Annotated in this window: 55 protein-coding genes, 3 tRNA genes and 1 pseudogene (1 of these 59 running past the window's edge); 38 read left to right on the top strand and 21 right to left on the bottom strand. The window is 71.5% G+C overall.

The features are described 5' to 3' along the window. The 7 genes from ASC67_RS09250 to ASC67_RS09220 form a co-directional block, all read right to left on the bottom strand. On the bottom strand, positions 1-1,359 hold the 5' portion of the coding sequence (locus ASC67_RS09250; protein WP_056318461.1) for a VWA domain-containing protein. Its footprint begins 123 nt before the window's first position; only the first 1,359 of its 1,482 coding nucleotides appear in the window; its start codon is at positions 1,357-1,359; its stop codon lies beyond the left edge, outside the window. Positions 1,360-1,374: 15 nt separating this feature from the next. Next, positions 1,375-2,772: an AAA family ATPase gene (locus tag ASC67_RS09245; RefSeq protein ID WP_056318455.1), complete on the bottom strand. Its 1,398-nt coding sequence runs from the start codon at positions 2,770-2,772 to the stop codon at positions 1,375-1,377. Positions 2,773-2,794: 22 nt separating this feature from the next. Then, the gene (locus ASC67_RS09240) at positions 2,795-4,111 is read right to left on the bottom strand and encodes a hypothetical protein (protein ID WP_056318452.1); all 1,317 of its coding nucleotides are present in this window, start codon (positions 4,109-4,111) and stop codon (positions 2,795-2,797) included. Between the two features lie 128 nt (positions 4,112-4,239). Then, complete coding sequence (locus tag ASC67_RS09235) at positions 4,240-4,842, bottom strand: YceI family protein (RefSeq protein WP_056318449.1); 603 nt, start codon at positions 4,840-4,842, stop codon at positions 4,240-4,242. Positions 4,843-4,895: 53 nt separating this feature from the next. Continuing rightward, complete coding sequence (locus ASC67_RS09230; RefSeq protein ID WP_056318444.1) at positions 4,896-5,471, bottom strand: YceI family protein; 576 nt, start codon at positions 5,469-5,471, stop codon at positions 4,896-4,898. Positions 5,472-5,535: 64 nt separating this feature from the next. Further along, entirely contained in the window at positions 5,536-6,126 is a 591-nt protein-coding gene (locus ASC67_RS09225) for a YceI family protein (protein WP_056318441.1), read from the bottom strand. Positions 6,127-6,157: 31 nt separating this feature from the next. Then, positions 6,158-6,718 carry a cytochrome b gene (locus ASC67_RS09220; protein ID WP_056318438.1) on the bottom strand — a complete coding sequence of 187 codons (561 nt, stop codon included), beginning with the start codon at positions 6,716-6,718 and terminating at the stop codon, positions 6,158-6,160. A 193-nt stretch (positions 6,719-6,911) separates the two neighbouring features. Between ASC67_RS09220 and ASC67_RS09215 the strand changes: the two genes are divergently transcribed. Beyond that, on the top strand, positions 6,912-7,994 hold the full coding sequence (locus ASC67_RS09215; RefSeq protein WP_056318435.1) for a phospholipase A: 1,083 nt from the start codon (positions 6,912-6,914) through the stop codon (positions 7,992-7,994). Positions 7,995-8,090: 96 nt separating this feature from the next. On the opposite strand, the gene ASC67_RS09210 is transcribed toward ASC67_RS09215, so the two are convergent. Together ASC67_RS09210 and ASC67_RS09205 are read right to left on the bottom strand one after the other, a co-directional pair. After that, the gene (locus ASC67_RS09210) at positions 8,091-8,969 is read right to left on the bottom strand and encodes an NUDIX hydrolase family protein (RefSeq protein WP_056318432.1); all 879 of its coding nucleotides are present in this window, start codon (positions 8,967-8,969) and stop codon (positions 8,091-8,093) included. A 22-nt stretch (positions 8,970-8,991) separates the two neighbouring features. After that, the gene (locus tag ASC67_RS09205) at positions 8,992-12,552 is read right to left on the bottom strand and encodes an indolepyruvate ferredoxin oxidoreductase family protein (protein ID WP_056318429.1); all 3,561 of its coding nucleotides are present in this window, start codon (positions 12,550-12,552) and stop codon (positions 8,992-8,994) included. A gap of 204 nt (positions 12,553-12,756) precedes the next feature. Here ASC67_RS09205 and ASC67_RS09200 point away from each other — a divergent pair, with 204 nt between their 5' ends. The 5 genes from ASC67_RS09200 (at position 12,757) to ASC67_RS09180 (ending at position 15,658) form a co-directional block, all read left to right on the top strand. Continuing rightward, positions 12,757-13,350: an Lrp/AsnC family transcriptional regulator gene (locus tag ASC67_RS09200; protein ID WP_200946878.1), complete on the top strand. Its 594-nt coding sequence runs from the start codon at positions 12,757-12,759 to the stop codon at positions 13,348-13,350. Positions 13,351-13,526: 176 nt separating this feature from the next. Beyond that, positions 13,527-13,889 carry a DUF1304 domain-containing protein gene (locus ASC67_RS09195; RefSeq protein ID WP_056318427.1) on the top strand — a complete coding sequence of 121 codons (363 nt, stop codon included), beginning with the start codon at positions 13,527-13,529 and terminating at the stop codon, positions 13,887-13,889. Further along, positions 13,886-14,431, top strand: coding sequence for an MOSC domain-containing protein (locus ASC67_RS09190; protein WP_235566280.1), 546 nt, complete (start codon positions 13,886-13,888; stop codon positions 14,429-14,431). Before ASC67_RS09195 ends, ASC67_RS09190 begins: the two co-directional genes overlap by 4 nt. 58 nt (positions 14,432-14,489) lie before the next feature. Further along, on the top strand, positions 14,490-14,906 hold the full coding sequence (locus ASC67_RS20900; protein WP_056318424.1) for a hypothetical protein: 417 nt from the start codon (positions 14,490-14,492) through the stop codon (positions 14,904-14,906). A 41-nt stretch (positions 14,907-14,947) separates the two neighbouring features. Further along, positions 14,948-15,658, top strand: coding sequence for a hypothetical protein (locus ASC67_RS09180; protein ID WP_056318421.1), 711 nt, complete (start codon positions 14,948-14,950; stop codon positions 15,656-15,658). Positions 15,659-15,677: 19 nt separating this feature from the next. Here the strand turns inward: ASC67_RS09180 and ASC67_RS21195 are convergent, their stop codons facing one another. Next, complete coding sequence (locus tag ASC67_RS21195; protein WP_056318419.1) at positions 15,678-17,171, bottom strand: diguanylate cyclase domain-containing protein; 1,494 nt, start codon at positions 17,169-17,171, stop codon at positions 15,678-15,680. Positions 17,172-17,325: 154 nt separating this feature from the next. Between ASC67_RS21195 and ASC67_RS09170 the strand changes: the two genes are divergently transcribed. From ASC67_RS09170 to ASC67_RS09155, 4 genes are all read left to right on the top strand, one after another. Continuing rightward, a complete protein-coding gene (locus ASC67_RS09170; RefSeq protein WP_056318417.1) occupies positions 17,326-18,558 on the top strand; it encodes a PAS domain-containing sensor histidine kinase in 1,233 nt (410 codons plus the stop codon). After that, on the top strand, positions 18,555-19,235 hold the full coding sequence (locus ASC67_RS09165) for a response regulator transcription factor (RefSeq protein ID WP_036235314.1): 681 nt from the start codon (positions 18,555-18,557) through the stop codon (positions 19,233-19,235). Before ASC67_RS09170 ends, ASC67_RS09165 begins: the two co-directional genes overlap by 4 nt. Positions 19,236-19,372: 137 nt before the next feature. After that, positions 19,373-20,728, top strand: coding sequence for an MBL fold metallo-hydrolase RNA specificity domain-containing protein (locus ASC67_RS09160; RefSeq protein WP_056318413.1), 1,356 nt, complete (start codon positions 19,373-19,375; stop codon positions 20,726-20,728). Further along, positions 20,725-21,969 carry a DUF4010 domain-containing protein gene (locus ASC67_RS09155; RefSeq protein WP_056318410.1) on the top strand — a complete coding sequence of 415 codons (1,245 nt, stop codon included), beginning with the start codon at positions 20,725-20,727 and terminating at the stop codon, positions 21,967-21,969. Before ASC67_RS09160 ends, ASC67_RS09155 begins: the two co-directional genes overlap by 4 nt. Positions 21,970-21,984: 15 nt before the next feature. Here ASC67_RS09155 and ASC67_RS09150 read toward each other — a convergent pair whose 3' ends face one another. Together ASC67_RS09150 and ASC67_RS09145 are read right to left on the bottom strand one after the other, a co-directional pair. Next, positions 21,985-22,353, bottom strand: a complete 369-nt coding sequence (locus ASC67_RS09150) for a TraR/DksA family transcriptional regulator (RefSeq protein WP_056318406.1) — start codon at positions 22,351-22,353, stop codon at positions 21,985-21,987. A gap of 18 nt (positions 22,354-22,371) precedes the next feature. Then, positions 22,372-22,815, bottom strand: a complete 444-nt coding sequence (locus ASC67_RS09145; protein WP_056318402.1) for a universal stress protein — start codon at positions 22,813-22,815, stop codon at positions 22,372-22,374. Between the two features lie 261 nt (positions 22,816-23,076). Between ASC67_RS09145 and ASC67_RS09140 the strand changes: the two genes are divergently transcribed. The 7 genes from ASC67_RS09140 (at position 23,077) to ASC67_RS09110 (ending at position 29,344) form a co-directional block, all read left to right on the top strand. Then, positions 23,077-23,466: a TraR/DksA C4-type zinc finger protein gene (locus ASC67_RS09140; RefSeq protein ID WP_056318399.1), complete on the top strand. Its 390-nt coding sequence runs from the start codon at positions 23,077-23,079 to the stop codon at positions 23,464-23,466. Between the two features lie 97 nt (positions 23,467-23,563). Beyond that, positions 23,564-24,556, top strand: a complete 993-nt coding sequence (locus tag ASC67_RS09135; RefSeq protein WP_056318397.1) for a S1C family serine protease — start codon at positions 23,564-23,566, stop codon at positions 24,554-24,556. Between the two features lie 135 nt (positions 24,557-24,691). After that, complete coding sequence (locus ASC67_RS09130; protein WP_056318394.1) at positions 24,692-26,086, top strand: CmpA/NrtA family ABC transporter substrate-binding protein; 1,395 nt, start codon at positions 24,692-24,694, stop codon at positions 26,084-26,086. A 15-nt stretch (positions 26,087-26,101) separates the two neighbouring features. Further along, the gene (ntrB, locus tag ASC67_RS09125; protein ID WP_056318390.1) at positions 26,102-26,986 is read left to right on the top strand and encodes a nitrate ABC transporter permease; all 885 of its coding nucleotides are present in this window, start codon (positions 26,102-26,104) and stop codon (positions 26,984-26,986) included. A 426-nt stretch (positions 26,987-27,412) separates the two neighbouring features. Continuing rightward, positions 27,413-28,339, top strand: a complete 927-nt coding sequence (locus ASC67_RS09120) for an ABC transporter ATP-binding protein (protein ID WP_056318387.1) — start codon at positions 27,413-27,415, stop codon at positions 28,337-28,339. 71 nt (positions 28,340-28,410) lie between these two features. Then, positions 28,411-28,854, top strand: coding sequence for a cyanase (gene cynS / locus ASC67_RS09115; RefSeq protein WP_056318384.1), 444 nt, complete (start codon positions 28,411-28,413; stop codon positions 28,852-28,854). A 16-nt stretch (positions 28,855-28,870) separates the two neighbouring features. Further along, a complete protein-coding gene (locus ASC67_RS09110) occupies positions 28,871-29,344 on the top strand; it encodes a nuclear transport factor 2 family protein (protein ID WP_056318381.1) in 474 nt (157 codons plus the stop codon). 31 nt (positions 29,345-29,375) lie between these two features. On the opposite strand, the gene ASC67_RS09105 is transcribed toward ASC67_RS09110, so the two are convergent. From ASC67_RS09105 to ASC67_RS20560, 4 genes are all read right to left on the bottom strand, one after another. Next, on the bottom strand, positions 29,376-29,846 hold the full coding sequence (locus tag ASC67_RS09105) for a rhodanese-like domain-containing protein (protein WP_082535919.1): 471 nt from the start codon (positions 29,844-29,846) through the stop codon (positions 29,376-29,378). A 36-nt stretch (positions 29,847-29,882) separates the two neighbouring features. Next, positions 29,883-30,797 carry a YihY/virulence factor BrkB family protein gene (locus ASC67_RS09100; protein ID WP_056318377.1) on the bottom strand — a complete coding sequence of 305 codons (915 nt, stop codon included), beginning with the start codon at positions 30,795-30,797 and terminating at the stop codon, positions 29,883-29,885. Positions 30,798-30,849: 52 nt separating this feature from the next. Beyond that, positions 30,850-32,247: a PLP-dependent aminotransferase family protein gene (locus tag ASC67_RS09095; RefSeq protein WP_056318375.1), complete on the bottom strand. Its 1,398-nt coding sequence runs from the start codon at positions 32,245-32,247 to the stop codon at positions 30,850-30,852. Between the two features lie 90 nt (positions 32,248-32,337). After that, complete coding sequence (locus ASC67_RS20560) at positions 32,338-32,640, bottom strand: hypothetical protein (protein WP_235566279.1); 303 nt, start codon at positions 32,638-32,640, stop codon at positions 32,338-32,340. A 31-nt stretch (positions 32,641-32,671) separates the two neighbouring features. Here ASC67_RS20560 and ASC67_RS09090 point away from each other — a divergent pair, with 31 nt between their 5' ends. From ASC67_RS09090 to ASC67_RS09055, 8 genes are all read left to right on the top strand, one after another. Further along, positions 32,672-33,154, top strand: coding sequence for an MSMEG_0572/Sll0783 family nitrogen starvation response protein (locus ASC67_RS09090; RefSeq protein ID WP_056318373.1), 483 nt, complete (start codon positions 32,672-32,674; stop codon positions 33,152-33,154). A 141-nt stretch (positions 33,155-33,295) separates the two neighbouring features. Next, positions 33,296-34,372 carry a Nit6803 family nitrilase gene (locus tag ASC67_RS09085; protein WP_056318369.1) on the top strand — a complete coding sequence of 359 codons (1,077 nt, stop codon included), beginning with the start codon at positions 33,296-33,298 and terminating at the stop codon, positions 34,370-34,372. Then, positions 34,335-35,414, top strand: coding sequence for an MSMEG_0568 family radical SAM protein (locus tag ASC67_RS09080; protein ID WP_056318364.1), 1,080 nt, complete (start codon positions 34,335-34,337; stop codon positions 35,412-35,414). Before ASC67_RS09085 ends, ASC67_RS09080 begins: the two co-directional genes overlap by 38 nt. Before the next feature lie 127 nt (positions 35,415-35,541). Next, a complete protein-coding gene (locus ASC67_RS09075; protein ID WP_056318360.1) occupies positions 35,542-36,114 on the top strand; it encodes an MSMEG_0567/Sll0786 family nitrogen starvation N-acetyltransferase in 573 nt (190 codons plus the stop codon). A gap of 13 nt (positions 36,115-36,127) precedes the next feature. After that, positions 36,128-37,156, top strand: a complete 1,029-nt coding sequence (locus ASC67_RS09070; RefSeq protein ID WP_082535918.1) for a sll0787 family AIR synthase-like protein — start codon at positions 36,128-36,130, stop codon at positions 37,154-37,156. Beyond that, the gene (locus ASC67_RS09065) at positions 37,149-38,414 is read left to right on the top strand and encodes an MSMEG_0565 family glycosyltransferase (protein ID WP_056318356.1); all 1,266 of its coding nucleotides are present in this window, start codon (positions 37,149-37,151) and stop codon (positions 38,412-38,414) included. Before ASC67_RS09070 ends, ASC67_RS09065 begins: the two co-directional genes overlap by 8 nt. Positions 38,415-38,440: 26 nt before the next feature. Further along, positions 38,441-38,725 (top strand): MSMEG_0570 family nitrogen starvation response protein, encoded by a 285-nt coding sequence (locus ASC67_RS09060; RefSeq protein WP_056318353.1) that lies wholly within the window; start codon positions 38,441-38,443, stop codon positions 38,723-38,725. A gap of 23 nt (positions 38,726-38,748) precedes the next feature. Continuing rightward, complete coding sequence (locus tag ASC67_RS09055; protein ID WP_056318350.1) at positions 38,749-40,032, top strand: MSMEG_0569 family flavin-dependent oxidoreductase; 1,284 nt, start codon at positions 38,749-38,751, stop codon at positions 40,030-40,032. Positions 40,033-40,048: 16 nt separating this feature from the next. On the opposite strand, the gene ASC67_RS09050 is transcribed toward ASC67_RS09055, so the two are convergent. Continuing rightward, complete coding sequence (locus ASC67_RS09050; protein WP_082535917.1) at positions 40,049-41,230, bottom strand: murein transglycosylase A; 1,182 nt, start codon at positions 41,228-41,230, stop codon at positions 40,049-40,051. Between ASC67_RS09050 and ASC67_RS20895 the strand changes: the two genes are divergently transcribed. Further along, the gene (locus tag ASC67_RS20895; protein WP_200946875.1) at positions 41,229-41,396 is read left to right on the top strand and encodes a hypothetical protein; all 168 of its coding nucleotides are present in this window, start codon (positions 41,229-41,231) and stop codon (positions 41,394-41,396) included. The genes ASC67_RS09050 and ASC67_RS20895 overlap by 2 nt on opposite strands. Before the next feature lie 13 nt (positions 41,397-41,409). Here the strand turns inward: ASC67_RS20895 and ASC67_RS09045 are convergent, their stop codons facing one another. Genes ASC67_RS09045 through ASC67_RS09035 form a run of 3 tightly spaced genes read right to left on the bottom strand, consistent with a single transcriptional unit; the run spans position 41,410 to position 45,531 of the window. Next, positions 41,410-43,497, bottom strand: coding sequence for a site-specific recombinase (locus ASC67_RS09045; protein WP_235566278.1), 2,088 nt, complete (start codon positions 43,495-43,497; stop codon positions 41,410-41,412). Between the two features lie 11 nt (positions 43,498-43,508). Beyond that, entirely contained in the window at positions 43,509-43,883 is a 375-nt protein-coding gene (gene apaG, locus ASC67_RS09040; protein ID WP_056318348.1) for a Co2+/Mg2+ efflux protein ApaG, read from the bottom strand. Between the two features lie 40 nt (positions 43,884-43,923). Continuing rightward, positions 43,924-45,531 (bottom strand): tetratricopeptide repeat protein, encoded by a 1,608-nt coding sequence (locus tag ASC67_RS09035; RefSeq protein WP_056318345.1) that lies wholly within the window; start codon positions 45,529-45,531, stop codon positions 43,924-43,926. 143 nt (positions 45,532-45,674) lie between these two features. On the opposite strand from ASC67_RS09035, the gene rpe reads away from it, so the two are divergent. Continuing rightward, on the top strand, positions 45,675-46,364 hold the full coding sequence (gene rpe, locus ASC67_RS09030) for a ribulose-phosphate 3-epimerase (protein ID WP_056318341.1): 690 nt from the start codon (positions 45,675-45,677) through the stop codon (positions 46,362-46,364). 28 nt (positions 46,365-46,392) lie between these two features. Here rpe and ASC67_RS09025 read toward each other — a convergent pair whose 3' ends face one another. After that, a complete protein-coding gene (locus ASC67_RS09025) occupies positions 46,393-46,707 on the bottom strand; it encodes a hypothetical protein (protein ID WP_056318337.1) in 315 nt (104 codons plus the stop codon). Between the two features lie 289 nt (positions 46,708-46,996). Here ASC67_RS09025 and gph point away from each other — a divergent pair, with 289 nt between their 5' ends. The 11 genes and pseudogenes from gph to tuf all read left to right on the top strand — a co-directional run bounded on the left by gph (position 46,997) and on the right by tuf (position 54,484). Next, the gene (gene gph, locus ASC67_RS09020; protein ID WP_235566277.1) at positions 46,997-47,710 is read left to right on the top strand and encodes a phosphoglycolate phosphatase; all 714 of its coding nucleotides are present in this window, start codon (positions 46,997-46,999) and stop codon (positions 47,708-47,710) included. A 196-nt stretch (positions 47,711-47,906) separates the two neighbouring features. Further along, positions 47,907-49,382 carry an anthranilate synthase component I gene (gene trpE / locus ASC67_RS09015; RefSeq protein ID WP_056318331.1) on the top strand — a complete coding sequence of 492 codons (1,476 nt, stop codon included), beginning with the start codon at positions 47,907-47,909 and terminating at the stop codon, positions 49,380-49,382. Between the two features lies 1 nt (position 49,383). Beyond that, complete coding sequence (locus ASC67_RS09010; protein ID WP_056318328.1) at positions 49,384-49,953, top strand: aminodeoxychorismate/anthranilate synthase component II; 570 nt, start codon at positions 49,384-49,386, stop codon at positions 49,951-49,953. 110 nt (positions 49,954-50,063) lie between these two features. Then, positions 50,064-51,101: an anthranilate phosphoribosyltransferase gene (gene trpD, locus ASC67_RS09005; RefSeq protein WP_056318325.1), complete on the top strand. Its 1,038-nt coding sequence runs from the start codon at positions 50,064-50,066 to the stop codon at positions 51,099-51,101. Then, positions 51,098-51,901 (top strand): indole-3-glycerol phosphate synthase TrpC, encoded by an 804-nt coding sequence (trpC, locus tag ASC67_RS09000; RefSeq protein WP_056318322.1) that lies wholly within the window; start codon positions 51,098-51,100, stop codon positions 51,899-51,901. The genes trpD and trpC overlap by 4 nt, the downstream gene beginning before the upstream one ends. Before the next feature lie 8 nt (positions 51,902-51,909). Continuing rightward, on the top strand, positions 51,910-52,650 hold the full coding sequence (locus ASC67_RS08995; RefSeq protein WP_082535915.1) for a uracil-DNA glycosylase: 741 nt from the start codon (positions 51,910-51,912) through the stop codon (positions 52,648-52,650). A 59-nt stretch (positions 52,651-52,709) separates the two neighbouring features. Next, a tRNA-Tyr gene (locus ASC67_RS08990) sits at positions 52,710-52,795 on the top strand. Between the two features lie 97 nt (positions 52,796-52,892). Next, positions 52,893-52,966: transfer RNA gene (locus ASC67_RS08985), tRNA-Gly, on the top strand. Positions 52,967-53,067: 101 nt separating this feature from the next. Then, a tRNA-Thr gene (locus ASC67_RS08980) sits at positions 53,068-53,142 on the top strand. Between the two features lie 52 nt (positions 53,143-53,194). Then, positions 53,195-53,292, top strand: a pseudogene (locus ASC67_RS21275) (GTP-binding protein); the annotation flags it as partial. Position 53,293: 1 nt separating this feature from the next. Then, on the top strand, positions 53,294-54,484 hold the full coding sequence (gene tuf / locus ASC67_RS08975; protein WP_056320673.1) for an elongation factor Tu: 1,191 nt from the start codon (positions 53,294-53,296) through the stop codon (positions 54,482-54,484). Position 54,485 lies beyond the last annotated feature (1 nt).

Genomic DNA, 54,485 nt, shown 5'->3' with positions numbered 1-54,485 from the left:
GCGGCGCCAGTCGCGCACCCAGTGGATGGCGTCGCAGACCTCCAGCAGGCCCATGGTCTCGCGGTCGCCGACCAGCACGCCCTGCACGCGCAGGCCGTGGTGCTGCCGTGCGGTGTCGAGCAGCGCCAGCGTGGCCGGCGTGCAGCCGAACTCGCCGTCGCTGACCAGCAGCAGGTCGGCCTGTCGCCATGGCGCCTGATGGACCGCAGTCACCGCGTGTGCAAGAGGGGCGGCCAGGTCGGTGCCGCCGTCGAAGGCCTGGCCGATGAAGTCGAGCAGCGCGTCCAGCCCGGTCGGCGTCAGCGCCAGTTCGTGCATCAGCAGCTCGCCGGCGCCGCCGAAGGCGATCAGCCGGCAGGGCCGCCGCTCGCGGTGCGCGGTGCGCGCCGCCTGCAGCACCACCGCCTTGGCCAGTTGCTCCGGCGCGCCGCGCATCGACCCCGAGGTGTCGATGCACACCAGCATCGGGCCGCGCTCCATCGGGGGCTGCTCGACCTGCGGCGCCGCGCGCAGGGGCGTGGCGCCGCCCGGTCGCTGGTCGAACAGCACGGCCTCTTCGTCCCACACCATCAGCCGCGCCTCGGCCAGCCGCGCGCGCCACAGCTTGTGCAGCAGCGGGTGGCGCAGCTGCGCCGCCTCGGACGGCAGCATGCGTGCCAGGTTGCGCCCCGGGCGCACGCCGAGGATCTCGCCCGGCGCGTCGGGCAGGCGCGTCTCGACCAGGTGGCCGAGCACGCGCGCGCGGCCGGGCACGCTGGGTGCCGGCTGCGGCGGCGCCTCGCGCGGCAGGCCTCGGCCGAGCGCGGCGATCAGCGCCACCAGCGCCGGGTTGCGCGTCAGCAGCGCCGCCAGTTGCTGGGCCTCGTGCCACTCGTGCCGCGCGAGCCGGCCGTGCAGCGCGTCCCGGCGCAGTGTCGCGAGCTCGCCCAGGTCCTGCAGCAGCGCGAGCAGGTGCTCCCAGTCGGCGCGCAGCAGGGTCCACTCGGCGCGGAAGGCTTCCACCATCTCGGCGATCGCGGCGTCGCGCGGCGCGTCGGCCGGCCGGTCGATCAACCGGTCGAGATGCCACAGCGCCGTGCGCAGCACCTGCTGGGCCGCGGCCGGCACGCCACGCGCCAGGTCGTGCAGGCCCAGCTCGCCGATCGCCTGCCGCAGCGGCCGCAGCGCCTCGGGATCGGCGAAATCGAGCGCGGCGGCGGGCAGCTCGCCGGCCTCCAGCGCGCAGAGCCAGCCGTGCACATGCTCCAGCCGTGCCTCGCTGCGACCCACCGCGCTGATCAGCGTCGGCAGCCACAGCTCGCGCGGCAGGGCGTCGAGCCGGTCGTAGGGCCGATCGACGGCCGCGAGGCGCGGGTCCATGCGGGCCTCGGATCCTCAGGCCGCGGCCGCTTCGCTCCAGCGCACCGGTGCAGGCGCCGCGCCGGCGGCGGTGTCATCGACCGGCAGCGCCGCGAAGTCGGCCCGCACCGCCTGCAGCCGTGCAACCAGCACGTCCATCGTCTGCACCGAGGCCGCGTGGGCCGCCGCGATCCGTGCCGCCAGGGCCGGCGGCAGCCACAGCGCCTGGCGCAGGGCCTCGTCCATCGCCGCGGCGCGGGTGCGCAGCGGCTGAAGGTGGACATCGGCGCGCGCCAGCAGCTCGTCGAGCTGCGCCACCCGGGCGGCGATGTGGCGCGCACCGTAGCGCGGCTGCATCCGCGCCTCCAGCGACGCCGTCACCAGCCGGGCCACGCCGGGGCCCTGTTCCACGCCGCCGATCGCATGGGCCAGCGCCATCTTGCCGCTTTCGCCGTCGTCCTGGCGCGGCTGGCACTCGATGCCGAACTGCTGCTCGAAGGCCTCGATCGCACGCGTGAGCCACGCGGCCTCGAGCGGCTGCGCGCCGAGCAGCGTCGCGTGCACCCAGTCGGTCAGCGCGCCGAGCTGGGCCGGCTGCTCGGCCAGGCAGTACGGCAGCAGCCACAGGTCGATGCGCGACACCGCGCTGCGTCCGCTGCTCGCCGCGGCGGTTTTCAGCAGCCCGACGGTCTGGCGCCAACGGCGGTCCGACACCGTGATCGCCTGCTCGCGCACGAAGCGGCGAGCTTCCGCCAGCGCGTCCAGCACCTCGCTCTCCATCGCCACCGCGTCGCGCGCCACGGCCAGGCCTTTGCGCTCGGCGGGCGTGATCGGCCGGGCGGCGTCCGGCACGGCGTCGTCCAGCGTCAGCAGTGCAGCGAAGCCGGCATCGCTGACCGGCCGCACCGGCACGCGCAGCAGGAAACGGTCGTAGAAGGCCTGCAGCGATTCTTCGGCCGGCACCTCGTTGGTCGCGCCGACCACGCACACCAGTGGGGTGTGCAGGCGCTCGCGGCCGTTGTCGAACTCGCGCTCGTTCAGCAGCGTCAGCAGCGCGTTCAGGATCGCCGAGTTGGCCTTGAACACCTCATCGAGGAAGGCGATGCCGGCGGTCGGCAGGTAACCCTCGGTCAGGCGCTCGTAGCGGTCGTCCTCCAGCGCCTTCAACGACAGCGGGCCGAACAGCTCTTCCGGCACCGAGAAGCGCGTCAGCAGCCGCTCGAACCAGCGCGCACCGTCGAAGGCGTGCTGCAACCGCCGCGCCAACGCGCTCTTCGCGGTGCCGGGCGGGCCGATCAGCAGCACGTGCTCGCCGGCCAGGGCGGCCAGCAGCGCGAGCCGCACCGCGTCCTCGCGCTCGAGCAGGCCGTGTTCGAGCCGGGTGATCAGCGCGCGCAGCCGCGCCGGGTCGAGAGCAAGGGCGTTGGCATCCATGGCCCCATTCTGACGGTGGTGCTCAGCGGCCGAGCACGCCGCGCAGCAGATCGAGCGCGCCGGGCTTCTTCTTGTCCTCGGCCGGTTGCGGCGAGGCGGGCGTGCTGCCGCCCTCGCCCTTCATCACGTCGCCCATCGAGGGCATGCCCGGCATCGCGGTGGTCATCGACTTGATGCGCAGCTTCACCGCCCACTGCGGTTCCCACACCGCCTTGGGGTCGGCCGGGCGCGGCGGGTGCGCGAGGTTGAGCTCGGGGCCGTAGGCGATCAGCCGCAGGAAGGAGCCTTCGGCCGGCAGCACGCCCTTGGGCACGGTGCAGCGGGTGGTCGACGGCGCGAGCAGCACGCGTTCCTTGACCCAGCGCTCGACCGCCGAATTGGTCTGGTAGTCGAACAGGCCGAAGCCGGTGTCGGGCAGCTCGCTCGAGGTCCAGATCACCATCTCGCTGGCGCCGTCGGCCTGCTCGCCCTTGCCGGCGAAGGCGCCGGCGAAGTAGCCGCGCGCGGTCGGCAGCGCATTCCATTCGAGGGCGGTGGCGCCGGCCTTGTCGGCGGTGGTCAGCGCGAGTGCGGGCATCAGGTCGGTGGCGGCAGCGATCGCGAACTTGAAGCCTTCGGGCACACCCTGGCCCTTGAACTCGTGCTCGCCGACCAGCGAGCCGCCGTCGGGCACGCGCTTGCCCTCGCTCGGGTTGGGCCAGTGCGGCCGGCCGGTGGCGCTGTGCGCGCCGCGCTGCGTGGCGCGGCGGGAGATGAAGAACTTGGCCACGTCCTCGGGCTTGAGCTTGGCCACGTCGAGCACGCGCGGCTGGCCGGCGCGCACGGTGTCGCCACAGCCCCAGTACAGCAGCAGCCGGCCCTTGGGCTTCTCGGACGGCTCCTCGACGCGCTCGTCGCCATCGTCGCCGGGCGCCGGCTTCGCGTCCTTCGGTGACAGCAGCTTGAGCACCGGACCGATCTGCAGCCCGGGCGGGACCGCCTGCGTGCCCTCGGCCAGCTGCGGGTTGGCGCGCGTCGCGAGCGTGACGTCCACGTAGCGGCCACCGCTGCCGCCGGATTGCGTCGACAGGAAGGGCACGTTGCTGCCGCCGCCCACACCGAACAGGCCGCCCAGCGCCGACAACGGGTTGTTGCCGCCGCCGGCGCCGATGCCGCCGAGACCGGCCCCCATGCCGCTGAAGGTGGCGACGTCGATCCAGGCCTGCGCGACCGGTGGCTTCGACGGCCCCTTGGCGGGCGGTTGCTGGGCGACGGCTGCGACGCTGCACAGCACCAGCGCGACAGCGATCGGAACGGGCCGCCGGCGCGGGCCGCGGCAGGGGGTGGCTGGGGTCGTCATGGCGGAGATCCTCGCAAGGGGCAGGGCGCAGGCGCGGGGTGCGTGGCGCGGTCGCGATGTTCTCGCGAGTGTGCGACTTTGGCCCTCCCACCGTCGAGGGGGGCGCCCTGCAGCAGGACCGGCCCGATTCAGGGCGCCGGATCGCCGCGCACGCCTTCCACCTGCACCCGCAGCGTCACCTCGTCCCGCACGAAGGGCAGGCCGTAGTCGATGCCGAAGTCGCTGCGCCTCAAGCGACCCTCGAAGTCACCGCCGCAGACTTCGCGCTGCAGCACCGGATGGCGGTAGCACGCGAAGCGGACGGCGGTGAGCGTCAGGCCGCGGCTCACGCCGCGCAGCGTCAGCTCGCCGCGCAGCTCCGTGAGCCGGTCGGCGTCGAAGCGCAGGTCGCGCGAGACGAACCAGGCGGTCGGGTGCTCGGTGGTGGACAGCAGTTCGCCGTCGCGCAGGTGCCTGTCGAACATCGCGAGGCCGGTGCTGACCGCGGCCATCGGGATCGTCACGCCGATCTCGCCGCGGCCCGCGCTGCGGTCGAGGCTGACGCTGCCCTCGGCCGGCCCCAGCCGCCCGCGGATCGTCGAGGTGCCGAAGTGCGACAGCTCGAACTGCACCCAGCTGTGCGCCGGGTCGAGCGTGTAGCGCGCCGGTTCGGCCGCCGCTGGCGTGGCCACGAGGGCCAGACCCGCCAGCAGGAGGGTGAAGCAGGCGACAGCGGCGGTCAGGACACGCATGCGCCGATTGTGCGCAAGAGCGGGGGCCGTGCGCGGTCCCCGCCGTACCTTACTTACTGCTTGACGGCCTCGATCTGCACCGTCAGGCGCACGCTGTCGGGGATGTTCGGCAGGCCGTAGCCCATGCCGTACTGGCTGCGCAGGATCGTGGTCTCGAAGTCGCCGCCGCAGACCTCGCGCTTGAGGCGCGGGTTCTCGTAGCAGTTGAAGTTGGCCGCCTTCAGCGTGACCGGGTTGCTCTTGCCCAGCAGCGTGAGCGTGCCGCTCACCTCGCTCACCTTGTCGCCGGCGAAGCTGAACTTGTCGGACGTGAACTTCGCGGTCGGGAACTCGGCCGCGTTGAAGAAGTCCTTGCCGCTCAGGTGGGTGTTGAACCCCGCCACGCCGGTGTTGATGGAGGCCATGTCGATGGTGATGTCGACCTTGCCGGTCTTGCCGGCCCGGTCGAACGCCACCGTGCCTTCCTTCTTGTCGAAGCGGCCGCGCGCGGTGGAGGTGCCGAAGTGCAGCACCTCGAAGGTCACGAAGGTGTGGCCGGGATCGATCGCGTAGCTCGCGCTCTGGGCCTGGGCCGCACCGGCGAAGCAGGCGAGGACGGTGGCGGCGGCGGCGAGAAGTTGCTTCTTCATTCTGGGGTCCTGAAAGGGGAGGGTTGAGGAACGGTCGGAAAGGAGGACGCGGAGGGCGCGCCGGTCACAGCGCGCCCACGCCGGTCAGCGCGAGCTTGAACTTCACCTGCACTTCGTCGGCGACCATCGAGGTGTCGCCCCAGTCGCCGGCGCCGATCTTGAATTCCAGGCGCTTGATGGCGAAGGCGCCGGTGGCGGTGCTGGTGCCGCCGGCCTGTGTCAGCGTGACCGGCACCAGCACGTCGCGGCTGCTGCCCTTGATCGCGAGCTTGCCGGCCACCTCGAACTTGCCGCCGCCCAGCGACTTGATCGCGGACGACTGGAAGGTCGCCTGCGGGAACTTGGCCGTGTCGAACCAGTCGCCCTTCTTCATCTCGGCATCGGTGTCGCGGTCGCCGATCGTGGCGCTGCCGGTGTCGATCGCGAAGGCGATCTTGCCGGTCTCGGGCTTCTTCGGATCGAAGGCGACCTGGGCATCGAACTTCTTGAACTGGCCCTGCACCGGCACGCCCATCTGCTTGCTGACGAAGCCGATCTCGCTCTGCGCGGGCAGCAGCTTCGCGACGGGGGTCTGGGCTCGCACCGGGAGCGCCATGGTCACCAGGGTGGCGGCGGCCAGCGCCACCAGGGGGAGGGGAAAGCGGCTTCGGATCATGCAGGGTCCTCGGGGTCGATCGATCGGTCCATCAGGCGCGGCCCGGCCGCATGCGGGTCAGCAGGCCGTCGCGGTCGATGAAATGGTGCTTCAGTGCGGCCGCCACGTGCAGCACCACCAGCGCCAGCAGCGTGTAGGCCAGGATCGCGTGGAAGGGCTTGACCAGCTTGGCCAGTTCCTTGTCGACCGGCACGAAGTCGGGCAGCGGCAGCACGCCGAACCACACGATCGGGAAGCCGGCCATCGAGCTGTACGCCCAGCCGACCAGCGGCACCGCGAAGAACAGCAGGTACATCAGGTGGTGGGTCGCGTGATAGGCCCGCAGCTGCCACGACGGCATCGCGGTGACGATCGTCGCCGGCAGCGCCGGGGGGCGGTGAGTCAGGCGCCACAGCAGGCGCAGCAAGGACAGCGTGAGGATGGTGACGCCGGCCCACTTGTGCCAGTTGTAGAACTTCAGGCGCTGCGGCGAGAACGGCAGGTCGCTCATGTACCAGCCGAAGCCCATGCTGCCCAGGATGGCCAGCGCCAGCAGCCAGTGCAGGGCGATCGCGGTGCCGGTGTAGCGGGGACTGACGGTCGGTGTGCTCATGCGGGAAGCGGGGCGTCGAAGTGCACGGACTGTAGTGAGTGTTTGAGCCCCGCAAGTTCACAGGGCTTGTCGCGATACTTCAAAAAATGCAAGAGTTTGATGCGGCAAGCCCCGCGGCACCGCCGGGACGAGGGCTGTCCCGCAGAATCGGCCGGCCCTGCCGACCCGAACCGAACCGCGAAGCCGACCCCCGATGAAGTTGACCGCATTGACCGTCCTGCTGCCGGCCTTGACCTGCGCTGCCGCGCTGGCACAGGACGAGGCGCCGCAGACGCTGGCCGACTGCGCGGCGCTCACCGACGACGGCCTGCGCCTGGCCTGCTACGACCGCCTGGCGGGCCGCGATGCCGCAGTGGTGCCGGCGGTGCCGGCGGGTCGCACGCCCGACGTCGTGTCGCGGCCGGCGGCGCCCATCGCCGGAACCGGCCTGCAGGGCCCGCCGACGCCGTCGCCGAGTTTCCTGTCCAAGTACTGGGAACTCGACGAGGCCGACAAGCGTGGCACCTTCAACTTCACCGGCTACCGGCCTAACTTCCTGCTGCCGGTGCACGTGACCACCCGCATCAACACCCACCCGACCAGCCCGGCGCCGGGGCACAGCGCGCAGCTGGCCGACTACAAGAAGATCGAGGCCAAGTTCCAGCTTTCGCTGCGGACCAAGGTCGCGCAGAACGTGCTGCTGCCCGGCGCCGACCTCTGGGTCGGCTACACGCAGCAGTCGCTCTGGCAGCTCTACAACAAGGGCGATTCCGCGCCCTTCCGCAGCAGCGACTACGAGCCGGAGGTGATGTACGTCGTGCCGGTGCCCGAGGGCCTGCGTGCGCTGCCCTGGGGCTGGCAGTGGCGCTACGGCATGGTCGCCTTCGCCCACCAGTCGAACGGGCAGACCGTGCCCCTGTCGCGCAGCTGGAACCGCTTCTATGCCGGCGCGGGTTTCGAGCGCGACGACGTGTCGATCACGATGCGCCTGAACCGCCGCGTGAGCGAGGACGCCAGCGACGACGACAACCCCGACCTCACCAGCTACCGCGGCCGCGGCGACATCACGCTGAACTGGACACCCGGGCGCGCCACCACCGCGCTGCTGTGGCGCACCAACTTCCGCGACTTCAAGCGCGGCGCGGTGCAGCTCGACTGGACCTACCCGGTCGACCCGTCCAGCCCGCGCGCACTGCGCTGGTACGTGCAACTCTTCAGCGGCTACGGCGAGACGCTGCTCGACTACAACTTCCGCCAGACCAGCCTCGGGCTGGGGCTCACGCTGTTCGAGTTCTGAGCACCCCCAGGGCCGGTCTGCGCCCAGCCCGCCCCCCGCGGGGGTCAAGGAAACCTGGGGCGGCCCGACGTTTCCTTGAGAGCGCGCCGCGCCTGCTCAGTCCGGCATCGCGCCGAACAGCCCGGCCGCGCGCGCCGTGAGCGCGGCATGCTCGTGCGCGTCGACCAGCCTCCAGCGCAGCGCGAAATCCAGCGTCACCAGCGCGGCATCGACCGTCATCGTGTCGCCGGCCGCCAGTTCCAGCGCCTCCGCCACCGGCAGCAACTGCAGTTCGGCGACCTCGCCGTCCTGGTTGCGCGGCTGCAGGCCGGCCGGCAGCGCCAGGTCGTAGACGAACACCTGCTCGCGCTGCAGGCCGTGGCCGGCGCAGTCGGGCAGCGTGCGCCGCAGGTCGATGACCCGGCCGCGCGTGGCCCGGCGCACGAGGTCGGCGGCCAGGCCCGCTTCTTCCCAGCCTTCGCGCACCAGCGTCTCGAACGGCGTCTGGCCGTGCGGCACGCCACCGCCGATCAGGTTGTCGAACTTGCCTGCGTCGGTGGGCTTGTGCGGCGAGCGCCGGGCGATCCACAGGTGGCTCGGGCGGCCATCGGGGCCGGCGACGTAGCCGTTGGCATGCGCGCCGAAGGTCAGCGTGCCCCAGAAGCGCGCCGCCGCGCGCTCGATCAGCGCGAGCGCCGGCGCGCCGTAGACCGGCACGATGGCGTAGGTCTCGTCGCGCCAGCCGGTGACCAGGCCGCACTCGCGCAGCGCCGCGTGCGTGACGGCGAACGCGGCGTCGAGCGCCTCGTCGCGCAGCGCGGTGCTCAGCCGCCCGTCGTGCACCTCCAGCCAGGGTGCCTGCGCCTGCAGCGCCGCGAGCGCACCGCGGGCCACCGAGCCCACCGGCTGACCGCCCAGGTGGAAGGGCAGGCGCGAGTGCGCGTCGTGCCGTTGTGCGTCTTCGATCGCCGCGAATGGCTGCGGCCGGACCGACATGCCCGCGAGTCCTCTGGCGCGCTCAGGCCGCCGTGCGTTGCGCCGGCCCGGCACGCCACTGCACCATCAGGCCGCTCCACTTCGCCCGTGCGGCTACCAGGTGCCGGGCCTTCACGTGGCCGTAGCCGCGGATGTCCTCCGGGATCGCCGCGATCTCGACCGCCAGCGCGAGCCGCTGCGGGTCCAGCGTTGCCAGCAACTCGTCGATGCAGGCGCGGTACTCGTCGATCAGCGCGCGCTCGGTGCGGCGCTCCTCGGTCCGGCCGAAGGGATCGAAACCGGTGCCGCGCAGGCCCTTGAGCCGTGCGAGCAGCCGGAAGGCGCTCAGCATCCACGGGCCGTAGCGCCGCTTCAGCGGCTCGCCCCGGGCGTTCTTCTTCGCCAGCCCCGGCGGCGCCAGGTGGTAGCCCAGCTTCACCTCGCCGTCGAACTGCGCGGCGATCTTCGCGTGGAAGGCCGGGTCGACGTGCAGGCGCGCCACCTCGTACTCGTCCTTGTAGGCCATCAGCTTGAACAGGTAGCGCGCCACCGTCTCGGCGAGCCGGGTCGACTTCAGCGGCGCCTCGGCGGCGCGCACCTTGTCGACGAAGGCGCGGTAGGTCTGCGCGTAGGCCGCGTTCTGGTAGCCGGTGAGGAAGTCGACGCGCGTGGCCAGCAGCTCGTCCAGCGCGGGCTTCTTCACGAAGGCGATCACCTGCGCCGTGGCGGTGAGGGCCTGCACCGCGGCCAGGTCGTGGGCGGCACGCCGGCCCCAGGCGAACGCGGCCTTGTTCAGCTCGACCTGCACGCCGTTGAGCTCGATCGCGCGCAGCAGCGCAGCCTGGCTCAGCGGCACCCAGCCCTTCTGCCACGCATAGCCCAGCATCAGCGGGTTGGTGTAGATCGCATCGCCCAGCAACGCGGTCGCCAACCGGTCGGCGTCGAACCTGCCCACCTGCGCGGCGCCGCCACAGGCCTGCTCGATCACCGTCTCGCAGCGGCCGCCCTGGAACTGCCAGTCGGGGTTGCCGACGAAGGCGGCGGTCGGCGCACCGTGGGTGTTCAGCGCCACGTGGGTGCGGCCCTCGCGCATCACTGCGAGCGTGTCCTTCTTGGCCGCGACGATCGGGTCGCAGGCGATCACCAGGTCGGCCTCGGCGGTGCCGACCCTGGTGCAGTAGATGGCCTCGGGCCGGTTGGCGATCTGGATGTGGCTCCAGGTCGCGCCGCCCTTCTGCGCCAGCCCGGCGGCGTCCTGCGTCACGATGCCCTTGCCTTCGAGGTGGGCCGCCATGCCCAGCAGCTGGCCGATCGTGATGACACCGGTGCCGCCGACGCCGGCGACCACGATGCCCCAGGCGGTCTCGGCCACCGGCAGCACCGGCTCCGGCAGCGGTGGGCCGCGGTGCGGGTCGTGCGAGGCGTCGCGCTGCGGCTTCTTCGGCGTGCCGCCGGTCACCGTCACGAAGCTCGGGCAGAAGCCCTTCAGGCAGGAGTAGTCCTTGTTGCAGCTGCTCTGGTTGATGCGGCGCTTGCGGCCGAACGGCGTCTCCACCGGCTCGACCGACAGGCAGTTGCTCTGCACCGAGCAGTCGCCGCAGCCCTCGCACACCAGCTCGTTGATCACCACCGTCTCGGCCGGCGTGGCCATCGTGCCGCGCTTGCGGCGGCGCCGCTTCTCGGTGGCGCAGGTCTGGTCGTAGATGAGGATGGTGCAGCCGGGCAGCTCGCGCAACTCGCGCTGCACCGCGTCGAGCTCGTCGCGGTGCTTCACCGTCACGCCCGGCGCGAGGCCGGTGACGCCGTCGTACTTGCGCGGCTCGTCGGTCACGACGACGATGCGCTTCGCGCCCTCGGCGTCGAGTTCGCGCGTCATCTCGGGCACGTGCAGCGTGCCGTCGACCGGCTGGCCGCCGGTCATCGCGACTGCGTCGTTGAACAGGATCTTGTAGGTGATGTTCACCTTCGCCGCGATGCTCTGGCGCACCGCCAGCAGGCCCGAGTGGTAGTAGGTGCCGTCGCCGAGGTTGGCGAACACGTGGCGGTCGGTGGTGAACGGCGCCTGACCGACCCAGCTCACGCCCTCGCCGCCCATCTGAGAGAAGGTGGTGGTGCTGCGGTCCATCCACACCGTCATGTAGTGGCAGCCGATGCCGGCCACCGCGCGCGAGCCCTCGGGCACGCGCGTGCTGGTGTTGTGCGGGCAACCGCTGCAGAACCACGGTGCGCGATCGCCGGTGTCCTGCGTGTTCGCGGCCAGCGCGCGCTCCTTCGCGTCGATCAGCGCCAGCCGCGCCTCGACGTGAGCGCGCGTGTCGCCATCGAGCCCGCCGAGCTTGAGCAGCCGCTTGCCGATCGCGCGGGCGATGATCGCCGGCGTCAGGTCGGCCTGGGCGCGCAGCAGCCAGTTGCCGCTGGGGTTGGGCTGGCTCCACTCGCCGCCCGACAGGTCGCCCTCCGATTCGTCGAACTTGCCCAGCACGTTGGGCCGCACGTCGGCACGCCAGTTGTAGAGCTCTTCCTTCAGCTGGTACTCGATGACCTGGCGCTTCTCCTCGATCACCAGGATCTCCTGCAGCCCGGTGGCGAACTCGCGCGTGATCGTGGCCTCCAGCGGCCACACCACGCCCACCTTGTGCAGGCGGATGCCGAGGCGGCGGCAGGCCGCGTCGTCGAGGCCCAGGTCGTGCAGCGCCTGGCGCGTGTCGTTGTAGGCCTTGCCGCTGGCGATCAGCCCGAGCCGCGCGTGCGGCGAGTCGATCACCGTGTGGTTGAGCCGGTTCGCGCGCACGTAGGCCAGCGCCGCGTACCACTTGTGGTTCATCAGCCGCGCTTCCTGCTCCAGCGGCGCGTCGGGCCAGCGGATGTGCAGGCCGCCGGCGGGCATCGGGAAATCCTCCGGCAGCACGATGTTCACGCGATCGGGGTCGACCGAGATCGACGCGGACGACTCCACCACTTCCTGGATGGTCTTCATGCCCGCCCACACACCGGAGAAGCGGCTCATCGCGAAGGCGTGCAGCCCCATGTCGAGGATCTCCTGCACGCTCGCCGGGAAGAACAGCGGCAGCCCGCAGGCCTTGAAGATGTGGTCGCTCTGGTGCGCGGCGGTGCTGCTCTTGGCGATGTGGTCGTCGCCGGCGATCGCGATCACGCCGCCGTGCTTCGCGGTGCCCGCCATGTTGGCGTGCTTGAAGACATCGGAGCAGCGGTCCACGCCCGGGCCCTTGCCGTACCAGATGCCGAACACGCCGTCGTGCTTCCTGCTCTGCGGGTACAGGGCGAGTTGCTGGGTGCCCCACACCGCGGTCGCGGCCAGTTCCTCGTTGACGCCCGGCTGGAACACCACCTGGTGGGCCGCGAGGTGCTTCTTCGCCGCCCACAGCGCCTGGTCGTAGCCGCCCAGCGGCGAGCCGCGGTAGCCGCTGACGAAGCCCGCGGTGTCCAGTCCGGCGGCGGCATCGCGCTGCTGCTGCAGCATCGGCAGCCGCACCAGCGCCTGCACGCCGCTCATGAAGGCCTGCCCGGTTTCGAGGGCGTATTTGTCGTCGAGCGTGACCGTCTCGAGGGCGAGACGGATCGACTCGGGAAGGGGCGCGTTCATGGCGTCGAGGCTCCAGCTGGCGGCGGGGAGGGTGCTGCGGCCCCGGGCGCTCGTGACGCCCGGAGCCGCACGCCGCTGCCGGCGCGGTCACCGGCGGCGTTGCGGCCAGTGTAGGCAAAGCGTGGGGGGATGTCTTTTCTTTGTGTGCCCTCTGGGGCATGCTTGCGGCAACGTTGTTGCTCAAAGAAGCTCAGAAAGAAAGAAATGGCATCGAAAAAGCCGACTTCAGGGCAAACCCGAATCGCCCGATCGCTGGCCCGGCCGGCGCCCGCGGAGGCCCTGGCGGACCCGGCGAGCGGCGATGCGCCGCACGCCGCGCTCGACCGCTACGACGTCGCGATCCTCGGCGCGCTGCAGCAGGACGCGCGCCTGTCGAACGCCGAGCTGGCGGCGCGCATCGGCCTGTCGACCGCGCCGACCTGGCGGCGCGTGAAGTGGCTGGAGACGCAGGGCTACATCCGCGGCTACCGCGCCGAGATCGACCGCCGCAAGATCGGCCTGGGCGTGCTGGCCTTCGTGCGCGTCGACGCCGAGCGCAACACCGCCGCGGCCACGCGCGCGCTGGAGGAGGCGATCCGCCGCATCCCGCAGGTCATCGCCTGCCACTACATCAGCGGCTCGGGCACCTTCGAACTGCAGGTGATGACGACCGACCTGGACGCCTTCTCCGCGCTCGCGCTGGAGACGCTGCTGAACCTGCCCAACTTCAAGGACCTGCACACCAGCTTCTCGCTCGGCGAGGTGAAGGCCGGCGCCGCGCTGCCGCTGCAGCACCTGGAGCGCGCCGGGCGCCACTGAGCACCCCCAGGGCCGGGCTGCGCCCAGCCCGCCCCCCGCGGCTCTCAAGGAAACTTGGGGCGGCCCGGCGTTTCCTTGAGAGCCGATCGCCGGCGCGCCCGCCGCGCGGCATCATCGGGCCGCGTGCGGCCCCGGCCGGCGTACCGGTCTGCCACCCTTCTTCAGGAGACGCACTCATGGCCCTGCTCGCCGACACCGTGGTGGCGCTTGTCGCGCTGCTGCACGTCTACATCCTCGTGCTGGAGATGTTCCTGTGGGACAAGCCGGCCGGCTGGCGCGCCTTCGGACAGACACCGCAAGCGGCGGCGGCGTCCAAGGTGCTGGCCGCGAACCAGGGGCTCTACAACGGCTTCCTCGCCGCCGGCCTGTTCTGGGGCCTGAGCCTGGGCGCCGCCGGCAGCGGCGTGAAGGTCTTCTTCCTGCTGTGCGTGCTGGTCGCGGGGCTTTACGGCGCAGCCACCGCCAGCCGCAAGATCCTCTACGTGCAGGCGCTGCCGGCGGCGGTCGGGCTGGCGCTGCTGTGGCTGGCCGGCCGGTGAGCGAAGCGGCCGCGGCGTCGCTGGCCCCGTCGCTGCGCGAGCTGACGCGACGCCACGCGCAACCGGGACGGCTCGACGCCATCCTGCTGCGCCCGCAGCGTCGCGCGACGGTGCAGTCGGTGGCGTCCGTGCAGGCGCTCGCCGGCCTCGGTTTGCAGGGTGATCGCAGCGCGGCGGGGCGCGGCCTCGGCGGCAAGCGCCAGGTCACGCTGCTGCAGGCCGAACACCTGCCGGTCATCGCCGCACTGGCGGGACGGCCGGTGACGACGGCGGACGCGCTGCGCCGCAACCTCGTGGTGTCGGGCCTGAACCTGCTGGCTGCGCGCACGCTGTTCCGCGACCAGCCGCTGCGCCTGCGCATCGGCGCCGACGTGTTGATCGAAGTCTCCGGGCCGTGCGAACCCTGCTCGCGCATGGAGGAGGCCCTCGGTCCCGGCGGCTACAACGCGGTGCGGGGCCATGGCGGCGTCACCGCGCGGGTGCTGGTCGGTGGCATGCTGCGCCTGGGCGACGCGGTGGTGTGCGAGCTCGCCCCGACCTGAACGGGCGCCGATGCGGCGCCCGCCCGCACGCGGACGACGACCATCGAGGAGGATGCCCATGTTTCCCTGGTTCTGGCTCCACTGGGCACCGCAACTTCACTTTCCGCTGAGCGGCGCGGTCACGCAGGACCTCTTCAGCGGAATCCGCCCGACGGCCGGCGACGCCGACATCGAGCGCGCGGTGTTCGACGTCGCCAGCTACGGCAAGCAGCTCGGCTGGCTGAGCGAGGTGGTGCTCGGACAGCAGCCCGACGCCCCGCCCGAGCACGCGGCGCAGGCGCAGGCCGCGCTGCAATGCCTGCGGACGCTGGCCGCCGAGGTGGAGACGATCAAGGACCGGCAGCGGCGGGAGCGGCGCGAGGCGGCGTCGGCGGCTGTCGAGGCCTTGGCGCAAAGCGATCCCGAGGCGCTGGCAGCGCTGCTCGCCCGCCACGCACCGCGGCCTGCGGTCCCGGCGCCGCGGCGCAGCAGGTAGGCGCGAGGACCACTTCGCCCATGGCGTACTAAGCTCTGGGCATGTCTCGTTCCCTGCCTGCCTTTCTGTGTGCGCTCGGCCTGGCCGCCCTGGCGTGGCCCGGCATCGTGGCCGCGGCGCCACCGACCGCCGCGCTGCCGCAGCGCAACCTGCTGGTCGAGGTGCGCCAGGGCGACGAGTCCAGCTTCACCGCCAGTGGCGGCGGCCTGCGCTCGGGGGCGGTGACGGTCGGGCCCGACGGCCAGGTGTCCGGCCGCGCTGGCGTCACGCTCGAATCGCGCAGCGGCGACAGATCGAGCGACGCGCAGCACCGGCTGCTCGTGCTCAACGGCGGGCAGGGCCTGCTGAACGTCGGCGCGTCGGTGCCGCTGACCTGGCTGGAAGTGGTGTGGACGCCCGGCGGCCCCGGCGCGATCGCCGGCAGCAGCTATGTCGACACCGGGCGCAGCGTCGCGGTGCGGCCGCGCTGGCCCGGCGGCGGTTCACCGGTCACGGTGGAGGTTCGCACCGAGGCCAGTGCGCTGGCTTCGGGTGGCATGTCCTCGCGCTACGACTTCCGGGGCCAGCCGCAGCCCGAGGGCAGCATCGACCGCGCCGGCCTGCTGACCACGGTGCAACTGCCGCTCGGCGAGTGGGTCACCGTCGCCAGCGACGGCGGCAGCGAGCGCCGCAGTGAACGTGGCGTGCTGTCCAGCGCCGAGATCGCGCGCGAGCGGCGCTACGTGGTGCAGATGCGCGTCACGCTGCCCTGATCGCATGGGCCCGCCGCGCTCAGCCCGCGGTGTCGACGGCCAGCCGGGCCCGGCCGCCACGCTTGGCCTCGTAGAGCGCGGCGTCCGCCGCGTCGGCGAGCGTGCCGGGCTCGATCGACTTGCCCGCCACCCGCGCGGCCACGCCGATGCTCAGCGTCACCACGCCGGCCGTCGGCGAGGCCAGGTGCTCGATCGCGGCATTGTTCAGCGCCTGCAGGCAGCGCTGCGCGACGGCGCGCGCGCCGTCGATCGGCGTGCCCGGCAGCAGCACCGCGAACTCCTCGCCGCCGTAGCGTGCCACGATCTCGCCGCCGCGCCGGACGCAGGCGGTGATGACCTCGGCCACGCGACGCAGGCACTCGTCGCCGGCGGGGTGGCCGTAGCGGTCGTTGTAGAGCTTGAAGTGGTCGATGTCGATCATCAGCAGCGCCAGCGGCTGGCGCGCCCGCGCGCTGCGCGACCACTCGCGTGCCAGGCAGTCGTCGAAGTGGCGCCGATTGCCCACCCCGGTCAGCGCATCGGTCGTCGACAGCTGCTGCAGCCGCGCATGGGCCAGCTCGATCTCGGCCTCGGCCTCCTTGCGGCGTGTCACGTCGCGGTGCGTGCCGACCACGCGCAGCGGATGCCCGGCCGCGCTGCGGTCGACGACCACCGCATGGCTCTGCACCCAAATCCAGTGGCCCGCGCGGTGCCGCATGCGGTGCTCGCACTGGAAGGCCGGCGCGCTACCGCCCAGGTGGGCCTGCAGCGCGGCCAGCACCTGGGGCCAGTCGTCGGGATGGATCAGCGTGCGCCAGTCGGTGGTGCGCGGCCCGGCCTCGTCGGCGGCATGGCCCAGCATCTCGCGCTCGCGCGCGTTCGCGGTCCAGGCGCTGGTGGGCACGTCCATGTCCCAGAGGCCGAGGTTGCCGCCGCGCAGCACCAGGTCCAGCAGCTCCGCGCTGCGCTGCCGCTCGCGCTGCGCCTCGGCGGTGGCCTGTGCCAGTTCGATCGCCTGCTGCTGCGCCACGCGCGTGCGCTCGCGCAGCGCTAGCAGCGCCGCGGTCTGCCGCGCCAGGGCCCGCAGCGCCGTGGCCTGGGCCGGCGCCAGCACGCGCGGCTGCGTGTCGATCACGCACACCGTGCCCATCGGCAGCCCGCCCTCCACGAGGATGGGCGCACCGGCATAGAAGCGGATGTGCGGCGGCCCGGTGACCAGTGGGTTGTCGGCGAAGCGCGGGTCGGCGTGGGCGTCGGGGATCGTGAACACCGTGTCCGGCTGCAGCAGGGCATGGTCGCAGAAGGCCAGGTCGCGCGGGGTTTCCTGCGCGTCGAGACCGACGCGGGCCTTGAACCACTGGCGCTCGGCGTCGACCAGCGAGATCAGCGCGATCGGCGTGCCGCAAAGCTGCGAGGCCAGCGCCACGATGTCGTCGTAGGCGCCCTCGGGCAGGCTGTCGAGGATCTCGAAGCGGCGCAGGTGGGCCACACGATCGGCGTCGTTCTTGGCGCGGGCGGCAGGAACAGCGGGCATCTCGACGGTCGGCCGGGGGCCGGAGCATCACGTCGATCGAGGATAGCCCCAGACGTGGCGCCTGTCGGCAAGCTCTTGCAACACCGCGCGGGCAGGCGGGCAAACCCTTGCGGCCCGCTTCGATCGGTGGCACACGGCTTGCGCCACGTCGCGCATGCACGTCTGTTCGCACGAACCTGCCGCCCTGCTGCCCGCCCCGGCGTCGCCGCGGGCAGTGCCGCGCCACGACGGCACGCCGTGGCAGGACCGTCTCACGCTGCTGCTCGAATCGACCGGCGACGGCATCTTCGGCATCGACATCGACGGCTGCTGCACCTTCGTGAACCGCGCCGCCGCCCAGTCCCTGGGCTACCGCACCGAAGAGGTGCTCGGCCGCAACATGCACGCGCTGATTCATCACTCGCACGGCGACGGCGCGCACTACCCCGAGGCCGACTGCCCGATCTTCAACGCCTTCCGTCGCGGGCTGCCGTGCCGCATCGACCACGAGGTGCTGTGGCGCGCCGACGGCAGCCCCTTCCAGGCCGAGTACTCGTCCTATCCCATCGTCGAGGCCGGCGTGGTGGTGGGTGCGGTGGTCACCTTCGTCGACATCACCGCGCGCAAGCAGGCCGAGGAGCAGCTGGTGCGCGCCAAGCGCGAACTCGAACGCACGAATGACCGGCTGGAGCAGCGCGTCGCCGAGCGCACCCGCGCGCTGAGCGACGCGCTCGCGCAGCGACGCCAGCTCTCGGCCTACCTGGAGACGGTGCGAGAAGAGGAGCGCACCCGCATCGCGCGCGAGATCCACGACGAGCTCGGCTCGCTGCTGGTGGCCCTGAAGATGGATGTCAACTGGCTCGAGAAGCGCGTCACCGACCGCCTGCCGCTGGCCGCCAAGTGCGAAGGCATGGGGGCGCTGATCGACACCGCGGTCGACAAGGTCGGTCGCATCATCACCGACCTGCGGCCCAGCATCCTCGACCACCAGGGCCTGTGGGCCGCGCTGGAGTGGCAGGCCCAGGAGTGGCTGGAGAGCGCCGAGCTGGAGGCCGACATCCAGGTCCACGTGGCCGCCGGCGTCGCGCCGCCCGAGGGCGGGCTGGCGATCGCGGTGTTCCGCATCTTCCAGGAGCTGCTGTCGAACATCGCGCGCCACGCGAAGGCACGGCGCGTCGGCATCCGCATCGCGGTCGATGCGCCGCCCGCGCCGGTGCTCTACCTCGACGTGCGCGACGACGGCGTCGGCACCACCCCCGAGGCGTTGAACGACCCGCGCAGCTACGGCGTGATGGGCATGCGCGAGCGCGCGGCGCACTTCGGCGGGCGCCTCACGATCGACAGTGCGCCCGGCCAGGGCACGCTGGTGCGGCTGGTGATGCCGCTCGCGCTCGAGGAGCGGCCATGATCCGCGTGGTCATCTGCGACGACCATGTGATCGTGCGCCAGGGCATCAAGCAGATCCTGGCCGACGCCGGCGACATCGCGCTGGCCGGCGAGGCCGGCAACGGCCCCGATGCGATGGCCCTGGTGCGTGCCGGCGCCGCCGCCGGCACGCCGCCCGATGTGGTGCTGCTCGACATCGCGATGCCGCAGCGTGACGGGCTCGACGTGCTGAAGTCGCTGAAGGCCGAGTTCCCCAGGCTGCCGGTCCTCATGCTCAGCACCTATCCCGACCGGCAGTACGCGGTGCGCAGCCTCAAGCTCGGCGCGGCCGGCTACCTGAACAAGAGCGCCGACAGCGAGCAGATGATCGACGCCATCCGCAGGGTGGCGCAGGGCAAGCTCTTCATCACGCCCAGCGTCGCCGAGCAGCTGGCGGGCGCGGTGGGGGCCGGTATCGGCAGCAGGAAGGGTGGCGTCGGCGACGACGAAGCGCCGCTGCACGAGCGCCTGTCGCACCGCGAGTACCAGGTGTTCGGTCTGCTCGCCGCCGGCAAGAGCGTCGGCGAGATCGCCGAGCAGCTGGTGCTGTCGTCCAACACGGTGAGCACCTACCGCGCCCGCATCCTCGAGAAGACCGGCGTGCGCAACGACGTGGAGCTGGCGCTGTACGCGGTGCGGCAGGAGCTGATGCAGGTGTGACGGCGCGCGGCCGAGCGGCCGGCGACGGAGCGTGAGCTTGATCCAGGTCAGCCGCCAGCGAGTCGTGGCGCCGTTGCGCGCCGGCTGTGCCAGAGTGCAGTGTGTCCGATGCACCGGCCCGCGGGCCACCGACACGCATGAAGCTCACCTTCCTCGGCGCTGCCGACACCGTCACCGGCTCGAAGCACCTGGTCGAGATGGGCGGCGCGCGCGTGCTGCTCGACTGCGGCCTGTTCCAGGGCTACAAGACGCTGCGCGAGCGCAACTGGGCGCCGCTGGCGGTGCTGCCGGCGCAGATCGACGCGGTCGTGCTGAGCCACGCCCACCTCGACCACTGCGGTTGGCTGCCGGTGCTGGTGAAGCAGGGCTTCAAGGGCCCGGTGTACGCCTCTGCCGCCACGCGCGACCTCGCCGAGGTGCTGCTGCTCGACAGCGCCCACCTGCAGGAGGAGGACGCGCGCCGCGCCAACCGCGGCGGCTGGTCGCGCCACGCGCCGGCCCTGCCGCTGTACGGCGTGGCCGACGCCAAGCGCGCCATCGCCCGCATCGGCGTGGCCCCGGCCGGGCGCGGGGTGCGCGTCGGCGATGCCCGCATCGAGTTCACGCCCGCCGGCCACCTGCTGGGGGCGATGTCGGTGAGCGTGCGCGCGAACGGCCGCACGCTGGTGTTCTCGGGCGATCTCGGTCGCGGCGACGACCTGCTGATGCCCGCGCCGGGCCGCGTGGCGCAGGCCGACGTGCTGCTGATCGAGTCGACCTACGGCAACCGCCGCCATCCGCGCGACGACGTGCAGGCGCACCTGGGCGAGATCGTCCGCGCCACGGTGCGGCGCGGCGGCAGCGTACTGCTGCCCTCGTTCGCCGTCGGCCGTGCGCAGGCGCTGCTGCTCGTGCTGCAGCGGCTCAAGGCGGCCGGCGAGCTGCCGGCCGACCTGCCGGTGTTCCTGGACAGCCCGATGGCGACCACCGCGACCGTGCTCTACCAGCGCCACCGCAAGCTGCTGCGCATCACGCCCCGCGAGGCCGCCACGCTGACCGACGACGTGACGCTGGTCGCCGGGCCCGAGGCGTCCGAGCGCCTGACGCGCCAGCGCTGGCCCAAGGTCATCATCTCGGCCAGCGGCATGGCCACCGGCGGGCGCGTGCTGCACCACCTGAAGGCGCTGGCGCCGAACCCGCGCAACCACATCGTGTTCCCCGGCTTCCAGGTCGGCGGCACGCGCGGCGCGGCGCTGGTGGGCGGTGCGCGCGAGGTCAAGATCCACGGCGAGTACATCGCGGTGAAGGCCACCGTGAGCCACCTCGAGGGCATCTCCGGCCATGCCGATGCCGACGGGCTGATGGACTGGCTGCGCGGCTTCGAGTCGCCTCCTGAGCGCTGTTTCGTGGTCCACGGCGAGCCGGCGGCGGCCGACACGCTGCGGCTGCGCATCCAGGACGAGCTGGGCTGGCGCGTGTCGGTCCCGGAACACGGCGCGGCGCTGGACCTGTGAGCGGGGTCACGCTGCCGGACGGCACCCTCGGGCTCGCGGTGGCGCTCGGCGCCGGCCTGCTGATCGGCATCGAACGCGAGCGCCGCAAGGGCCGTGGCGCCGACCGCGAGGCCGCGGGCCTGCGCAGCTTTGCCGTCGCGGCCGCCACTGGGGGCCTGGCCCAGTGGTTGCCGGTGCCGGGGCTGGTGATCGCCGGCGCCTTGCTGGTGGCCGGGCTGGCCGCGCTGTCGTATGCGAAGAGCCGTTCTCGCGACCCGGGCCTGACCACCGAGCTGGCGCTGTTCACCACCTACCTGATCGGCGTCCAGTCGGTCCTCTCGCCGGCGCTCGGGGCGGCCTGTGGTGCCGGCCTGGCAGTGCTGCTGGCGGCGCGCGAGCGCCTGCACCGCTTCGCGACCCAACTGCTCAGCGAGCAGGAACTGCACGATGGCCTGCTGCTGACGGCGCTGGCGCTGATCGTGCTGCCCCTGATCCCGGCGCGCCCGCTCGATGTGCTGGGCGGGATCGATCCCCGCCCGCTGGCCGCGCTGGTGCTGCTGATCCTGGCGATGCAGGCCGCCGGACAGGTCGCGCTGCGCGCGCTGGGGCCGCGCGGTGGCGTGCTGGCGGCCGGGCTGGTGTCGGGCTTCGTGTCCAGCACCGCCACGGTGGCCTCGCTCGGCGGACGGGCTCGTGAGCGGCCCGAGCAGGCGGTGTTGCTGGCCGGTGGCGCGGCGCTGTCCGGCGTGGCCACCTGGCTGCAGGCGCTGCTGATCAGTGCCCTGCTGTCGCCGCCGGCCGCGGCGGCCCTGCTGCTGCCCGCGCTGGCCGGCGCGGCGGGCGCGCTGGCGGTCGGGCTGCTGTCGCTGCGCACGGCCGGGGCGCTGCACGAACCCCCGACGGGCCCGCCGCGCAGCGCGCTGCGACCGCGAGAAGCCCTCGCGGTGGCACTGACGCTCGGCGTCGTCGCGCTGCTGGTGGGCAACGCGCAGCGTCATTACGGCGATGTCGGCCTCGAGCTGAGCGTGGTGCTTGCTGCGCTGGTCGATGCGCATGCGCCGGTCGCGTCGCTGGCCGCGCTGCACGCGGCGGGCGAACTGCCGACCGAGACCTTGCTGCACGGCGTGCTGCTCGCCGTCAGCGCCAACACGCTGACGCGCTGCGGTGTGGCGGTGGTGGCCGGGGGCCGCGCCTATGCGCTGCGCGTCGCGCTGGCGCTGATCGTCAGCCTGGCGCTCGCCTGGGCTGTCGCGTGGTGGTGAGCCGCCGGCAGCCCGTCAGCTGCGATGGGTCGCCCGGTCGGTCCGCTCCTGGCAGGCCAGGCAGTGGCGGGCCTCGGGCAGCGCGCGCAGCCGCGGCAGACCGATCGGTTCGCCGCAGCCTTCGCAGTGACCGTAGGTGCCGGTGTTCAGCCGCTGCAGCGCGGCGCTCACCTCGTCGAGTTCGCGCTGCCAGTGGCTGATCAGCGTGATCTCGAGCTCGTCGTCGGCGTCGGCCGCCGCACCTTCGTTGCCGGCGACGAAGGTGTTGCCGGTGGCCGCGGCGGGCTCGAGCAGTCGGGCGCGGTGAGCCCGTACTTCGTCACGCAGCCGGGCCTCGCGGGCCAGCAGGTCGTCGCGGAGGTCCGCGCAGGGTCGGGTGTTCATGCGGAGGGTCCTCGGGTTTCAATGAAGCATCAGCAGCGGCAGCTTGCTGCGCACCATGACGCCCCGGGTCTGCGAGCCGAACAGCCACTCGCCGAACAGGCCGCGTCCGTGCGTCACCATCACGATCAGGTCGCAGCCGCGCTGGCGGGCGGCATCCGCGATGGCGGCGTCGATCTCGTGGGCCTGCGCGAAGAAGCCTTCGAACGGGATGCCGGCGTCGCTGGCGCGCCGCTCGAACGCCGACAGCACGCCGCGCGCATGCTCGGCCGCGACCTGGGCATGCGACTCCAGTTCGCGCAGGTAGCGGGCCGCACTGTGGGTCGAGCCCACCGGCGGTGCGGGCGGCTCGGCGATGAAGGCCGTGATCGACGCACCGAGCTGGCGGGCGAAGTCGATGCTCGCCTGCATCGCGCGGTCGGACAGCGCGCTGCCGTCGACGGGAACCAGAAGGTGCTTGAACATGAGAGGGTGCCTCGGTCGGAAGCCCTGCGTTCGTTCCAGTCTAGGAGTCGCGCCAGCGCCCGGCCTTGTCCAGGATCAAGCGGAGAGGCTTAGGGCCTGTTAACGCTACCGGAGGGCTCGCGCCCGAGCTGCGCAGGCCCTAGAGCGCGTCGGCCTCCCGTCGGCGTGCTTGACCCAGCGCAAGCCGTGGTGCGGGTGCGCTGGCTAGAGTGGCCCGAACGCCGCGCACGGGGCGCGCGCAAGCTCTCGGAGGCACACACCATGAGCCCGATGCTGACGACTCTTCGGACGGTTGGCTCCGGCGCGCCTCGCGGCGTCGGCCCCGCCGGGCTCCGGGAACCGACACGCAGCCTGCTGCGGCACCGCCTGATCGACCTGGAGCGCCGTCTGGTCGACATGGCCGAGACGATCACCACCCGCCTGTGCGATGGTGCGGCGGCCGCCGAGCCCGCCGCGCCGCGGCCCGATGCGGTCGTGCTCGGCGAGGTGCGCGCGGCGCTCGCCCGGTTCGAGACCGGGCGCTACGGCCATTGCGTCGAATGCGGCGCGCCCATCGAGCCGGCGCGCCTGATCGAGCGGCCACAGGCCGGCCGCTGTGAGGATTGCGAGCACGAGCATGCGCAGCATGCCGGGCGCGCGGTCTGTTCATGAGCGGCGGCGATCCACGGTCGCGCGCCCGGTGACTGGCGCGGCGAGCCGGTGGTGCCCCGTCAGGGCGGCGGGGATCGCGGCGGCCTGCGCGGTCGGGTTGACGGCCTGTGCCAGCCTGAAGCCGCCCGCAACGGAGCCGCCGCGCCTGGCGCCGGCGAGCTTTGCGCCGGCCCTGCGGCAAGGCCTGTCAGCGGCGGTGGGCGTGTTCGGTGTCGGCCTGGCCTACTCGGCCGCCGAACTGCAGACGCCCGAGGCATGGCGCCGCGTCGGCGCGGAGCGCGTGGCCGATCGCATCGGGGCCGGGTTCGTCATCTCCGGCGCCGAGGGCCTGATCGTCACCGCCTCGCATGCGGTGGCCGGCAGCGAGCGCATCGCGGTCAGGCTGCCCGACCGGCGCATCGTCGCCGCCACGCTGGTGGGCGAGGACGAGATGGCCGACATCGCGCTGCTGCGCGTGCCGCTCGTGCTGCCGGAGCCGCCGCCGCACGGCCGTTCGGCGGCGCTGCGGCCGGGCGACTGGGTGCTCGCGGTGGGCGAACCCTATGGCCTGAACCGCTCGGTGGTGGCCGGCATCGTCGGCGGGACCGACCGTCATTTCGCAGAGGACCAGGAGCTGCTGTTCATCCAGAGCGATCTCGCCCTCAACCCGGGCAACTCGGGCGGGCCGCTGCTCGACAGCAGCGGCGCGATCGTCGGCATGAACACCCGCACCGTCGTCGGCTCCGAGGGCTCCGGCGGCGTGAGCCTGTCGATCCCGATCGAGATCGTGATGCAGATCGTCGGCGAGCTGCGCGACCAGGGCCGGGTCGCCCGGCCGCGGCTGGGCGCCGAGTTCGACGACGTGGCGCCCTTCGTCGCGCTGGACGCGCGCCGGGCCTATGCGTCCGGCGCGCGCGTCGGCGTGGTGGGCCTGGACTCGCTGGCCGAGCGCATCGGCCTGCAGGTGGGCGACATCATCGTTGGCATGAACGGCCGACCCATCGGGCACAGCGGTGACCTGGCGCGGGCACTGCTGGCCTGGCGCTCGGTCAGCGGCACGACGCTGACCGTGTTCCGCGAGCAGGCCTACCTGGAGTTGCGCCTGCAGTAGGCCCGCTGCGGCGTCCGCCGTGGCGGGACCTGCCGTGTAGTGCCACCCCTACAAAACATCCCCGCCGCGCACGATCGCGCGCGGCGCGCGGCGTCCCTAGCATCGGTTCCGAGCCACAACGCAAGGGGTGCCCTGATGAGTGACGCGCGCGATATCGACCCGTACGACGCCGACCGGCCGCTGCTGATGCGGTGCAGTTGCGGCCGCCACGGATCTGCCGCCGAGCACGCGGCCGAGGATGCCGGCGCCGAGCTGCGCCGTCGCAGCGAGACGGCCGAATTCGAGGCCTACTCGAATGCCTTCGTCGAGGCCACGCTGGTGAAGGCGCTGTTCCCGCAGGACGCGGTGCGGCGCCGCTTCCTGCGCGCCGTGGGCAAGGGTACGGCCATGGCGGCGATCGCCAGCGTGCTGCCGATCGCGCCGCTGCAGGCCCTGGCCCAGGCGGCCGGCGCGCCGGAGAAGAAGGACCTGAAGATCGGCTTCATCCCGATCACCTGCGCCACACCGCTGATCATGGCCCACCCGCTGGGCTTCTATTCGAAGCAGGGCCTCAACGTGCAGGTGGTCAAGACGGCCGGCTGGGCGCTGATCCGCGACAAGATGCTCAACAAGGAGTACGACGCCACGCACTTCCTGAGCCCGATGCCGCTGGCCATCAGCATGGGCGTGGGCTCCAACGCCACGCCGATGAACGTGGCGACGATCCAGAACACCAACGGCCAGGCCATCACGCTGGCGAACAAGCACAAGGACAAGCGCGACCCGAAGCAGTGGAAGGGCTTCAAGTTCGCGGTGCCGTTCGAGTACTCGATGCACAACTTCCTGCTGCGCTACTACGTGGCAGAGGCCGGGCTGGACCCGGACCGCGACATCCAGATCCGCGTGGTGCCGCCGCCGGAGATGGTGGCCAACCTGCGCGCCGGCAACATCGACGGCTACCTCGGCCCGGACCCCTTCAACCAGCGTGCGGTGTTCGAGGAGGTGGGCTTCCTGCACCTGCTGACCAAGGAGCTGTGGAACGGCCACCCCTGCTGCGCCTTCGGCACCAGCACCGAGTTCATCCAGCAGAACCCCAACACCTTCGCGGCGCTGTACCGCGCGGTGCTCACCGCCGCGGCGATGGCGCGCAAGCCCGAGAACCGCGAGCTGATCGCCAAGGTGATCTCTCCGCAGGCCTACCTGAACCAGCCCGAGACGGTGGTGACGCAAGTGCTGACCGGCAAGTTCGCCGACGGCCTGGGCAACGTGAGGAACGTGCCCGACCGCGCCGACTTCGACCCCATCCCCTGGCAGAGCATGGCGGTGTGGATGCTCACGCAGATGAAGCGCTGGGGTTACGTGAAGGGCGACGTGAACTACAGGCAGATCGCCGAGAAGGTGTTCCTGCTGACCGACGCCAGGAAGACGATGAAGCAGCTCGACCAGAAGGTGCCCGACGGCGCGTACCCGAAGTTCACCATCATGGGCAAGGTGTTCGACCCCGAGCAGCCCGAGCCCTACATCGGCAGCTTCGCGATCAAGCGCACCTGAGCGGACCGGACGGCCATGAACGGAGCTCGTTCGCTCAACCTGCGCGCCGGCCTGCTGTCCGCGCTGATCCTCGCGCTGCTGCTGATCGTGTGGCAGCTCGCCACGCGGCCGGCGGCGGGCAGCAAGGCGCCGGCCGCAGCGATGACGGCCGAGCAGATCGAGTACGCCCGCCTGCTGGGCAAGGACCCGGGCGCCAAGGCCGGCTCGACCGCCGGTCGCTCGGGTTTCCCGACGCCGGCCCAGCTGGGCAGCAAGGTGGTCGAGCACCTGTCGCATCCGTTCTATGACAACGGCCCGAACGACAAGGGCATCGGCCTGCAGCTCGCCTATTCGCTGGGTCGCGTGGGGCTGGGCTTCGCGCTGGCGGCGCTGGTCGCGATCCCGCTGGGCTTCCTGATCGGCATGAGCCCGCTGGTCTATCGCGCGCTCGATCCCTTCATCCAGGTGCTCAAGCCGATCTCGCCGCTGGCCTGGATGCCGCTGGCGCTCTACACGATCAAGGACTCGTCGATCAGCGGCATCTTCGTGATCTTCATCTGCTCGGTCTGGCCGATGCTGATCAACACCGCCTTCGGCGTGGCCGGCGTACGGCGCGAATGGCTCAACGTGGCCAAGACGCTGGAGGTGAGCCCGCTGCGCAAGGCCTTCGAGGTGATCCTCCCGGCCGCGGCGCCCACCATCCTGACGGGCATGCGCATCAGCATGGGCATCGCCTGGCTGGTGATCGTGGCCGCCGAGATGCTGGTGGGCGGCACCGGCATCGGCTACTTCGTGTGGAACGAGTGGAACAATCTGTCGCTCACCAACGTGATCTTCGCGATCCTGGTGATCGGCGTGGTCGGCATGCTGCTGGATCTGCTGTTCGCGCGGGCGCAGAAGGCGGTGACGTATGTGGATTGACCTCCTTCGTTGTTCGCGGGCCGCTTCGGCGTGCGGCCCGAGGGCGGTGGCCTGCGCGAGCTTCACTGCGCCGCCTTCGCCTGCCGGCGAAGGTTCGCTGCGCTGCTCGCTCCGCGAGGGCGGCTGCGATGACTCCGCCGCGCCGCTGGACGCGGCACGGCATAGAGCCTTCTCGCCGGTCCGCCGCCCGGCGGCGGACTGCCCCTCGCTGCACTGCGCTGCTCGCCGGCGCAGAGGCGCCCGCGCAGGCCACCGCCCTCGGGCCTGGATGCAGCCGAGGGATTCGACCACTGCAACGCACGGTGCGTCTGGCAAGGGTGAGGCTGAGGCCGCGGGCGCGCCTCTGGTACCCCAGCGAAGCGACCGCGGCCTCAGCCTCACCCTTGCGTGCTCGGTGCAAGCAAGCCAGATGCGCAAGACCGGCCCATGCCCATGAACTCACCCACCCCCTTCCTCAAGATCGAGGGCCTGGCCAAGACCTACCCCGGGTCCACCGAACCGGTGTTCGACGGCGTGAATTTCGGCATTGCGAAGGGTGAGTTCGTCTGCATCATCGGCCACAGCGGCTGCGGCAAGACCACCATCCTCAACGTGCTCGCAGGCCTGGAGCAGGCCAGCGCCGGCCATGTGTTCATGGACGGCCGCGAGGTCGCCGGACCGAGCCTGGAGCGTGGCGTGGTGTTCCAGGGCCATGCGCTGATGCCCTGGCTCAGCGTGCGCCGCAACATTGCCTTCGCGGTGCGCAGCAAGTGGCCCGACTGGACCGCACCCCAGGTCGACGCACAGGTCGAGAAGTACGTGACGATGGTCGGCCTGGGGCACGCCATCGACAAGAAGCCGGCGGCGCTGTCGGGCGGCATGAAGCAGCGCGTGGGCATCGCGCGCGCCTTCGCGATCGAGCCCAAGATGCTGCTGCTCGACGAACCCTTCGGTGCGCTCGACGCGCTGACGCGCGGCAGCATCCAGGACGAACTGCTGAAGATCTGCGCCGAGACGCACCAGACCGTCTTCATGATCACGCACGACGTCGACGAGGCCATCCTGCTGGCCGACAGGATCCTGCTGATGAGCAACGGCCCGCAGGCGCGCGTGGCGGAGATCGTGCGCAACACCATGCCGCGCGACCGCCAGCGCGCCACGTTGCACCACGACCCGCAGTACTACCGTATCCGCAACCACCTGGTCGACTTCCTCGTCGCGCGCTCGAAGGACCTGGCGCACGGTCGTGCGCCGGCGTTTCCGCCCGAGGTGCATCCGGGCGTCGATGCCTCGCCGGAGGCCGATACCGAACCCGCCGCGCTGGTCACCGGCGTGGCCTCGCCGAACCGAGTGCCGCTGCAGCGAGTGGTGTGAGCGATGTCATCCACTCGTCCACGCACGCCCTCGATCACCCCTCCCTCTGTCCCACCCCACCGGAGCACGCCATGAGCCGTCTCGAAGTCACCGAAAAGATCGTCGCCACCAAGGTGGCCAAGGGCCTGAAGTGGTCCGATATCGCCGCCAAGGTCGGCCTCAGCAAGGAATGGACGACGGCCGCCTGCCTCGGCCAGATGACGCTGACGAAGGAGCAGGCCGGCATCGTCGGCGAGATCTTCGGCCTCAGCGACGCCGAGCAGAAGTGGCTGATGGTGGTGCCCTACAAGGGCTCGCTGCCGACCACTGTGCCGAGCGATCCGCTGATCTACCGCTTCTACGAACTCGTCAATGTGTACGGCACGACCTTCAAGGAGCTGATCCACGAGGAGTTCGGCGACGGCATCATGAGCGCGATCGACTTCAAGATGGACCTGCAGCGCGAGCCCCACCCCGCCGGCGACCGGGTCAGCATCACGATGAGCGGCAAGTTCCTGCCCTATAAAACCTACTGACGGCAGGATCTGCTTCATGACTTCAGAGACCCGCCCGCCCGTCCCCCCGTTCACGGTGGAGACCGCACGCCAGAAGGTGCGCATGGCCGAGGACGCCTGGAACACCCGCGACCCCGATGTCGTGGTGCGCGTCTACACCGAGGACACGCGCTGGCGCAACCGCAGCGAGTTCCCGTTCGGCCGCGAACAGGTGCGCGCCTTCCTGCAGCGAAAGTGGGCCCGGGAGCTGGACTACCGGCTGATCAAGGAGCTATGGGCGTGCGACGGCCCGCGCATCGCGGTGCGCTTCGCCTACGAGTGGCGCGACGACTCGGGCCAGTGGTTCCGCAGCTACGGCAACGAGAACTGGGAGTTCACGCCGCAGGGTCTGATGGCGCGCCGCTACGCGAGCATCAACGACCTGCCGATCGCCGAGGGCCAGCGCCTCTTCAAGTGGCCGCTCGGGCGGCGCCCCGACGATCACGCGGGGCTGAGCGAGCTGGGTCTCTGACGAACCGGCGTCGCCTGCGGACGCCCCGCGTTCAGCGGGGCGGCATCTCGGTCGGGAAGTGGCGCTCGGTCCACTCCTTCATGCCGCCGTCCACATAGCGCACGTTGGTATAGCCCTGCGCCTGCAGCATCGTGGCCAGCTTGCTGGAGCGGTTCTGCGTGCGGCAGATCAGCAGCACCGGCCGGGCCGGGTCGCGCGGGATCTCCGACTGGCGCTCCTTGATCTGGCTCAGCGGCAGGCGCAGCGCGCCCGGCGCGACGCCGGTCGCCGCGTGCTCGTCGGGCTCGCGGATGTCGATCAGCAAGGCCTGGCCCGCGGCCGCGGCGGCGCGCGCTGTCTCGAGGTCGACCTTCGGCGCGGCGGGCTGCTGCGCCTGCGCGCGCGCGATCGCCGGCAGGGCCAGCGCGGCGGCGCATGCCGCGAGCAGCAGCGCGCGCCGTGCGACATCGGTGCGGCCGCGACGGCGTGCGGGCCGCTTGGGGGTCGTCGGGTTCGGTGTCATGTGTCGCTCCTGTTCGAGTGGCGCACACCAAGCAGCTTACGCGCCGGGCGGGCGCGCGACCAGCTCGCGCTGCACCGCCATCGCCGTGGCACGCGGCAGGATCGGGCGCCCCCGCGCTTCGAGGTGGGCCCGGGTGAACGCGGCGCCGAACAGCAGGATCAGCGACGAGTAGTTGACCCACACCAGCAGCAGCACCAGCGAGCCGGCCGCGCCGTAGGCCGAGCCGGTGGCGGTGTGGGTGAGGTAGAGCGCGATCAGCGTGCGCCCGACCGTGAACAGCCCCGCGGTGACGGCGGCGCCCATCCACACGTCGCGCCAGGCCAGCACCACGTCGGGCAGGATGCGGAACATCGCGGCGAACAGCAGCGTCACCACCCCGAGCGACAGGGCGATGTCGAGCAGGCCCAGCGACCACGCCGGCACCGGCAGCCAGGTCTCGGCGAACACCATCACCGCACGCACCGCCACGCTGAGCAGCAGCGAGACCAGCAGCACGAAGCCGATCGCCAGCACCACCGCGAGCGACAGCACGCGGCTCTTGACCAGCAGCAGCACCGTGTTGCGCGTCGGGCTGGGCGCGACCGACCAGATCGCGTTGAGCGACTTCTGCAACTGCGCGAACACCGTGGTGGCGCCCAGCAGGATCAGGCCGAAGCCCAGCAGCGTGGGCCACAGGCCGTTGCGCTCGAAGCGGGCGCCGGCCACGGCGGTCTGCACGAAGCCGGCGGCCTGCGCGCCGATCACCGACTCGAGCTGCGCCATCAGCTGCCCCTGTGCCGCCTGCTCGCCCAGCACCAGGCCGATGACGGTGATCGCGACGATGACGACCGGCGCGATCGAGAACACCGTGAAGAAGGCCAGCGCCGCGGCGTAGACGAAGGCCTGGCTGTCCAGCCAGTAATGGGCGGCGCGGCGGCCTACGTCGAGCCAGTAGCGGAGGAGCTCGGGCATGGCCGCATTGTGACGGCGCCACGCGGAGCGCCCCGGGCGCCGCTCTGCCGTCCTACATCACGGTGGCATGCGGATGCAGCGGATGGTCCAGGGTGTCGGCGATCAGCCGCAGCGCGGCGTCGCAGTCGTCGCGCGTCAGTGGGCCGCCGAGGCAGATGCGCACCGCGTCCGGCGGGTCCCCGTCGGTCGAGAACGCGGCGCTGGCCACCACGCCGACGCCCTGGGTGCGCAGGTAGGACGCGAACTCCACCGTGCTCCACGACGACGACAGCGGCAGCCAGAGGTGGAAGCCTTCCGGCTGCGCCTGCACCGCGTGGCGCGCCAGGTGGCGGGCCGCCATCGCCTGCCTGGCGATCGACTCGTTGCGGATCGCCTGCAGCATCGCCTGCGCGCTGCCGTCGACGACCCAGCGGGTGGCCAGCGCATTGGTCACCGGCGACGCCATCACCGTGGTGGCCCGCAGTGCGCCGGCCAGCCGCTGCGCCTGGCGCTCGCTGGGCGCGCTGACGTAGGCGGTGCGCAGGCCCGCGCCGAGGCACTTGCTGAAACCGGTGACGTAGTAGGTGAGCTCCGGCGCCAGCAGCGCCAGCGGCGGCGGTACCTCGCGCGGCAGCATCGAGTAGGCGTCGTCCTCGATGATCGGCACGCTGTAGCGCAGCGCGATGTCGGCCAGCGCCTCGCGCCGTCGCTTCGAGGTCGTCAACGTGGTCGGGTTCAGCAGCGTCGGGTTGCAGTACAGCGCCTTGGGCTTGAGGGTCTTGCAGGCCTGTTCGAAATCGGCCGCGCTCGGACCCTCGTCGTCGAGCGCCAGCGCGTGCAGCTGCACACCGAGCTGGGTGGCGATCGCCTTGATGCCCGGGTAGGTGAGCGACTCCACGCACACCAGCTCGCCGGGCCGTGCCAGCTGCGACACCAGCGCGGCCAGCGCGCTGTGGATGCCGGGGCAGACCAGCACGCGCTCGGCGCTGCAGTCCGGCAGACGGTGGCGCAGCCACTGGACCGCGGCGTCCTTGTCCTCGGGCGCGCCGCCGAAGTCCTGGTAGCGCATCAGCGCGTACAGGTCGGTGCGGGCCATCAGGTCGCGGGCGCTCTCGCGCAGGCGCTCGACCAGCGCCGTGTCCTCCGGTTCGGGCGGCAGGTTCATCGTCATCTCCGCGCCGCTGCCGCCGCGCAGCGGCACGGCCGGGCTGCGGCCGCGCACGTAGGTGCCCATGCCGGGGCGCGAGTCGATCAGCCCGCGCTTGCGCGCCTCGCCGTAGGCGCGCGCCACCGTCGTGTAGTTGAGCCGCAGGCTGTCGGCCAGCTGGCGCAGCGTCGGCAGGCGCTCCTGCGCGCCGAGCCGGCCGGTTCGCAAATCCTCGGCGATCAGGTCGGCGATCAGCAGGTAGGCGGGCCGGTCGCTGCCCTCGAGTCGGCGCAGCCAGTGCTGCATGGGTTTGGCGGTGGCCATGGGCGGGGAGGGGAGGAAAAATGGGAGGGGGAGACCCGGAGGACATCGAGGGACGGGCAGGCAGTCCCTTGCCGCCATTGATTGCATCGTTCATGCCATCACCGGGGCGCACGGCACCGCCGATGGCGCCCAGCGGCGGTGCGCCGAGCCCCGTTGATCGGAGGCATTGATCGCATCGCGCCGCCTCACGCCGGTGCGCATGCCCTGGAGCAGATAAGGGGCATCGCCACCGTCGGGCGGGGTCGCAAAAAAGTTGCCGGCAACGGCGGCCGCATGCCTGCGCTTTGATCGCAACTTGATCGCATCAACGCGCCGCGCCGCGCGGTCGGCGTGGCACACCGCGTGCAAAGAGAGCGGGGCGCGCAGCACCGCTCGCTCTTCCGTCTTCCTCACGGATCCCCGTCAACTGCCAACGGAGTACGCCATGCCCAAAGTCACCCGCCCCGCCAACGAGAAAGGCGAGTTCCTCGTCGATTACGAAGAGAAGGTCTTCGAGGACGTGAAGGCCGAGCCCGGCGAGAAGGCGCTCGTCACCTTCCACACCGTCGCCTTCGAAGGGTCGATCGGCTTCGTCAACCTGCTGCAGGCCACGCGCCTGCAGCGCAAGGGCTTCGAGACCTCGGTGCTGCTCTACGGCCCGGGCGTCACGCTGGGCGTCAAGCGCGGCTTCCCGACGCTCGGCGACGAGGCCTTCCCCGGCCACCAGAACTTCAACAACCAGATCGCCAAGTTCATGAGCGAGGGCGGCAAGGTCTACGCCTGCCGCTTCGCGCTGCAGGCGCTGTACGGCCATGGCGAAGGCGCGCTGATCGAAGGCATCCGCCCGATCAGCCCGCTGGACGTGCTGGACATCATCCTGCTGCACCGCAAGTCCAACGCCTTCATCCTGGACACCTGGACACTTTGACCACCCCCGTTGCGGCCGCGCCGCTCCCCCTCGAGGGGACGACGCTGGCGGGCCGGCAGAGCCGGACCCGCGGCGTCTGCGCGATGGGCCGTGCCTCGGCCTGCGCCCGGCTTCTCGTCGAACCGTCATGGAGATCCTGAGATGAGTTCCCCTCGCACCGTCCGCGCTGCCGCGGTCCAGATCGCGCCCGACCTCGAGCGGCCCGCGGGCACGCTCGAGCGCGTGCTCGCGGCCGTCGACGAGGCGGCCGCGCAGGGGGCGCAGCTGGTGGTGTTCCCCGAGACCTTCGTCCCCTACTACCCCTACTTCTCGTTCGTGCTGCCGCCGGTGCTGCAGGGTGCGCCGCACCTGCGGCTGATGGAGCACGCGGTGGTGGTGCCCGGCCCGGTCACGCAGGCGGTCGCCGAGCGGGCCCGCGCACGCGGCATCGTCGTCGTGCTCGGCGTCAACGAGCTCGACCACGGCAGCCTCTACAACACCCAGCTGGTGTTCGATGCCGACGGCGCGCTGATCCTGAAGCGCCGCAAGATCACCCCGACCTACCACGAGCGCATGGTCTGGGGCCAGGGCGACGGCGCCGGCCTGAAGGTGGTCGACAGCGCGGTCGGCCGCATCGGTGCGCTGGCCTGCTGGGAGCACTACAACCCGCTGGCGCGCTACGCGCTGATGACACAGCACGAGGAGATCCACTGCGCCCAGTTCCCCGGCTCGATGGTCGGGCAGATCTTCGCCGACCAGATGGCGGTGACGATCCGCCACCACGCGCTGGAGTCGGGCTGCTTCGTCGTCAACGCCACCGGCTGGCTGACCGACGCGCAGATCGCGTCCATCACGCCCGACCCGGGCCTGCAGAAGGCACTGCGCGGCGGCTGCCACACCGCGATCGTCTCGCCCGAGGGCAAGGACCTGTGCACCCCGCTGACCGAGGGCGAGGGCCTCGTCTATGCCGACCTCGACATGGCGCTGATCGCCAAGCGCAAACGCATGATGGATTCGGTGGGCCACTACGCGCGCCCCGAGCTGCTGAGCCTGCTGATCAACGACCGTCCGGCCACGACCTCGATGCCGATGCCGGCCACCCCCGCTATTCCCGCCGTTACCGCGGCCCTCCGGAGTTCCGCCCATGAGCACCACGACCCTCGGCCCCGCACCGACCTTGTCGCCGGAGAGCCGCCAGTTGATGACCGAGCTGCAGTCCTTCGGGTTGCGGCTGGCTGATCCGGGCTCGCCGAATGCCGGCGTGGCCAGCCGTCGCGGCGGCGCGGGGCCGTCGGACCACAAGGCGGTCATGGTCGATGGCCACACGATCATGGTGCCGGTGCACACCCAGGGCGCCTGGGCTTCCCCGTTCGTCGCCGAGGCGCCCGACGCCAGTGGCACGAGCCGGCTGACGCGCGGCAGCATCCCGATCGCGCGCATCGCCTTCCCGAAGGCGCCGCGCTTCTATGCGCTGCAGACCTTCGACGGCGTGCCCTATCCGCACATCGCCACGTTGCACGGCTCGGACGTGCTGGCCACCACGGTGCTGCAGACTTGCATCCGCTACGAGAGCCGCCGCAAGACCTGCAAGTTCTGCGCGATCGGCCAGAGCCTCGCGGCCGGCCGCACGGTGGCGCACAAGACGCCCGAGCAGCTCGCCGAGGTGGCGCGCGCCGCGGTGCTGCTCGACGGCGTGAAGCACATGGTCATGACCACCGGCACCCCGCCCACGCCCGACCGCGGCGCGCAGGTGCTGTGCGACAGCGCTTTCGCGATCCGTGCGGCGGTCGACCTGCCGATCCAGGCGCAGTGCGAGCCGCCGGACACCGACCAGTGGTTCGTGCGCATGAAGGCCGCCGGCATCGACACGCTGGGCATGCACCTCGAGGTGGTGACGCCCGAGCTGCGCGAACGCATCATGCCGGGCAAGGCCACGGTGCCGGTCGAGCGCTACCTGGAGAGCTTCGAGGCGGCGGTCGGCGTGTTCGGCCGCGGCCAGGTGTCGACCTACATCCTGGCCGGCCTGGGCGACACGCGCGAGGCCATCCTCTCGATCGCCGAGAAGCTGGTGGCGCTGGGTGTCTACCCCTTCGTCGTGCCCTTCGTGCCGATCAGCGGCACGCCGCTCGAGGACCACCCGGCGCCGAGCCCCGAGTTCATGAAGTCGGTGCTGGAGCCGCTGGGCGCGATGGTCAGCGCCGGGCGCCTGCGCTCGAGCGACATCAAGGCGGGTTGCGGCAAGTGCGGGGCGTGCTCGTCTCTCTCCGTGTACGAATCATGAACCCCCCCGTTGCGGCTGCGCCGCTCCCCCCAGGGGGCGCCGCTGGCGGACCGGCGGAGCCGGACCCGCGGCGGCTGCCGGCGGGGGCCGGCGTGCTTGCGCGATGGGCTTGTGAGTGGAGGTGGTCATGCTGACCCTGGACGTGGTGTGCGACCTGCCGCTGGCCTTCACCCCCTGCGAGTTCCGCGTCAAGTGGGCCGACGGCGCCTGGGAGATCAACGAGGCGCGGCGCCTGCGCCGCCTGGTGTTCTGCATCGAGCAGGGCCTGTTCGGCGGCGGCGATGACATCGACGCGATCGATGCGCATGCGCAGCCGCTGGTGGCGCTGTCCTGCGTGGGCGGCATGAGCGACCAGGTGGTCGGCACCGTGCGCATCCACCCCGGCCTGAACGAGGGCGACGACGGCGTGTGGTGGGGCTCGCGCCTCGCGGTGCACCCGGCCTTCCGCAGCCACGGCCGGCTCGGTGCGACGCTGATCCGGCTGGCGGTGAGCAGCGCGCACGCGCGTGGCGCGCGGCTTTTCCTGGCGCACGTGCAGGCGCAGAACCGCGCGCTGTTCGAGAAGCTGCACTGGCATTGGCTGAAGGACGAGGCGCTGCACGGCCGCCCGCACTGCCTGATGCAGGCCGACCTGGCGCAGTACCCGCCCTGCCACGATCCGCTGACCGGCTACGTGGCGCAGAGCCGGGCCCGCGCCTGACGAGGACGCCGGCATGGACGACGGAATGCGGGGCCAGGACGGGCTCGACGGGCTCGCCTCGGCGCTGCTGCGCGGGCGCGGCTTCGCGCACAAGCGCGACATCAGCGACGTGGTGTCCGCGCTGTCGGCCGCGCTGCCCGGCGGCACCGCGGCGCTGGGCCAGGCGGTCGGCGTCGGCGACGACTGCGCGGCGATCCCCGATGGCGACGGTGGCTACCTGCTGTTCGCGATCGAGGGCTTCGTCGACGACTTCGTGCAGCGCATGCCCTGGTTCGCCGGCTACTGCGGCGTGATGGTGAACGTGAGCGACATCTGTGCGATGGGCGGGCGTCCGATCGCCGTGGTCGACGCGCTGTGGAGCCGCGGCATGGCGCCGGGCCGGCAGGTGCTCGAGGGCCTGGCGGCCGCGTCGCAGCGCTACGGCGTGCCGATCGTCGGCGGGCACAGCAACAACCAGGCGGCCGGCGGGCAGCTCGCCGTGGCGATCCTGGGCCGCGCGAAGACGCTGCTGACGAGCTTCAACGCCCGCCCCGGCGACACCCTGGTGATGGCGATCGACCTGCGCGGCGCCTACCAGGAGCCCAACCCCTACTGGGACGCGTCGACCGGCGCGCCGGCCGAGCGGCTGCGCGCCGACATCGAGCTGCTGCCGGCGTTGGCCGAGAGCGGCCTGTGCGACGCGGCCAAGGACATCAGCATGGCCGGCGCCGTGGGCACGGCGCTGATGCTGCTGGAGTGCTCGCGGGTCGGCGGCGTGATCGACGTGCAGGCGATCCCGCGCCCGCCCGGCGTGCCGCTGCTGCGCTGGCTGCAGTCCTTTCCGAGCTTCGGCTTCGTGTTCAGCGTGCGGCCGGCGCAGGCGGCCGCGGTGGCGCGGCATTTCGAGTCGCAGGGCATCGCCTGCGCCGCGGTCGGCGAGGTCACGGCGAACCCGCAGTTGCATCTGCGCGACGGCGAGGCGAGCACGCTGCTGTGGGACCTGACGGCGCAGCCCTTCATCGGCGCGCGGGCCGTCGGGCCGCGGGAGCCGGCCCATGTCTAACCGTCGCCTGCGCATCGGCCTGCTGACCCATTCGGTCCATCCGCGCGGTGGCGTCATCCACACGCTGGAACTGGCCGATGCCTTGCACGAGGCAGGCCACGAGGTGACGGTGATGGCGCCGGCGCTGCCCGGGCAGGCGCTGTTCCGCACGCCGCGCTGCGCGGTCGAACTGGTGCCGGTGGCGCCGGCGCCGGCCGACCTGGCGAGCATGGTCGCGTCGCGCCGCGACGCCTGCATCGACCATCTCGCGCCGCGGGTGACGTCGCGCGGCTACGACGTGCTGCATGCGCAGGACGGCATCGGCGGCAATGCACTGGCGACGCTGCAGGAACGCGGGCTGATCGACGGCTTCGTGCGCACCGTGCACCACCTCGACCACTTCGACGACGCGCGCGTGATGGCCTGGCAGCAGCGTGCCTTCCTGCAGGCGCGCCAGGTGTTGTGCGTCAGCCAGACCTGGTGCGACATCCTGCAGCGCGAGCACGGCGTCGCGGCGGCGCTGGTGCACAACGGCGTCGACCTGCGGCGCTATGGCCGCCAGCCCGGCGCCGCCGATGCGCGCGTCCGGCGCCGCTACGGGCTGCGCGCCGGCGCCTCCCACGGCGCGCCGGTCTATCTGGCGGTGGGCGGCATCGAAGAGCGCAAGAACACGGTGCGTGTGCTGCAGGCCTTCGCGGCCCTGCGCGCGCGGCAACCCCAGGCGCAGCTGGTCATCGCCGGCGGTGCCAGCCTGCTCGACCACGACCGCTACGCGCGAGAGTTCACCGAGGCGCTGGCCGCCAGCGGCCTGCGCGTCGGGCCGGGGGCCGACGTGGTGATCACCGGCACCGTCGCCGACGACGAGATGCCGGCGCTGTTCCGCGCCGCCGACGTGCTGGTGATGGCCTCGCTGCGCGAAGGCTTCGGCCTGGTGGTGCTGGAGGCGCTGGCCTGCGGCACGCCGGTGGTGGTGTCGCGCCAGGCGCCGTTCACCGAATACCTGCCGGCCGACGAGCAGCACGGCGAGGCCTGCTGGGCCGACCCGCTGAACCCGCTGTCGATCGCCGACGCGATGGCGCGGTCCTGCGAACCGGGGCGCGCCGAGGCGTTGGCCCGGGCCGTGCCCGAGGTCTGCCGGCGCTACAGCTGGACGGCCAGCGCCGCGCGCCACGTCGCGCTGTACCGCGCGATGCGGGCGCTGGTCGGCCACGGCTTGCCGCTCGCCGCGGCGGTGCCCACCGAACCGGCCGCGATGGACGCCGCCCCTGTCGTTTCCTGACCTCACGTTTCCTGGAGATTTGCCCCATGCCCGCGATGCATTTCCACCTGCGCTGGCCCGACCGCAGCGAGACGCGCTGCTACTCGCCGTCGCTGGTGATCAAGGACTACCTCGTGCCCGGCAGTGCCTACCCGCTGCCGGAGTTCCTGGCCCGCAGCCGCGAGGCGCTGCACATCGCCTCCGAGCGCGTGCGTGCCAAGTTCGGCTACGCCTGTTCGATGGCGATGGACCAGCTGGCGCAGATCGAGGCCACCGCCGAACGCTTCGACGCGCAGGCCGAGGTGGAAGTGCTGCGCTTCGACGAAGCCTGACCCGAGCAAGAAGGACCCACGCCATGAACCCCACCGCAGAACACCACAGCGTCGCCATCGTCGGCGGCGGCCAGGCCGGCCTGTCGCTGAGCTACTACCTGAAGCAGCGCGGCATCGACCACGTCGTGCTCGAGAAGCGCTCGCCGCTGCACGCCTGGCGCACGCAGCGCTGGGACAGCTTCTGCCTCGTCACGCCCAACTGGCAGTGCAAGCTGCCAGGCTGGGAGTACGCCGGCAGCGACCCGCACGGCTTCATGAAGAAGGACGAGATCATCGAGTACCTCGACGGCTTCGTGAAGCATGTGGACGCGCCGGTGCGCAGCGGCCTGACGGTGCAGCGCGCCGCGCCGCGCGCCGGCGGCGGTTTCGAGATCGCCACCTCGCAGGGCCACTACAGCGCCGACCAGGTGGTGGTGGCCTCGGGCGGCTACCACCAGCCCATCATCCCGCGGCTGGCCGAGCGGCTGCCGCGCGAGCTGCTGCAGATCCACTCCGAGCAGTACCGCAATGCGCAGGCGCTGCCGCCCGGCAAGGTGCTGGTGGTGGGTAACGGCCAGTCGGGCGCGCAGATCGCCGAGGACCTGCACCTGGCCGGTCGCGAGGTGGTGATGGCGACCGGCGACGCGCCGCGCTGCGCGCGCTTCTACCGCGGCAAGGACGTGGTGGACTGGCTGGCCGACATGGGCTACTACGACATGCCGGTGCACGAGCACCCGCTGCGCGAGGGCGTGCGCGACAACACCAACCACTACGTCACCGGCCGCGACGGCGGGCGCGACATCGATCTGCGCAAGTTCGCCAGCGAGGGCATGGAGCTATACGGGCTGCTGAACGGCCTGGAGGGCGACACGCTGCACTTCAACCCCGACCTGCGCGCCAACCTCGACCACGCCGACCGCATCTACAACGGCATCAACGCCGCGATCGACAAGCACATCGAGAAGGCCGGCCTCGACGCGCCGCCGCCGTCGGCCTACCGGCCGGTGTGGGAGCCGGCGGCCGAGCGCACGCGGTTGTCGCTGCGCGAGTCCGGCATCGGTGCCGTCATCTGGTGCATCGGTTTCTCGCCCGACTTCAGCTGGCTCGACGCGCCGGTGTTCAACGGCCGCGGGCAGCCCGGCCACGTGCGCGGCGTGACCGCGCTGCCGGGGCTCTACTTCATCGGCCTGCCCTGGCTGCACACCTGGGGCTCGGGCCGCTTCTCCGGCGTGGCGCGCGACGCGCTCTACCTGGCCGAGCAGATCGAGGCGCGCCGGTCGGTACCGGCCCGGGCCGACGAGGCGATGGCGGAGTCGATGCTGTCCTGAGGCACTCGCGGGCCGCTCAGGGCCGCGGCCACAGCACCCACATCCGCAGCGGCTGCTTCATGCGGCCGGCGCGGTCCTCGGCGCCCTCGGCCCAGCCCCAGTAGTAGTCGGCGCGCACCGCGCCGGTGATGGCGCTGCCGGTGTCCTGGGCCAGCACCAGGCGCTGCAGCGGCCGCGGCGGCGGCGGCGTCGGGCTCCAGGGCTGTGGCTCGGTGGTGTCGAGCCACACCGGCGTGCCGTAGGGGATGGCCCGCGGATCGACCGCGATCGAGCGGCCCGGCGTCAGCGGCACGCCCTGCGCGCCGACCGCGCCGATCGACGGATCGGTCAGCGGCTCCTCGCGAAAGAACACGTAGCGCGGGTTCGCGGCCAGCATCTCGGACACGCGGCCGGGGTTGGCTCTCGCCCAGGCCTTGATCGCCGGCCACGAGGCCTGCTCCAGCGTGAACGCACCGCGCTCGACCAGCCAGCGGCCGACCGACTGGTAGGGCTGGTCGTTGTGGCCGCCGTAGGCGAGCCGCACGGTCTGCCGGCGGCCGTCGGGCTCGGTGATCGCGAGCCGGCCCGAGCCCTGCACCTGCAGCAGCAACGCGTCCAGCGGATCGGCGACCCAGGCGATCTCGCGTCCCTTCAGGGCGGCGCGCGCCGCCGGCAGCGTCTCGATCTCGGCGCGCGTGTACCAGGGCTTGCGCAGCGCCAGGTTCGGCGGCGCGGCGTAGAGCGGCACGCCGTGGCTCCTGCTGCGCTGGCGCGAAGCGGCGACCAGCGGCTCGAAGTAGCCGGTCGCGAGGCCGTCGCCGCGACCGTCGAGCGCGGTGACGCGGTAGGGCGTCAGCGTGCGCTGCAGCCAGGCACGCACGCGGGTGTCGTCGGGCGCGTCGAGCGCCTTGGCGCTGGCGCAGGCGGCGGCCCAGCCGGGGGCCGGCTTCGCGCAGCCGGCCAGCAGCGCCGGCCAGGCGCGCACCGTGGCGTCGGCCTCCCAGCCGGGCAGGTCGCTCCACGGCACCGGTTGCCAGCGCGCGTTCTCGCGCAGCACCGGCGGCAGACCCGTGCCAGCGGGGGCTGCCGGGACCGGTGCCGCCGGCGGCGAGGTCGGGGCCGGGCTCGGGCCGGGTGGCAGCGGCGTGCTGCAGGCGGCCAGTGCGCCTACCATCCCGGCCAACAGCCACCGTGGCGCCAGGATCTTCTTCACGAACATGGGACTCCTTCTGCTGGAGGCACTGGCCGCGCTGGCCTGCTTGGTCTTCATCGTCTGGTGGACGATGTTCTCGGGTCGCCGCGGCGGCGAGCGCACCGCGCCGCCGGAAGACGAAGCGCCAGCGCGATCGGCGGGCGATCCGCCCACGCTGCCGCCGCCAGCCTGAGGCTCACACGCCCTCACGTGTTTTCACGAGGCTCGCCGGCCCGCGCGGTGCCGCGGGGTGGCAGCAGGAAACTGATGAAGCGGGTGCGCAGGCGGCGCCGCAGCGCGGCGTAGATGCGCGAGCGGTCGGCCACGCGGATGCCGCGCGATCGCATCGCCACCTTGAACGCCAGGAAGAAGCTCACGCCGAGGTTCAGCGCACCGGTCAGCGGGATCGCGGCGACGCACCACCAGAACGCCGGCTCCTGCAGCGCCTGCATCCCGAGCGCACCGAGCGCCGCGGCGATCTGCCCGGTCGACAGCGTCACGTGGCGCACGTCCAGCGGCAGCGCGAAGAAGGTGGCGAGCACCGGCACGATGCCGAGCATCAGGCCGAGCGAGATGTTGGCCACCAGGCCCGAGATGTTGGCGCGCCACCAGCGCGACCAGCGCTCGGCGCGCGGCGCGCCCAGCCGCGAGAGGATGCGCGGGTTCCAGCGGATCGCGCTGTCGAGCTGGTGCAGCACGAACCAGTTCTCGGCCCAGCCGCCGAACAGGCTGGAGGCGAACAGCAGCACGCCGGTGAAGGCCGCGTAGAACGGTGTGGCCCCGAGCAGCGTGAGGCTGTTCAGCACGTGCTCGGCGTCCAGCACGCCGACCAGCGGCGCGCCGAAGGCCTGCTTCGCGAGCCACTGCACGCCCAGCACCACCGGCGCCACCATGGCCAGGTTGCCCACGATGCCGGCGGCCTGCGAGCGGATCAGGTGCGCGACCTCGTCGACGAAGTCCTCCAGGGCCGCGTCGTTGCCGACGTCGTCGAGCTTCGCGGCCATGGCCGGTGCGGTCATCGCCGGCTGCTTGGTGGCCACGGTCCAGTGCAGCAGGTAGATGAGCACGAAGCTCGCCGCGTAGTTGAGCCCTGCGCCGAAGCCGGCCCAGAAGGCCGACAGCCCGAGCGCGAGCACGAAGAACTTCAGGAAGGTGGTGCCGGCCAGCACCGCCCCGCCACCGAGCGCCTTGCGCAGCATCGCCCACCACTCGCCGCGGGTGCGGGTGATGTAATGCTCGCCGGTCTCGGCGCTGCGCTCGGCGACCTTGCGCGCCAGCATCGAGTACTGGCGCGCGAACAGCGCGCGGATGCTGCGCCGCTCGGACGCCACGCGGGCCAGGCCGGCCACCAGGTGCACCAGCTCGCGCTCGCGCGAGCCGGCCGGCGCCAGCGCACAGGCCAGCAGCGCCTCGATGCGCACGGTGCGCGCGCGCAGCTGGTCGACCTGGAACACCAGGTCGACCGACACGCCGTGTTCCTCCAGGTGCTGGCTCACGCTGGCGGCGGCCCGGCGGCAGGCATCGAGCAGCGCGCGCAGGTACTGGGCCTCGCGCAACAGTGCCGCCTCGTCGCCGGTCTCGGCCGCCTCGCACAGCCGCTCGGCCGCCCGCAGCAACTGGCGGAAGGGCTTGTCGACCAGCAGCTCGGCGCTCATGCGCTGGCGCACTGCGCCGGTGGCGCCGGTGGCGCCGACCTGCGAGGCCAGGATCAGCAGTGCGTCGAAGAACGGCGCGCGCCAGCCGAGCGGCGGCTCGGCCACCGGCCGGGCTTCGGCGAACAGGGCGGCCAGGCGCGCCAGCGTGGCGTCGTCGATCGCGGCCAGCCAGTCGGTGTCGCGCGGATCGCTGAACAGCAGGCCGAACAGCTGCGCGAGGTCGGCGGTGGCTGGCGTGGCGGGCAGGAAGCGCGCGCGCATCCGGTCGCCGAACTCGCTGAACACGGCCACCCGCTGCGCGAAGCCGAAGTCGGCCAGCAAGGCAGCCAGGTCGATCTCGCTGCGGAAGGCGCGCAGCAGCCCGACCACGTCGGCACGCGGCTCGGGGTTGCGGTCGAGCACGTTGAGCAGGTGCTTCAGCCGCCGCAGCGGCAGCAGCGTGACCTCGGAGACCGGTTCGGCGGCGTCGCCGGACAGCTCCTCGCGCGTGCGCGCCGGGTGGCGCAGCCATTCGACCAGGCGCACCAGCCACAGGTGGCGCTCCGGCAGGCTGGCGCGCGGATCGGCCGCGTTGAGCAGCGCGGTGAGGTCCCAGCCACGTCGGCCGGTGGGCTTGCGCCGCAAGCGGGGCGTGTCCAAGCGCGGCCGCGTCAATGCAGCGCCGAGTGCTGCGACAGCTCGAACGTCGGAATCGCGGCCTCGAAGGCCTGGGCCTCGGCGCTCATGCAGTAGTAGCTGCCCTGCATCTGGCCGCGCGGCGCGGCGATGCGGGCCCAGCTCTGGTACTCGAACTGCTCACCGGGCTGCAGCAGCGGCTGCTGGCCGAGCACGCCCAGGCCGCGCACTTCCTGCCGGGCGCCGCTCGCGTCGGTGATCAGCCAGTGGCGGCCGATCAGCTGGGCGGACACATCGCCGCTGTTGACGATGGTCACCGAGTACGAGAACGCGTAGGCCTGTTGCTCGGGGGCCGATTGCTCGGGCAGGTAGCGTGCGATGACGCTGACGGTGAACTCGGGGCGTGCCATGCCACGGATTCTAGGGACCGGGCTGCCGCGAGTGGCGGTGTCAGGGTCCGGGCGCGATATCGAAGGCGATGCAGACGCGGTCGGCGTCCGCGCTGAAGGGAACGGTGCGGTGGAACAGCGACGACGGGAACAGCACGATGTCGCCGACCTGCGGCGCGAGCACGCGGCGGGGAAAGCGCTCGTGCCGGCGCGGATAGCCATCGCCGTCGGTGCTGAACTCGATGCAGCCGTCCTCGCTGCCTTCGGCGCGCGGCGGGAGCGCCAGGTACACCACGCCGCTCAGCCACCCGGTCTCGTGGATGTGAGAGGTGAGGTGGCCGCCCTGGCGCATCTTCACGTACCACGAGCTGCTGAACACGGGCTCGGCGGGGAAGGCGCGCGCGTACTCGCAATCGGCGCCGGCCCACTGCGCGCGGTAGGCGACGACGGCCTGCCCGATCAGCGCCGCGAGGCGGCGGAACGAGTCCTCGGGGCGCTTGAACAGGTTGCCGGCCGACTGGATGCCGTGGTGCAGGCGGCCCTGCTTGCGTTCAGCGATCTCCGCATGTTCGATGTCGCGCAGCAGCGCGGCGACGAGCGGGCTGTCGGGCGCCGCCAGCGCGTCGATGCGTCCGTGCCGCACGAAATCGAGCGGCGTGCGGCAGAAGCCGTAGGGGTCGGGCTCGGCAAAGTTCGCAGCGTGGTGCGCCGACAGCGTGGCGAGGAAGGGCGAGCGGTGCGGGCCCGCGGCCAGCATCGGCGCGAGCGCAGTGCGGAAGTCGTCGTAGCGTTCGGTCTTGTACAGGCAGTAGAGGCGCCGCTCCTGCCAGTCGCGCAGCCTTGAACGCTCGAAGCAGGCGATGGCATCGCCCCATTGCCCTGCGGCCTGGAGCAGCACGCCGAGGTTGTAGTTGGCCTCGGGGTGAGCGGCCGCCAGGCCGAGCGCGGCGCGGTAGCTGGCCAGCGCGTCGTCGACGCGGCCCTGGTCCCACAGCGTCTCGCCGAGATTGTTGTGGGCGTCGGCGTAGGCCGGGTCCAGCGCCAGCGCGTCGCGCAGGCTGGCGGCCGCGGCGTCGAGCAGGCCGTGCGCACGCAGCGCCGAGGCGAGGCTCAGGTGCACCCTGGCCGTGGGGGTGATCGCGAGCGCGGTGCGATAGCACGCGACGGCGTCTTCGAGATGGCCCTGGGCCTGGCGCACGGCGCCGAGGTTCGCGTGCGCGGCCGCGTAGCCCGGCTGCAGCGTCACGGCACGGACCAGGCTGTCGGCGGCCTCGTCGAGGCGCTGCAGGTCCTTGAGCGCGGTGCCGAGGTTGTAGTGCGCGACCGTGAAGTCGGGCTTCAGCGCGACGGCACGCCGGTAGGCGGCCACGGCCTCGTCGAGCCGCCCCAGGCGCCCGCAGGTGGCGGCGAGGTTGAACAGCAGCTCGGCCGATTGCGGCGCCAGCGCCGCGGCCTTGCGGAAGCTCGCCGCCGCCGCGTCGAGCTTGAGCTGCTCCGAGCAGGCCGTGCCGTGCAGGTTGTGCAGGGCCACGTCCTGCGGATGGCTCTTCAGCAGCCGCGAGGCCGCGGCCTCGGCTTCCGGCCAGCGGCCGGCATGGCAATGCGCGAGCACGGCGTTCATCTCGGCCGGGTTGGGGCCGCGAGCGGGGCGGAGGGCGGGGCGTTGCATGGGCGGTGTGATGGAGCGCCACGGAGCGTAGCCAGCAGGACGGTGTGTGGCTATGCGGGCTGATGCCGATTCGCGCGGGCACGGGGCTGGCGACCGCGCTCCCTAGAATCGGCGCACGCCGACCCCCGTGACCGACCGCCGCCATGTCCCAGAACCGCACCTGCCGTATCGCCCCGAGCCTGCTGTCGGCCGACTTCGCCCGCCTGGGCGAGGAGGTGAAGGACGTCATCGCCGCCGGCGCCGACTGGATCCACTTCGACGTGATGGACAACCATTACGTGCCCAACCTGACCTTCGGGCCGATGGTCTGCGAGGCGCTGCGCAAGCACGCGGTCACGGCGGCCGGGGTGCGCGTGCCGATCGACGTGCACCTGATGGTGCAGCCGGTCGACGCGCTGGCGCAGGCCTTCGCGAAGGCCGGCGCCGACGTGGTGAGCTTCCACCCCGACGCCAGCACCCACGTGGACCGTACGCTGCAGTTGATCAGGGACGCCGGCTGCCAGGCCGGCCTGGTGTTCAACCCGGCGGCCTCGCTCGACGTGCTGGAGTGGGTGATCGACAAGGTCGACCTGGTGCTGCTGATGAGCGTGAACCCCGGCTTCGGCGGGCAGAGCTTCATCCCGTCGACGCTGAAGAAGTTGGCTCAGGTGCGCCAGCTGATCGATGCCAGCGGCCGCGACATCCGCCTCGAGGTGGACGGTGGCATCAAGACCGACAACATCCGTGCCGCGGCCGAGGCTGGAGCCGACACCTTCGTCGCCGGCAGCGCGATCTTCGGCCAGCCGGACTACAAGGCAGTGATCGACGCGATGCGGGCGCGGCTCGCCGCCTGATCCGGCGCGGGGGCAGGCGCCGCGGGCCTCAGGCGTCCGGCGTGTCGAGCAGGTCGCGGAACTTGGACCAGCCGTTGCGCAGCCAGTAGAGCGTGCAGCCGCTGAGGTTGTCGCCCGGCGCCCAGCTCGGCCGCTGGCGCGGCATGCCCAGGTCTTTCAGGTCGTCCCAGTACTCGCTGTGGACGTGGCGCTCCAGCGCGAAGGCCACCAGCCGCTCGCTGGCGCTGTCGGTCAGCAGGCGGTTCTGGGCGTCATAGGCCGCGGCCCGCCCCGACGCGGGTTCGAGGAGCACGAGATAGGGCTTTTCGATCGGGGGAAACAACAGGGCGGTTTCTGCGCTCATGACGACACGACCAACGGAACGATTCAAGCTCGAGCTTCGAATGTGCCGGGTTGGCGCCTGTTACTCATGCTGGAGAAGACCCTGTGGAAACGGAGTGCGATTGCTCCATGTTGCGATGCAACAAAGCAATGCTGCGCCGCAATGAAACACTCCCGGGCGGAATACCCGGGTTGTCCTGATCCAGAGCACCGCAGAGGTGCATCGCCGCAAGGCCGGGCGTTGTCGGCCGACAACGGCGCTGGGGAGCGGCCCGCACAATGGCGTCCCGACTTTCTCTCCGAGGCTGCACTTGCCACCGCTTCATACCAGGCCCGAGGGGCTCGAGGCCGCGATCGTCGACCTCGACGGCACCCTGGTCGACACGCTCGGTGACTTCGTCGTGGCGCTCGACCTCATGCTGGGTGATCTGGCGTCGCCGCGGGTCGACCGTGGCTTCGTGGAGCGCACCGTCGGCAAGGGGTCGGAGCACCTGATCGCCCGCACGCTGGCGCAGGTGGGCGCCGCCGCAGCCTTGTACGAGAGTGCCTGGGCCCGCTATCAGCACCATTACGCGGCGATCAACGGTGAGCACGCCGCGGTCTATCCCGGCGCCGCCGAGGGCCTGCAACGCCTGGGCGACGCCGGCCTGCGCCTGGCCTGCCTGACCAACAAGCCGCAGGCCTTTGCCCAGGCGCTGCTCGAGCGCAAGGGCCTGTCGCGCCACTTCGTGCACGTCTTCGGCGGCGATGCCTTCGAGCGCAAGAAACCCGATCCGTTGCCGCTGCTGCGCACCTGCGCCGCGCTAGGTACGGCGCCGGCGCAGACGCTGATGCTGGGGGATTCGAGCAACGACGCACAGGCGGCGCGCGCGGCGGGCTGTCCGGTGGTGCTGGTGACCTACGGCTACAACCACGGCGAACCGGTGCGCGGTGTCGACGCGGACGGCTATGTCGACCGGATCGATGAACTGGTGCTCGATCGTGCGCCCCGCGGCGGCCGGACTCCGGCGCGTGGCGCCTGCTAGACTGGCTTCATGTTCATGTCGCGCAAGCACATCACGGGGTCTCACGACCGGGGAGCCTGGCCCTGGCGTCGCCGGGCCAGCTGACCCGCGACGCTGCACCTGACCGGTGGTTTCACGCCGGCCCCTGCAGCCACCCGATGTCTTGTTTGCGCGGCCGCCCGCTCCCGGGTGGGCCTGGGCCACGGAGGGCCCCGACGTGATCACCGAACTCGAATTCAAGAGCCTGGCCGAGCAGGGCCACAACCGAATCCCGTTGATCGGCGAGGCGCTCGCCGATCTGGAAACCCCGCTGTCGCTGTACCTCAAGCTGGCCGGCGGCCGGCCGCGGAGCTTCCTGCTCGAGTCGGTGGTGGGCGGTGAGCGCTTCGGGCGCTACTCCTTCATCGGCCTGCCCGCGCGCACGCTGCTGCGCGCCACCGGCGAGCACTGCGAGGTGGTGACCGACGGCCAGGTGGTCGAGACGCACCACGGCAACCCGCTCGACTTCATCGAGGCCTACCAGCGCCGCTTCAAGGTGGCGCTGCGCCCCGGGCTGCCGCGCTTCTGCGGCGGGCTGGCCGGCTACTTCGGCTACGAGGCGGTGCGCTTCATGGAGCCCAAGCTCGCCGGCGCGCGGCGCGAGGGCGGCATCGGCACGCCCGACATCCTGCTGCTGCAGTGCGAAGAGCTGGCGGTCATCGACAACCTCTCGGGTCGGCTCTACCTGATCGTCTACGCCGACCCGTCGCAGCCCGAGGCCTACTTCCGCGGCAAGAAGCGGCTGGCCGAGCTGAACGACCAGCTGCGCTACAGCGTCACCGCGCCGGCCGTGAAGCGCGGCGCCTCGCACGCGGTGGAGCGCGAGTTCGCGCGCGTCGACTACGAGGCCGCGGTGCTGCGCTGCAAGGAGTACATCGCGGCCGGCGACTGCATGCAGATCGTGTTCGGCCAGCGCCTGCGCAAGCGCTACACCGAGAGCCCGCTGTCGCTGTACCGCGCGCTGCGCTCGATGAATCCTTCGCCCTACATGTACTTCTACGACATGGGCGAGTTCCAGATCGTCGGCGCCTCGCCGGAGATCCTGGTGCGCCACGAGCAGGTGCCCGAAGGCCAGAAGCTGACCATCCGTCCCCTGGCCGGCACCCGCCCGCGGGGCGCCACGCCGGAGCGCGACCTCGAAATCGAGGCCGAACTGCTGGCCGACCCGAAGGAGCGCGCCGAGCACCTGATGCTGATCGACCTGGCGCGCAACGACATCGGCCGCATCGCGCAGACCGGTTCGGTCAAGGTGACCGAGGCGTTCGCGGTCGAGCGCTACTCGCACGTGATGCACATCGTCAGCAACGTCGAAGGGCTGCTGAAGCCGGGCACCACCAACATGGACGTGCTGCGCGCCACCTTCCCGGCCGGCACGCTGAGCGGTGCGCCCAAGATCCGCGCGATGGAGATCATCGACGAGCTCGAGCCGGTGCAGCGCGGCATCTACGGCGGCGCCTGCGGCTACCTCAGCTTCGCCGGCGACATGGACGTGGCGATCGCGATCCGCACCGGCATCGTCAAGGACAACGTGCTCTACGTGCAGGCGGCGGCCGGCATCGTGGCCGACTCGGTGCCCGAGCTGGAGTGGAAGGAAACCGAGCACAAGGCGCGCGCGGTGCTGCGCGCGGCGGAGCTGGTCGAGGAGGGCTTCTGACATGCTCCTGATGATCGACAACTACGACAGCTTCACCTTCAACCTGGTGCAGTACTTCGCCGAGCTCGGCGAGGAGGTGAAGGTGTTCCGCAACGACGAGATCTCGCTCGCCGAGATCGAGGCGCTGCGGCCCGACCGCCTGGTGCTGTCGCCCGGGCCCTGCTCGCCGGCCGAGGCCGGCATCTGCGTCGAATCGATCCGCCACTTCGCGGGCAGGTTGCCGATCCTGGGCGTGTGCCTGGGGCATCAGGCGATCGGTGCGGCGCTGGGTGGGCGCATCGTGCGGGCTCAGGTGCAGATGCACGGCAAGGCGAGCGAGATCTCGACCGACCGGCACGGCGTGTTCGCGAACCTGCCGGAGCGCTTCAACGTGATCCGCTACCACTCTCTGGCGATCGAGCGCGAGACGCTGCCGGCCGAGCTGGCGGTGAGCGCGACGACGCCCGACGGCGAGATCATGGGCGTGCGCCACCGCACGCTGCCGATCGAGGGGGTGCAGTTCCATCCCGAATCGATCCTGACCGAGCACGGCCACGCGATGCTGAAGAATTTCCTCGAGGGAGCGCGCTAGATGAACATCCCCCACGCTCACTGCCGTTCGCTGCCCCAAGGGCTGCGCACGGGCCCCTTCGTGACCCTTGGGGCGGCGACCTCTCTTGGGACGGCCCGGCGGGAGGTCGCATGATCACCGACACCGCCGCCCTGCAACGGACGATCGAGCACCGCGAGATCTTCCACGACGAGATGCTGCACCTGATGCGGCGCATCATGAACGGCGAGATGTCGCCGGTGATGATCGCCGCGCTGGCCGTGGGCCTGCGCGTCAAGAAGGAGACGATCGGCGAGATCGTCGCGGCAGCCACCGTGATGCGCGAATTCGCGACGCCGGTGGCGGTGGCCGACACCGCCGGTCTGGTCGACCTGTGCGGCACCGGCGGCGACGCGGCGCACACCTTCAACATCTCCACCACGGCGATGTTCGTCGCGGCCGCGGCGGGTGCGCGTGTGGCCAAGCACGGCGGCCGCAGCGTGTCGTCGACCTCGGGCAGCGCCGACGTGCTGGAGGCGCTGGGCGCGAGCATCGACCTCACGCCGCAGCAGGTGGCCGAGTGCCTGGCCGAGACCGGCATCGGCTTCATGTTCGCGCCCAATCACCACCCGGCGATGAAGCACGCCGGCCCGGTGCGCAAGGAACTCGGCGTGCGCACGATCTTCAACATCCTCGGGCCGCTCACCAATCCGGCGAGTGCGCCGAACCAGTTGATGGGCGTGTTCCACCCAGACTTGGTGGGCATCCAGGTGCGCGTGCTGCAGCGCCTGGGCTCGCGCCACGTGCTGGTGGTGTACGGCATGAACGGCATGGACGAGATCTCGCTGTCCGGCGAGACGCTGATCGGCGAGCTGAAGGACGGCGAGGTGCGCGAGTACACCGTGCACCCCAGCGACTTCGGCCTGCCGGTCCACGACACGCGGGTGCTGAAGGTCGCGAGCAAGGACGAGTCGGTCGGCTGCATCCGCCGCGCGCTGTCCAACGAGGACGGCCCGGTGCGCGACATCGTGCTGCTCAATGCCGGAGCAGCGCTGTATGCCGCCGATGTCGCGGACTCGGTGGCCGACGGTGTGCTGAGGGCGCGCGAGGCGGTGGCCTCGGGTGCCGCCGCGAAGACGCTGGAGCGCTTCGTCGCGACGACGCGCCGGCTCAAGGGGGCCGTGGCGTGAGCGGCGGCGACATCCTGGAGAAGATCGTCGCGGTGAAGCGCGAGGAGATCGCGGCCGCGAAGGGCCGGCGCTCGCTGGCGTCGCTGCGCGCCGATGCCGAGTCGGCCGAACGGCGGGCCGACCTGCGCGACTTCGCCGGGGGCCTGCGCGGCCGGATCGCCGCGGGCCGCGCCGCGGTGATCGCCGAGGTCAAGAAGGCCAGCCCCAGCAAGGGCGTGCTGCGCGAGCATTTCGTGCCGGCCGAGATCGCTGCCAGCTATGCGCGACACGGCGCAGCCTGCCTGTCGGTGCTGACCGACGAGCGTTTCTTCCAGGGGGCGGTCGCCTACCTGCAGCAGGCCCGGACCGCCTGCCCGCTGCCGGTGCTGCGCAAGGACTTCATGGTCGACGATTACCAGGTGTTCGAGGCGCGCGAGATGGGCGCCGACTGCATCCTGCTGATCGCCGCCTGCCTGGCCGATGCGCAGATGGCCGACCTGGAGGCCGTGGCGCAGTCGCTCGGCATGGCGGTGCTGGTCGAGGTGCACGACGGCGTCGAGCTCGACCGCGCGCTGCGACTGAAGACGCCGCTGGTCGGCATCAACAACCGCAACCTGCGCAGCTTCGAAGTCACGCTCGACACGACGCTCGACCTGCTGCCGCGGGTGCCGCCCGATCGCCTGCTGATCACCGAGAGCGGCATCCTCGCGCCGGCCGATGTGCGGCGCATGCGCGACGCGAACGTCCACGCCTTCCTGGTCGGCGAGGCCTTCATGCGCGCGCCTGATCCGGGCGCCGCGCTGGGCGCGTTGTTCGGCTGAGGTCCCGGTTGGCGGCGCCGGATGCTCCGCGCCTGACGCTGCCGCTGGGGCAGTCCTTCGACGCTGTCGGCGGCGACTGGCGGCCTGTCACGGAGTCGTTCCGCGGCAGCGCGACAGGCCGCGCGCTGATCGAGCGCGTAGATGGCCGGGTGCAGGCCGGCGCCACGGTCTACCCGCCCGAGCCGCTGCGCGCGCTGGCGTTGACGCCGCTGGCTTCGGTGCGGGTCGTGATCCTCGGACAGGACCCGTATCACGGCCCGGGGCAAGCCGAGGGCCTGGCGTTCTCGGTGCCGCCCGGCGTCCGGCCGCCGCCGAGCCTGGCCAACGTCTTCAAGGAACTGCAGCGCGACCTCGGCCAGCCCCCACCGGCGTCCGGCAGCCTGGTGCCGTGGGCGCGGCGCGGTGTGCTGCTGCTCAACACCAGCCTGTCTGTTGAAGACGGAATGCCAGCCAGCCATTGGAAATTCGGATGGGAAGCGCTCACTGACAAATTGATAGAAGCCGTGGCCGCGCAGCCTTTGCCGGTGGCATTCCTGCTGTGGGGCGCGCATGCGCAGGCCAAGGCCGGCCTGATCGCGGCGGCCGGTGGACCGCATCGGCTCTGGAAGGCCAACCATCCGTCGCCGCTGTCGGCGCGCCGGCCGCCGGTGCCCTTCATCGGCTGCGGCCATTTCTCCGCGGCGGCGGACTTTCTGGCCGCCGCCGGACGGCCGATCGACTGGTCGCTGCCGGCGGATTCCCGGGCCTGATCGGTGGTGGGACGAGCTTGTGAGGCGCGGTTGGCGTGATATAGTCGCGGGCTCGTCCCGGAGGGGTGCCCGAGTGGCTAAAGGGGGCAGACTGTAAATCTGTTGGCTTACGCCTACGCTGGTTCGAATCCAGCCTCCTCCACCAGGGCGAACTGTTCGTTCGTTTGAGTGTGTCGTGGTCCTTCGGGGCTTCAAAACCGTGTGATGCGCTGGCTGCGCCGGTCGAGGCAGCGACTCCCAGGGCGGGAGTAGTTCAATGGTAGAACCCTAGCCTTCCAAGCTAATGACGCGGGTTCGATTCCCGTCTCCCGCTCCACAGTTCTTCGGGTTTGCGGGCCTTCGGGCGGCGAGAAGGTTCGGCGGTCGGTAGTGATGTGTGCCTTGGTTCTGGCGAGCCGGGCGCAGACCAGTATCGATGCCCATGTGGCTCAGTGGTAGAGCACTCCCTTGGTAAGGGAGAGGTCGCGCGTTCGATCCGCGCCATGGGCACCACTTTCGCAGGCACTCTCAAGCAACTGTCACCCGCGACCTTCAGGAGATCGAGATGGCTAAGAGCAAATTTGAGCGGACCAAGCCGCACGTGAACGTTGGGACGATTGGACACGTGGACCATGGGAAGACGACGCTGACGGCGGCGATCACNATGGCTAAGAGCAAATTTGAGCGGACCAAGCCGCACGTGAACGTTGGGACGATTGGACACGTGGACCATGGGAAGACGACGCTGACGGCGGCGATCACGACCATTCTGTCGGCGAAGTTCGGTGGCGAGGCCAAGGCGTACGACCAGATCGACGCGGCGCCCGAAGAGAAGGCGCGCGGCATCACGATCAACACCGCGCACGTCGAATACGAGACTGCCAACCGCCACTACGCGCACGTCGACTGCCCCGGGCACGCCGACTACGTGAAGAACATGATCACCGGAGCGGCGCAGATGGACGGCGCGATCCTGGTGTGCTCGGCCGCCGACGGCCCGATGCCGCAGACCCGCGAGCACATCCTGCTGGCGCGTCAGGTGGGCGTGCCCTACATCATCGTCTTCCTGAACAAGTGCGACATGGTCGACGACGCCGAGCTCCTCGAGCTGGTGGAGATGGAAGTGCGCGAACTGCTCGACAAGTACGAGTTCCCCGGTGACGCCACGCCCATCGTGCACGGCTCGGCCAAGCTCGCCCTCGAAGGCGACAAGGGCGAACTCGGCGAACTGGCCATCCTGAAGCTGGCCGAAGCGCTCGACAGCTACATTCCCACGCCCGAGCGCGCGGTGGACGGTGCCTTCCTGATGCCGGTGGAAGACGTGTTCTCCATCTCCGGTCGCGGCACCGTCGTCACCGGACGTGTCGAGCGCGGCATCGTCAAGGTCGGCGAGGAAATCGAGATCGTCGGCATCAGCGCCACGCAGAAGACCACCTGCACCGGCGTCGAGATGTTCCGCAAGCTGCTTGACCAGGGCCAGGCCGGAGACAACGTCGGCATCCTGCTGCGCGGCACCAAGCGCGAAGACGTGCAGCGCGGCCAGGTGCTGTGCAAGCCCGGGTCGGTCAAGCCGCACACCCACTTCACCGCCGAGATCTACGTCCTGAGCAAGGAAGAGGGCGGCCGTCACACGCCGTTCTTCAACAACTACCGTCCCCAGTTCTACTTCCGCACGACGGACGTGACGGGCGCGGTGGAGCTGCCCAAGGACAAGGAGATGGTGATGCCGGGCGACAACGTGAGCATCACGGTCAAGCTGATCAACCCGATCGCGATGGAAGAAGGCCTGCGCTTCGCCATCCGTGAGGGCGGCCGCACCGTCGGCGCAGGCGTCGTCGCCAAGATCATCGAGTAAT

The organism is Methylibium sp. Root1272 (assembly GCF_001425905.1).
Lineage (GTDB): Bacteria > Pseudomonadota > Gammaproteobacteria > Burkholderiales > Burkholderiaceae_C > Methylibium.
The sequence above is the reverse complement of the archived record's forward strand: the minus strand, read 5'-3'. Positions and strand labels throughout refer to the sequence as shown.

Bases quoted from the DNA above. Each gene is read 5' to 3' on its own strand.
- ASC67_RS09245 (WP_056318455.1), bottom strand. From the start codon at position 2,772: ATGGATGCCAACGCCCTTGCTCTCGACCCGGCGCGGCTGCGCGCGCTG.
- ASC67_RS09240 (WP_056318452.1), bottom strand. From the start codon at position 4,111: ATGACGACCCCAGCCACCCCCTGCCGCGGCCCGCGCCGGCGGCCCGTT.
- ASC67_RS09235 (WP_056318449.1), bottom strand. From the start codon at position 4,842: ATGCGTGTCCTGACCGCCGCTGTCGCCTGCTTCACCCTCCTGCTGGCG.
- ASC67_RS09230 (WP_056318444.1), bottom strand. From the start codon at position 5,471: ATGAAGAAGCAACTTCTCGCCGCCGCCGCCACCGTCCTCGCCTGCTTC.
- ASC67_RS09225 (WP_056318441.1), bottom strand. From the start codon at position 6,126: ATGATCCGAAGCCGCTTTCCCCTCCCCCTGGTGGCGCTGGCCGCCGCC.
- ASC67_RS09220 (WP_056318438.1), bottom strand. From the start codon at position 6,718: ATGAGCACACCGACCGTCAGTCCCCGCTACACCGGCACCGCGATCGCC.
- ASC67_RS09215 (WP_056318435.1), top strand. From the start codon at position 6,912: ATGAAGTTGACCGCATTGACCGTCCTGCTGCCGGCCTTGACCTGCGCT.
- ASC67_RS09210 (WP_056318432.1), bottom strand. From the start codon at position 8,969: ATGTCGGTCCGGCCGCAGCCATTCGCGGCGATCGAAGACGCACAACGG.
- ASC67_RS09205 (WP_056318429.1), bottom strand. From the start codon at position 12,552: ATGAACGCGCCCCTTCCCGAGTCGATCCGTCTCGCCCTCGAGACGGTC.
- ASC67_RS09200 (WP_200946878.1), top strand. From the start codon at position 12,757: ATGGCATCGAAAAAGCCGACTTCAGGGCAAACCCGAATCGCCCGATCG.
- ASC67_RS09195 (WP_056318427.1), top strand. From the start codon at position 13,527: ATGGCCCTGCTCGCCGACACCGTGGTGGCGCTTGTCGCGCTGCTGCAC.
- ASC67_RS20900 (WP_056318424.1), top strand. From the start codon at position 14,490: ATGTTTCCCTGGTTCTGGCTCCACTGGGCACCGCAACTTCACTTTCCG.
- ASC67_RS09180 (WP_056318421.1), top strand. From the start codon at position 14,948: ATGTCTCGTTCCCTGCCTGCCTTTCTGTGTGCGCTCGGCCTGGCCGCC.
- ASC67_RS21195 (WP_056318419.1), bottom strand. From the start codon at position 17,171: ATGCCCGCTGTTCCTGCCGCCCGCGCCAAGAACGACGCCGATCGTGTG.
- ASC67_RS09170 (WP_056318417.1), top strand. From the start codon at position 17,326: ATGCACGTCTGTTCGCACGAACCTGCCGCCCTGCTGCCCGCCCCGGCG.
- ASC67_RS09165 (WP_036235314.1), top strand. From the start codon at position 18,555: ATGATCCGCGTGGTCATCTGCGACGACCATGTGATCGTGCGCCAGGGC.
- ASC67_RS09160 (WP_056318413.1), top strand. From the start codon at position 19,373: ATGAAGCTCACCTTCCTCGGCGCTGCCGACACCGTCACCGGCTCGAAG.
- ASC67_RS09150 (WP_056318406.1), bottom strand. From the start codon at position 22,353: ATGAACACCCGACCCTGCGCGGACCTCCGCGACGACCTGCTGGCCCGC.
- ASC67_RS09145 (WP_056318402.1), bottom strand. From the start codon at position 22,815: ATGTTCAAGCACCTTCTGGTTCCCGTCGACGGCAGCGCGCTGTCCGAC.
- ASC67_RS09140 (WP_056318399.1), top strand. From the start codon at position 23,077: ATGAGCCCGATGCTGACGACTCTTCGGACGGTTGGCTCCGGCGCGCCT.
- ASC67_RS09130 (WP_056318394.1), top strand. From the start codon at position 24,692: ATGAGTGACGCGCGCGATATCGACCCGTACGACGCCGACCGGCCGCTG.
- ntrB (WP_056318390.1), top strand. From the start codon at position 26,102: ATGAACGGAGCTCGTTCGCTCAACCTGCGCGCCGGCCTGCTGTCCGCG.
- ASC67_RS09120 (WP_056318387.1), top strand. From the start codon at position 27,413: ATGCCCATGAACTCACCCACCCCCTTCCTCAAGATCGAGGGCCTGGCC.
- cynS (WP_056318384.1), top strand. From the start codon at position 28,411: ATGAGCCGTCTCGAAGTCACCGAAAAGATCGTCGCCACCAAGGTGGCC.
- ASC67_RS09110 (WP_056318381.1), top strand. From the start codon at position 28,871: ATGACTTCAGAGACCCGCCCGCCCGTCCCCCCGTTCACGGTGGAGACC.
- ASC67_RS09105 (WP_082535919.1), bottom strand. From the start codon at position 29,846: ATGACACCGAACCCGACGACCCCCAAGCGGCCCGCACGCCGTCGCGGC.
- ASC67_RS09100 (WP_056318377.1), bottom strand. From the start codon at position 30,797: ATGCCCGAGCTCCTCCGCTACTGGCTCGACGTAGGCCGCCGCGCCGCC.
- ASC67_RS09095 (WP_056318375.1), bottom strand. From the start codon at position 32,247: ATGGCCACCGCCAAACCCATGCAGCACTGGCTGCGCCGACTCGAGGGC.
- ASC67_RS09090 (WP_056318373.1), top strand. From the start codon at position 32,672: ATGCCCAAAGTCACCCGCCCCGCCAACGAGAAAGGCGAGTTCCTCGTC.
- ASC67_RS09085 (WP_056318369.1), top strand. From the start codon at position 33,296: ATGAGTTCCCCTCGCACCGTCCGCGCTGCCGCGGTCCAGATCGCGCCC.
- ASC67_RS09080 (WP_056318364.1), top strand. From the start codon at position 34,335: ATGACCGAGCTGCAGTCCTTCGGGTTGCGGCTGGCTGATCCGGGCTCG.
- ASC67_RS09075 (WP_056318360.1), top strand. From the start codon at position 35,542: ATGCTGACCCTGGACGTGGTGTGCGACCTGCCGCTGGCCTTCACCCCC.
- ASC67_RS09070 (WP_082535918.1), top strand. From the start codon at position 36,128: ATGGACGACGGAATGCGGGGCCAGGACGGGCTCGACGGGCTCGCCTCG.
- ASC67_RS09065 (WP_056318356.1), top strand. From the start codon at position 37,149: ATGTCTAACCGTCGCCTGCGCATCGGCCTGCTGACCCATTCGGTCCAT.
- ASC67_RS09060 (WP_056318353.1), top strand. From the start codon at position 38,441: ATGCCCGCGATGCATTTCCACCTGCGCTGGCCCGACCGCAGCGAGACG.
- ASC67_RS09055 (WP_056318350.1), top strand. From the start codon at position 38,749: ATGAACCCCACCGCAGAACACCACAGCGTCGCCATCGTCGGCGGCGGC.
- ASC67_RS20895 (WP_200946875.1), top strand. From the start codon at position 41,229: ATGGGACTCCTTCTGCTGGAGGCACTGGCCGCGCTGGCCTGCTTGGTC.
- ASC67_RS09050 (WP_082535917.1), bottom strand. From the start codon at position 41,230: ATGTTCGTGAAGAAGATCCTGGCGCCACGGTGGCTGTTGGCCGGGATG.
- apaG (WP_056318348.1), bottom strand. From the start codon at position 43,883: ATGGCACGCCCCGAGTTCACCGTCAGCGTCATCGCACGCTACCTGCCC.
- ASC67_RS09035 (WP_056318345.1), bottom strand. From the start codon at position 45,531: ATGCAACGCCCCGCCCTCCGCCCCGCTCGCGGCCCCAACCCGGCCGAG.
- rpe (WP_056318341.1), top strand. From the start codon at position 45,675: ATGTCCCAGAACCGCACCTGCCGTATCGCCCCGAGCCTGCTGTCGGCC.
- ASC67_RS09025 (WP_056318337.1), bottom strand. From the start codon at position 46,707: ATGAGCGCAGAAACCGCCCTGTTGTTTCCCCCGATCGAAAAGCCCTAT.
- ASC67_RS09010 (WP_056318328.1), top strand. From the start codon at position 49,384: ATGCTCCTGATGATCGACAACTACGACAGCTTCACCTTCAACCTGGTG.
- trpD (WP_056318325.1), top strand. From the start codon at position 50,064: ATGATCACCGACACCGCCGCCCTGCAACGGACGATCGAGCACCGCGAG.
- tuf (WP_056320673.1), top strand. From the start codon at position 53,294: ATGGCTAAGAGCAAATTTGAGCGGACCAAGCCGCACGTGAACGTTGGG.